The organism is Halotalea alkalilenta DSM 17697, from assembly GCF_000621205.1.
In the GTDB taxonomy this organism is placed as follows: Bacteria; Pseudomonadota; Gammaproteobacteria; order Pseudomonadales; family Halomonadaceae; genus Halotalea; species Halotalea alkalilenta.
In genome coordinates this window covers 1-56,136 of sequence record NZ_JHYY01000035.1, presented here as the reverse complement: position 1 = coordinate 56,136, position 56,136 = coordinate 1, and the positions used below count along the sequence as shown (strand labels likewise).

The following is a 56,136-nucleotide window of genomic DNA, read 5'->3' as shown; positions in this document are numbered from 1 at the left end:
TCCGGTGCGCTGGTCGAGCGCGCCTTGGCAGGTCTCGCCCAGCGGCTGGTGGACGAGGCCGGGGTCCGCCGGATCCTGGTCGCGGGGGGCGAGAGCTCGGGCGCGGTGGTCGAAGCGCTCGGCGTCGAAGGGCTCAAGATCGGCCCGAGCATCGATACAGGGGTGCCCTGGACCCATAGCGTCGGCCGCGAGCCCGCACTGGCGTTGGCGTTGAAGTCGGGGAATTTCGGCCAGGTAGATTTCATGACCCGGGCCTGGGAGGTGCTGCCATGAGCAAGCGCGACGAGTCCCAGCTGCGAGATGAGCTGTGCAGGATCGGGCGCGAGTTTCGAAGCCTCGGCATGGCGCCGGGCACCTCCGGCAACTTGAGCGCCAAGCTCGACGACGGCTGGCTGATGACGCCGACCAATGTAGCGCTCGGCGAGCTCGAGCCTGCGCGAATCAGCAAGCTCGACTGGGAGGGGCGGCTGCTCGCCGGCGATCCGCCGACCAAGGAGTCGTTTCTCCATCGTGCCTTTTACGAACAGCGCCCCGAGGCCGGCGCAGTGATCCACCTGCATGCGACCTATGCCACTGCGCTTTCGTGCCTTTCCGGGCTCGATACCCGTTCGTGCATACCGCCGATCACGCCCTATTTCGTCATGCGCGTCGGCCGGTTGCCGCTATTGCCCTATTTCCGTCCTGGGGATCCGGCGATGGGCGAGGCGGTCGCCGAGATGGCCGCGAGCCACACTGCAGTGCTGCTGGCCAACCACGGCCCGGTGGTCTCCGCCGCGACGCTTGCGTCTGCGCGCAGCGCGATGGAAGAGCTCGAGGAGACCGCGCGGCTCTACCTGCTGTTGCATGGCCGCGAGGTGACCACGCTGGACGAGGAGCAGATCGAAGCGCTGCGCCAGTCCTTCGGTGCGCGCTGGTGAATGAAGGAGCCCGCACCGATCGAGTCCGAATCGATGCGCCTATTGATCGAATTCATGAGGAGAGCGGAATGCCGCGTTTTGCCGCCAATCTGAGCATGCTGTTCAACGAGGTACCGTTCATGTCCCGGTTCGAGCGCGCCGCGCGTGCCGGATTCGAGGCGGTCGAGTTCCTCTTTCCCTATGATTTCTCCGCCGACGAGATCGCCGCTGCCCTGCGCGAGCACCGGCTCGAGCAGGCGCTGTTCAACCTGCCCCCCGGGGATTGGTCGGCCGGAGAGCGGGGCATCACCAGCCTGCCGGGGCGCGAGGCCGAGTTCCGTGCCAGCGTCGAGACCGCGCTCGGCTATGCCCGCGCGCTGGGCTGCCGACGGCTGCATGCGATGGCCGGCGTACTGCCTGCCGGAGTCGAGCGTGAGCGAGCGCTCGACATCTATCGCGGTAACCTGAGCTACGCCGCCGAAAAGTTGGCCGGCGAAGGGATGACGCTTCTGATCGAGCCGATCAACCAGCGTGACATGCCTGGCTACCTGCTCAGCCATCAGGCTGAGGCGCACCGTCTGGTGGCCGAGCTGGGTAATCCCAATCTCAAGGTGCAGATGGACTTCTACCACGCCCAGATCATGGATGGTGACCTGTGGCGCTGCTTCGAGCGTTACCGTGATACCGTCGGCCACCTGCAGATCGCGGGCGTACCCGACCGCCATGAGCCCGACGAGGGCGAGCTCAACTATGGCTGGCTGTTCGCCCAGCTCGATGAGGCTGGATACGAGGGCTGGATCGGCTGCGAGTACCATCCGCGTAGTGATACCGAGGCGGGGCTTGGCTGGTTCGAGCCCTATCGGCCTGCTCGCTGAACCGATTGAAGCGCAATCGCCCCGCTATAGCGGGGCGATTGCGTTGAGGGGAGCCAATCGCTTTCAGTCCGCGGTCTTTTCCACCAGGGCATAGAAGAACCCATCGGCGCCGTCGACTTCGGGCAGCCGCTGGCGTGCGCCACCGTTGGTCTCGATGCCCCAGGAGGCATCGATCGGGACCAGCCGGGCATCGCCTGCGTGGGCGAGGAAGTCTTCGATCCGCGCCTGGTTCTCCGCCGGCATGATCGAACAGGTGGCATAAAGCAGCCGCCCGCCGACGCGCAGGGTCGGCCATAGGCTGTCGAGCAGCCGGCGCTGGAGCTCGGCGAGCTGGGTGATGTCGGTGGCGAGACGCAGCTGCTTGATGTCGGGATGGCGGCGAATCACCCCGGTGCCGGAGCAAGGCGCATCGAGCAGGATGGCGTCGAAGCGCTGCCCGTCCCACCAGTCGAGCTGGGTGGCATCGGCTTCGATGACGTCCACGGCTATCGACTCCGGCGGCGAGATGCGGGCAATGCCCTGCTCGACCCGTTTCAGCCGCTGAGCGTCGCTGTCCAGCGACTTGAGCGATAGCTCCCGTCCGGCGGCGGCCGCTCGTTCGATCAGCTGCATGCTCTTGCCGCCGGGTGCGCTGCAGGCGTCGAGCACCCGCAGCGGTGCCTGGGTGGGCGAGGCCAGCAGTGGGTCGATCAAGAGCGCAGCGGCGAGCTGGGCCGATTCGTCCTGCACGCTGACCAGCCCCTCCTTGAAGCCAGGCAGCGTCAGCGCATCGACCGCGTTGGCGAGCGTCACGCCATCCTCTGCATCGATGCAAGGGCGGGCCTCGAGGCCCTCGGCCTCGAGGCGGGCGAGATATTCGTCGCGCCGGATGCGAGCGCGGTTGACCCTGAGCGTCATCGGCGCCGCGGTGTTGTTGGCGGCGATGATCGAGGCCGCCTGGTCGGGCCAGGCATGCTCGATCGCATCGAGCAGCCAGGCCGGGTGGAGCAGCTGGCTCTGGCGCTCGGCGTCGAGACGCGCCTCGAGGGCTTCACGCTCGCGCTGGCAGCGCCTGAGACAGGCGTTCAGCACCTTGGTCGCCCAAGGCTTGCCGAGCAGGCGTGCAGCGCCGGCAGTCTCGCCGACCGCGGCATGATTCGGCACCCGCATGTAGAGCAGCTGGTGCAGGCCGATCAACAGCAGCGCCTGGACGTCCCGGTCGCGGGGCTTGAAGCCCTGGGAGAGCAGCATGCCGGCCAGTGCCTCGAGACGCGGCAGGGTGCGGCACACACCAAAGCAGAGCGCGCGGAAGAAGCCTTTGTCGCGACCGCTCAGGGTGCCATCGTCGAGGCTCGAGAGCGAGGCTCGGCGCTCGATGATCGGCACCAGCGCGCGGGCGGCGGCAGCGCGAGGGTCGTTGGGTTCACGCGGTGATGCGCTCATGCGCTTGGCTCCAGGGGGGCGAAGCGCTTGCCGGGCAGGAAGCGCTCGGCGCGGCTGTTGAGCAGTTCGCGCAGCGACAGCGGCTTGCCGCCGGGCAGCTGGGCACGGAGTACTCGCAGCTGTCCGCTCGCGCAGGCGATAAGCAGCGATTCACCGTCGCTTTCGAGCAGCGTGCCGGGGGCGGCCTGCGAGGCGCTCTGCGGCTCGGCCTCGGCGGCCCAGATCCGCAGGGGCTCTCCATCGAGCTCCGCCCAGGCCACCGGCCAGGGATTGAAGGCGCGCACCTTGGCGGCGAGCCGTTCGGCGGGCTGGTCGAAATCGAGCCGGGCCTGTGCTTTGGAGAGCTTGGCGGCATAGCTCACCCCTTGCGCCGGCTGCGGGCGGGGAGGGAGCCGTGCGGGATCGTCTGCGAGCGTATCCAGGGCGCTGACGATGGCTTCCGCGCCAAGCACGGCGAGCGCGTCGTGAAGCGCGCCACCGGTGGTTTGCGCATCGATCGCCACCCGGCGTTCGAGCAGCATGTCGCCGGTGTCGAGGCCTTCGTCCATCGCCATGATCGTCACCCCGCTTTCGGTATCACCCGCCTCGATCGCGCGTTGGATCGGCGCCGCGCCGCGCCAGCGCGGCAGCAGCGAGGCATGGACGTTGAGCGCGCCCAGCCGCGCGATCTCGAGCACTTCGCGCGGCAGGATCAAACCGTAGGCGGCGACCACCAGCACATCGAGACGCGCCTCGACCAGCGCGGCCCGGCTCTCCTCGCTGTTGAGCCGCTCGGGCTGGTGAACCGGCAGGCCATGGCGCTCGGCGAGCAGCTTCACCGGGCTCGACTGCGGTTTGCGCCCTCGTCCGGCGGGGCGGTCGGGCTGGGTATAGACGCACACCACCTGGTGGCGGCTAGCGAGCAGCGCCTCGAGGATGGCGGCGGCGAAGTCAGGGGTGCCGGCGAAGCCGACACGCAGGGATACGGGCATGGAGGAACTCGATGGCGATGGTGTGCGACGCAGCGCTCGAGGCTGGCTCAAGCGCTGGCCTTGTGGCGCTTCTGCATCTTCTTCTTGATCCGCTCGCGCTTGAGCGGCGAGAGGTAGTCGACGAACAGCTTGCCGTCGAGGTGATCGCTCTCATGCTGGATGCAGTGGGCGAGCAGGCCATCGGCTTCGAGCTCGAAGGGCTTGCCGTCGCGGTCCAGCGCACGTGCGCGAATGCGCAGTGCCCGGGGTACCTCGGCATAGTACTCGGGTACCGACAGGCAGCCTTCCTGCATCTGTGCGCGCTCGTCGTCGAGCGGCTCGTACTCGGGGTTGATCAGCACCATCGGCTGGTTCTGGGTGTCGCTCACGTCCATCACGAACAGACGGATGTGGCGATCCACCTGGGTGGCGGCAAGGCCGATGCCGGGTGCGTCGTACATGGTCTCGAACATGTCGTCGATCAGCTTGTTCAACTCATCGTCGAACTTCTCGACCGGTTTGGCGACGGTGCGCAGGCGTTCGTCGGGGTATTCGAGGATCTGGAGTATGGCCATGGATAGGGATACCAAAGAGTAAGGACGCCTCCGCCGCGGATAGCACCGAGCCAGCGCTGGCGCGAAGCCAGTGGCGGCGGACCGCGGAGATCGATCTGGATGCACGGGTGATATCCACGGCCGCTTCGCTCGGCGAGCGTCCAGCCTGGGCTAAACCGCAGCGATGGACTGCCGCTATGTCTCATAGGCGGCGAACGGCGGGAATGCCCCTATTGTAGTGCGCCACGGGCGGCAGATAAACCGCTGAGGGAGGGGAGCATCGATGAGCGAAGTATGGCCGGGAGCGCGGGAGTGGTTGGCGCTATCGCTGGTGCCGGGGCTGGGGTGTCGCCGTCTTAGGCGGCTACGGCAGTCGAAGGCGGCCTGGCCGGACGGTTGGCTGGCCGCCTTGAGTGTCGAGCAGCGCAGCTATCTGCGCTATCTGCTGCGTGCCGACGTCGGTCGCGAGCTGCTGGATCCGATGCTCGCCTGGCTCGAGCGCGGCGAAGCGCACCATCTGCTCCATCCGGGCCATCCTCGCTGGCCCTCTCTGCTCGACGAGATCGACGACACGCCCGCGCTGCTTTGGGGGTGGGGGGATCTCGATGCCTTGGAGCAGCCCTGCATCGCAGTGGTCGGCAGTCGTCGACCCAGTCGGGCCGGGCTGCGTCACGCGCTGGATTTTTCCGCTCGGCTCGCCGCCGGTGGATTCACGGTGGTAAGCGGGATGGCCAAGGGCATCGACGGTGCCGCCCATTTGGGAGCGCTCGAGGCAAAGGGGCGCAGCATCGCAGTGCTCGGCTGCGGTGTCGATGTGCTCTATCCGCGCCAGCACGCCCGGCTGCGCGAGCGGCTGCTCGCCGAAGGGGGGCTCCTGCTCTCGGAGCTGCCGTCCGCCACCCCGGCGCATGCCCGGCATTTTCCTCGGCGCAACCGGCTGGTCACCGGGTTGAGCCAGGGGGTGCTGGTGATCGAGGCGGCGATGCGAAGCGGCTCTTTGATCAGTGCCCGGCTGGCGCTGGAGCAGAATCGCGAGGTGTTCGCGCTGCCCGGCGCGCTGGACGATCCCCAGGTGCAGGGTTGCCTATGGCTGATCCAGGAAGGGGCCCGGCTGGTGACGCGGGCCGATGAGCTGTTCGATGAGTTCTCCGGTCGGCTCTCGCTCGCACCGGTCGCGCCCGAAGAGCCGGATGCGATGGGGGAAGGGAGCCCGCTGCTTGCGCTGCTCGGAGAGTCACCGATGCCGCTGGATGCGCTGGTCGAACGCGCAGCCCTCGATGTCTCGCGCTGCGCGGCGATGCTCCAGGCCCTGGAGATCGAGGGGCGGGTACTGCGCCGGCCTGGAGGCTGGATTCGGCGGCGCGAGGGATGAGTCGAGCAATCAAAGAGGCTAGAATCTGCGCCACCGTTTGCCAGGGAAAGATTGCATCATGACTACCGAGGTGATCGCCGACGCCGCTGCAGTGCTGCGCCGGGGTGGGATCGTCGCCTATCCGACCGAGGCGGTCTGGGGGCTCGGCTGTGATCCCGATGATCCGCTCGCGCTCGAACGGCTGCTCGGGTTGAAGCGGCGCGATGCGGCCAAGGGATTGATCCTGATCGCTGCGTCCATCGAGCAGTTCGAGCCCTGGCTTTCAGGGCTCGATGCCGAGTCTCGCCGACGGTTGGCCGAGCAGTGGCCCGGGCCGCTCACCTGGCTGGTTCCCGACAATGGCCGCGCTCACCCGTTGATACGCGGCGCGCACGACAAGGTCGCGCTCAGGGTCACCGCTCATCCGCTGGCCTCGGCGCTGTGCGAGGCGTTTGGCGGCCCGGTGGTGTCGACCTCGGCGAACCTCGCCGGTCGACCGTCGGCGCTTAGCGAGCAGGAGGTGCGCCGGGACTTCGGTGGTACGCTCGATGCGGTAGTGCCGGGCGCCCTCGGCGGTCGCGACCGGCCCAGCGAGATCCGCGATCTCGCCACTGGAGTGCGTCTTCGGCTCTGACCCTGGCCGACCTTTGCCGCGCTTTCATCGCTGATTTCAGGAGTCGTTCATGACCACACCCTCTCCGGCCGCCATGCTGTCCAGCGTCGAGCATTATCTGACCGGCCTGCAGGAGCGGCTTTGCTCGGCGCTCGCCAACGAAGATGGCGAAACCGGCTTCGTCGAGGAGCGCTGGACCCGCCCACAGGGCGGCGGTGGACGCACTCGCGTGATCGCCGACGGTGCCGTGTTCGAAAAGGGGGGGGTGAACTTTTCGCATGTCCACGGCGGCGAGCTGCCTCCCTCGGCGAGCGCATCGCGCCCCTCGCTTGCGGGGCGGGGCTTCTCGGCGATGGGGGTCTCCTGGGTGCTGCACCCACGCAACCCCTTCGTGCCCACCAGCCACGGCAACGTGCGCTTCTTCCTCGCCGAGAAGCAGGGCGAGGCGCCGGTATGGTGGTTCGGCGGAGGCATCGACCTCACCCCCTACTATCCTGAGCGCGAAGACGTGCTGCACTGGCATCGCGTCGCCCGCGATGCCTGCGCGCCCTTCGGCGATGACTGCTACCCGCGCTTCAAGGCCTGGTGCGACGACTACTTCCTGCTCAGGCACCGTAATGAAACCCGCGGGGTCGGTGGGCTTTTCTTCGACGACTTGAACGAGCCTGGCTTCGATGAAAGCTTCGCTTTCATGCGCTCGGTCGGTGACGCCTTCCTGCCCGCCTACCTGCCGATCGTCCAGCGTCGTCGCACGACGCCGTTCGGCGAGCGCGAGCGTGATTTCCAGGCCCATCGCCGAGGTCGATACGTCGAATTCAACCTGGTCTACGATCGCGGCACGCTGTTCGGGCTGCAAAGCGGCGGGCGTACCGAATCGATCCTGATGTCGATGCCGCCGGTGGCGCAATGGAGCTACGGCTACGCCGCCGAGCCCGGCAGTGCCGAGGCGAGGCTCGACGACTTCCTGAGGCCGCGCGACTGGCTGGGAGAGGCGGGCGAATGAGGCCGACGCCTACGGCGAGCTGCTGTAGGTGAGGAAGTCGAGGCCAGGATCGGGGTTGCCCAGCGAGGTCAGCGCATAGATCAGCTGGCCGCGCAGTTGGATCGCGTAGCTTATCACCTGGAATAGAAGCTCGACCCGGCTCAGCTCGAGGATGCCGACGCCCCCCTCGAGTCTCAGCTGTTCGGTGGCGCTGGCGTCGTCGAGCGTGCTCACCGCTTGGCGCCACTGGCGACACTGCTCGCGCAGCGCCGCGGCGAGCGTGTCGCGACCGCTGATCGACTCGCGGTAGACATCGGTCGCAGTGGCGCTATCGGGAGCGGGCCTGCCGAGATAGCGCGAAAGCCACAGCTCCTCCGTCTGCAGCAGATGGTTGAGCGTACCGTGGATACCGTGGCAGTGGAGCCCCAGGTCGCGGCGGTAATCTCCTTCGCTTACTTCCATGCAGGCACCGAGCAGCCGTTGAGTGGCCCACTCGTGATAGTCGATGAGAGTACGCAGATAGTCGGCGATCATGAACGGGGTCGGCGTCCTTGGAATGGGGGAGAATGATCAAGCCGGGTCGAACGCAGTGCCACGTCGCTGTCTCGGCCCGAGCTTGACTCGCAGATCTGCGAGGGCGGCGTGTTGTGTGGTGCGTGTACCGTCCTGGTTTCGTTTTTACAAGCATTGGAGCTGTCGTGTCAGCCATTTATTGCGTTTTCGGTCACCCTGTCGCTCATTCTCGCTCGCCTGAGATCCACTACGCCTTCGCCGCGCAGTTCGACATGCCGCTGCGCTATGAACGACGCCTGGCACCGCTCGACGGATTCGCCGGCAGCGTGGCGGAGTTCATCGCCGCCGGCGGGCGCGGTGCCAACGTTACCGTCCCGTTCAAGCAGGAGGCGCTGGCACTGGCCGAGGTGGTCGCGCCGCGCGCGCGCCGTGCCGGTGCGGTCAATACGCTGAGCGTCGATGACCAGGGACGGCTGCATGGCGATACCACCGACGGCGTCGGGCTGGTGCGCGATCTCGAGCGGCTCGGCGCGCGTCTCGAAGGCGCGCGGATTGCGGTGCTCGGCGCGGGCGGCGCGGTACGCGGGGTGCTCGAGCCGCTGCTCGAGCGCCGTCCCCAGGCGCTGTTCGTCGCCAATCGCACCGCCGAGCGTGCCCGCCAGCTGGCTGAGCGATTCAATGGCCTTGGCCCGATCGCGGGAGGCGCCTTCGACCAGCTCGAGGGCCGCTTCGACCTGGTGATCAACGGCACCAGTGCCAGTCTCGGCGCCGAGCTGCCACCGCTGCCCGAGGGCATGTTCGCAGGCGAAGCGCTCGCCTACGACATGGTCTACGCCGCCCAGCCCACGGTATTCATGCGCTGGGCCGAGCAGCGGGGGGCGTGCAGCCACGATGGGCTCGGCATGCTGGTCGAGCAGGCGGCGGAATCGTTTTTCATCTGGCACGGCCTCCAGCCTGACACCGGTGCCGTGCTCGCCGGCATGCGCGGAGACACGGATGCGCAAGGCTGATCCGCCGACGCGCCCGGTTCAACCGCAGCTGGGCCGTCTACCCTCGCTCTGGGCCGCGCGATAGAGCGGCTCCGCGATGGAGAGGCGGTTCTGCAGTTCGGCGATGCGGCGCTGGCTGTCGGGGTGGGTGGAGGCCCATTCGGGTTGAGTCGCTCCCTGGGTGGCGCGCTCCATGTTGTTCCACAGCGTGATCGCCGCCTGCGGCTCGAAGCCCGCGCGCGCCATCAGATCGAGGCCGAGCACGTCGGCTTCGCTCTCCTGGCGACGGGAGTAGGGCAGCAGCACGCCGTATTGGGCGCCGAGCCCGAGCAGGCTGCCGAGCTGCTCGCCGCCCAGGCTCTGGGCCACGCCCAGCCCGTACTGGGTCAGCGTGGTGTTGGAGACCCGCTCGTTGGCGTGATGAGCGAGTACGTGGGCGACCTCGTGGCCGATGACCGCCGCGAGCTGGTTCTGGTCGGCGGCAACCCCGAGCAGGCCGCGATAGACGCCGATGTAGCCGCCGGGCAGTGCGAAGGCATTGACCTCGTCGCTATCGAATAGCCGTACCTGCCACTGGCTGTAGCCGCTCGAGGCCGGTACCTGGGCGGTGATCGCATCGGCGACGCAGCTCACGTAGTCGGCCTGCGCGCCCTGCAGCGTCGCGGTCTGTGCGCTGATCTCGGCGAAGGCGGCAGCGCCCTGGGCATCGAGCTCCTGGTTGGAGAACAGCGCCAGCTGCGAGCGGCCCTCGGGGCTGGTCACGCAGCCGGCGAGTAGTGCGATGGTGATGGTGAGGGAGGCAAGGCGTGCGCATTTGCGCGTGGGACGATAGCGGGGCATGAAGTCTTCCATCGAACAGGGGGCATCGAGTCGTGGGATGCTGCACTGTGACCCACTCCCCGGTGGGATTGCATTATGTTTGACTTAAAACTTCGAGTCAGCACGAAGCGTCGCTGACTATGGCCAACGATTCGCGACCGACCATTGGAGAGCCGATGAACGAGGAACTGAGCTCGCGCTTGATCGCGCTGCTGGCACGCATCGAGCCGTTGCTGCCCCCTGAGCACGCCGAGATCGACTGGCGACGTGACATCGCAGCACTTTGGGAGCGCCATCCGCTGGCGGGCGGACGCTTGGTGGCGGTATCGCCCCGCGATGACGTGAGCCTCGACGATCTGGTCGGCATCGAGCGGCAAAAGCGCGCGCTGCTCGACAACACCCGCGCCTTCATCGCCGGTCGCCCGGCCAACCATGCGCTGCTGTGGGGCGCGCGCGGTACCGGCAAATCCTCGATCATCCGTGCGCTGCTTAACGACCTGAGTGGTGAAGGGCTGCGTTTGATCCAGGTCGACCGCCATGACCTGGCGGGGCTGCCCGGGCTGGTGGCGAGGCTTCGCGACCAGCGCTACCGGTTCATCGTCTACTGCGACGATCTTTCCTTCGAAGCCAGCGATCACGCCTACAAGGCGCTCAAGAGCGTGCTCGACGGCACGCTCACCGGTCCGCCGGAGAACGTGCTGATCTACGCGACCTCCAATCGTCGCCACCTGCTGCCGGAGGCCGCGGTGGACAACACCGACACCCGGATCGTCGACGGCGAACTCCACCATGGCGATGCCGTCGAGGAGAAAATCTCGCTCTCGGATCGATTCGGCCTATGGCTCGCCTTCCATGCCTTCAATCAGGAGACGTTCCTCGTCGCCTGCGAGTATTGGGTCAAGTATCTCGAGGGAGACTGGAACGCGCAGGCCCGGGAAGAGGCGCTGCGCTACGCCACCCTGCGAGGGGTGCGCAGCGGCCGGGCCGCCTGGCAGTTCGCCTGCCAGTGGGTCGGCGCCGGCGCGTGAAGCGCGGCGCGGTAAAGGTGAATTGGCCCCTGCGCCAGTCAGTGGGCGGGGCTCAGCGCTTGCTGCGCCGCGCCTCGCGGGTGCGTGCGAGCTGGCGTGCCTTGGCTTTCTCCCGGTCGGTGGCGTCGGGGTTGGCGTCGAAGGGGTTGGCCCCCGAGCGGAACTCGAAGCGGATCGGGGTGCCGCGTACCTTGAGCACTTTGCGGAAGGTATTGATCAGGTAGCGCTTGTAGGCTTCGGGCAGCTGATTGATCTGGTTGCCGTGAACCACGATGATCGGCGGGTTGCTACCGCCCTGGTGGGCCATCTTGAGCTTGATCCGGCGGCCGTTGACCATCGGTGGCTGGTGCTCGGTGACCGCGTCCTGGAGCAGGGTGGTGAGGCGGTTGGTGGTCCAGTGCGCGGTGGCGCTCTTGAACGCCCGCTCGATCGAGGGGTAGAGATCGCCTACCGCGGTGCCGTGCAGTGCCGAGATGAAGTGCAGGTCCGCATAGTCGGCGAAGCCCAGGCGTCGCTTGATCTCGGTACGCATCTTCTCCTTCGCCTCGCTCTCGAGCCCGTCCCACTTGTTCACCGCCAGCACCAGCGCGCGGCCGGTATTGAGCACGTAGTCGAGCAGGTGGAGATCCTGCTCGACCAGGCCCGTGCGTGCGTCCAGCACCAGCACCGCGACGTTGCATGACTTGATCGCATCGAGGGTCTTGACGATGGAGAACTTCTCGGCGATCAGGCTTACGTTCTTGCGCCGGCGGATACCCGCGGTGTCGACCAGCACATAGGGCTTGCCGCGCCGCTCGAAGGGAATCTCGATCGCATCGCGCGTGGTGCCGGCCTCATCGAACACGACCACGCGCTCTTCGCCCAGCAGGCGATTGACCAGGGTCGACTTGCCGACGTTGGGACGACCGACCACGCCTATCCTGATGCCTTTGCCATCGAGCTCCGGGTGCGCCTCGGTATCGCTGGGCTCCGGAAATGGCTCGAGCACGAGCTCGATCAGCTGGGTGACGTTGCGTCCATGGGAAGCAGCGATCGGGTAGGGTTCGCCGAGGCCGAGGGCGTGGAACTCGACGGTGGCGGTCTCCTCGGGAAGGCCGTCGGTCTTGTTGACCACCAGCCAGGTCTTCTTCTGGTTGACCCGCAGGTGCTGGGCGATCGCCTCGTCGGTCGGCGTCAGCCCGGCGCGGGCATCGACCAGGAACAGCACGATATCGGCCTCGTCTATCGCCAGCAGCGACTGCTCCGCCATCGCCGCGTCGATGCCTTGCTCGTCGCCGCTGATTCCGCCGGTGTCGATCACCGTGAAGGGTTTTTCGCCGAGGCGGCCATTGCCGTACTGGCGGTCGCGGGTCAGCCCGGGAAAGTCGGCGACGATGGCATCGCGCGAGCGGGTCAGGCGATTGAAGAGGGTGGACTTGCCGACGTTGGGACGGCCGACCAGTGCGATCACGGGGTTCATTTCGATGCTCGAGATTGGCGCGGCCAGATCAACTGCGCTCTAGAATGTGGCTTCCCGGCCGAAATACGAGTCCGATGCGCGTGGCGATCGGTCGGCGGGCGGGGCGATTGGGAGTGAATGGTAGCGAAAAGCGCGGCGGCTATATAGGGGGCAGGGAATAGAGGCCGAAGGTGCCGGCGGGCGGAGCGACGTTCGCCGCTCCGCCTGGAGCTTACTGGGCGATGAGCTGGAACGCGACCAGTTTGCCCGAGTTGGACAGCGCATAGAGACGGTTGCCATCGCTCAGCAGCGGTACGCCGATACCGTCGCCGCCGATCCGCGCGCGGCCGTCCATCTCGCCGCTGCCGGCGTTGAGCAGGTGGACATAGCCTTCGTAGTCACCCAGCGCGATCTGGCCGTCGACGAATACCGGCGCGGTCAGCTGGCGGCCTTCGAGGCCATCCTGCTCCCACAGCGGCTCTCCGCTGTTGGCATCGAGCGCGTGGACGTGACTGCGCTCGTCGACGGTGAACAGCGTATTGCCCACTAGCAGCGGGGAGCGATAGCTCGACTGCTCCCGGCTCCACAGCGTCTGGCCGTTCTGCACGTTGACCGCTACCACCTGGCCATTGTAGCTGGTCACGAACAGCCGACCGTCAGGCGTCAGCACCGGCTGGCCGATCACGTCGGTGAGCTGCTGGACCTCGTTGGCCCCCTGGGGGACCGAGATGCGCATGTCCCACATCATCTCGCCGCTGCGGTTGTCGAACAGCCCGACCCGACCGTTGGCGAAGCCCGCGAAGGTGACCGGATCGATGGTGCGTGGAGTGCCGGTGCCTCGCAGGGTGAGGGTGGGCTGCGAGGCAGCGTAGAGCCAGCGCTGGTCGCCGGTGAGCTTGTCGAGCGCGGTGAGGGTGCCATCGACGCTCTGCACCACGATCAGGCTGTTGTTCGCCTGGGGCGTGGTCAGCACTTCGCTCGCGACCTGAGTACGCCAGACGATGTTGCCATCGCCCAGGCTCACCGCCAGCACTTCGCCCTTGCGCGTGCCGATGAACAGCCGCCCGGCGCTGACCGAGACCCCGGTCGAGACCGGCACGTGGAGTTCGCTTTCCCAGCTGACCTCGCCGCTCTCGGCGTTGATCGCCCGTAGCCGGCCCTCGGCGTTGACGGTATAGAGCACGCCTGCGTCGAGTGCGGGTTCGAGCGGATAGCGGGCGCGGCCCAGGTCGCCGATACCGCGCGACCACTGCTGGTCGAGGCGGACCTGCGGCTGGATGTCACCCAGCTCCTTGGGTGGCGGATCGGGTTTGACACCGCCGCCGCATCCTGCGAGCAGCATGGTGATACCGAGGGCGCACATCAGGCTGCGCATTGGGGTCCGCGAGTTCATGAAGCCTCCTGGGGCGCGAGATCGTCGAGCTTGAGCTGTACGCCATAGATCGGCAGGTCGTGCTGCTTGGCGAGATCGAGCGCCGTACGATAGGCGTCGCGCGCCTCGTCCAAGCGCCCCAGGCCCTGGAACGCGTCGCCGCGCACGTTGGCCTGTTGGGCGAGGAGCCCTTCGGGAAGCTCACCTTCGAGGTTCGCGAGCGCTTCTTCGTACTGCTGGCGGTCGACCTGGACCCGTGCCAGATCGAGACGCGCCACAGCCTTGACGTAGTCGTGCTTGGCACCGTCGATCACCTGCCTCAGGCTCGCCATCGCGGTGTCTGGGTCGTTGGCATCGACCGCCACCCGGGCCTGTATCAGGCGGGCGAGTTCGGCATAGAGCGTGCCGCCGTGGTCGTCGCTGAGCTGTTCGGCGAGCTGATCGACCTGAGCGCGCTGTTCGTCATCGAGCACGTTGAAGTCGCTGGTCAGTGCGATCAGCTGGTCGAAGGCTTGCGAGGCGGCCGCGGTCTGGTTGGCCTGATGGCTCTGCCAAGCGTTCCAACCGAATATCCCAGCGGCGGCCAGCAGCACGCCGGCCACCAGCGAGGTGCCGTGACGTTTCCACCAGCTCTTCAGCGCGTCGAGCTGTTCGTCGTCATCTCTTAAGTCTTGCGCCACGCATCGTTCTCCTGTCTGCGTACCGGCCGCGATCGCGGTCCGAGCCGATTCATCCGTGCCGCGCCAGTGCGGCGTCGTTCAGGCGCCTAGCTCCAGCGCCAGCCGCTCGACCAGCGCGGCCTGGGGAATGTTCTCCTGCTCGCGCTCTTCACGCAGGAACTTGATTCCCACCGTGCCGCGCTCGCACTCCTCTTCGCCGAGCAGCAGGGCGATACGCGCCCCGCTGCGGTCGGCCTTCTTGATCTGGCTCTTGAAGCTGCCTCCGCCGCAGTGCAGCTGCAGGCGCAGGGAGGGTAACGCATCGCGCAGCCGTTCGGCGAGTGGCAGTGCCCGCTGCTGCGCACGTTCACCCAGCGCGGTCAGATAGACGTCGAGGTGTTCGTGCACCGAGGCGGGCACCAGTTCGAGGGTCTCGAGCAGCAGCACCAGCCGCTCGATGCCTAGGCCGAAGCCGATCGCCGGGGTCGGCTTGCCGCCGAGCTCCTCGACCATGCCGTCGTAGCGGCCGCCGCCGCACACCGTGCCCTGGCTGCCCAGCGCGGTAGTGGTCCACTCGAATACGGTGCGCGAATAGTAGTCCAGGCCGCGTACCAGGCGCGGATTGATCACGTAGCGCACGCCGGTCTCGTCGAGGCTCGCCTTGAGCCGCTCGAAGTGGGCCTCGGACTCTGCGTCGAGATGGTCGAGCATGCGCGGCGCGCCGGCCAGCATCGCGGCCATCTCGGGATTCTTCGAGTCGAGCACACGCAGAGGGTTGGTGGTCAGCCTGCGCAGCGAGTCCTCATCGAGCACCTCGCGGTGCGCGTTCAGATACTCGACCAGAGTGGCGCGATAGGCAGCGCGGGCTTCCTTGGTACCGAGCGAGTTGAGCTCGAGGGTGACCTGGTCGGAGAGCCCCAACTCGCGCAGCAGTCGCGCTGAGAGCAGGATCAGTTCGGCATCGATATCGGGCCCTTCGAGATTGAAGATCTCGACGCTGAGCTGATGGAACTGGCGATAGCGCCCCTTTTGCGGACGTTCGTAGCGAAATACCGGGCCGGTGGTCCAGAGCCGCTGGGTCTGGTTGTGGGCGAGTCCATGCTCGATCACCGCGCGCACTATGCCGGCGGTGAACTCGGGGCGCAGGGTGACGCTCTCACCGTTGCGGTCGTCGAAGGTGTACATCTCCTTCTCGACCACGTCGGTCGCCTCGCCGATCGAACGGCGAAACAGCGCGGTCTGCTCGAGCACCGGCGCGCGAACCTCCAGGTACCCGTAGCGCGACAGCAGCCGCTTGAAGGTGTTCTCCACGTACTGCCAGACCGGAGACTGGTCTGGCAGCAGGTCGTTCATACCGCGAATGGCCTGTAGCTTACTCAATGTCGACTCCCGAAACGGCCTCGTCTGCGGCCTTGCTTCTGCTCATCCTGCTGCCACGCCTATCGATACGGTCGTCGTGGCTTGGATATTGGTTCATTCGCCGAGGGTGAATCTGGCGACGTTGCTGCCGCCGGTGCGCGCGGGCAGGTCCACGGGCTGGCCTCGGAAGCTGAGCGAGACGCCGCTGGCATTGCCGATCACCAGCCGCAGCGGTGGTGCGCCTTCCACCGAGCGCTCGCTGCCGGCGGGCTGAAGCCCCGTCAGCACCACCATGTTGTTGGCATCGCGAACCTCGACCCACGACGCCTCGCGGAAGCTCAACGACAGCACGTCTTCTCCGCTCGCGGCCGCCGATGCCTGCTCGTCCTGGCTCGGTGCGCTGCGGCTCTGGTTGCTCAGGGCCGCAGCCTCGCTCGCGGTGAGCTGGGCGCCATTGACGCCTTCGCCGACGTCGATCTGCAGGCCGTTGCCGCCGATTGCCTCGCTGGCCTCGGCGCCTGCGACCGCCAGTGCGGCGTCGAGATCGATGACCTCGCCGCTCAGCGAGGCAGCCGGTGCGACCGGTGCCGAAGGCGGCGTGGATGGCTCTTCTTCGAGCGCTTCGCTTGAAACATCGCTGCCGGGGGTGTTCTCGGCGAAATTGGGCAGTCCGTCGCGGCTTTGCCACCAGAGCGCGGTCAGCCCCAGCAGCACCAGCAGGATGATGACGGTGACCAGGCGGAACACCAGCTTGCCCAGGCGGCTCGGGCGGCGAACCGCCTGGATCGGGGTGGCCCGCAGCGCGTCATGGGTATCGCTCTTGCCGTGAATCGCATCGTGCGCCCTGAGGACTTCGGCCGCGTCTATGCCGACCAGGCGCGCATAGGCGCGCAGATAGCCGCGGCGATAGGCGGGCACCTGCAGCTGGTCGTAGCGTTCGCTTTCGAGATCGGAGATCAGCGAGGGACGCAGGTTGAGCTGAGCGGCGGCCTGTTCTATCCCCAGCCCCTTGCGCTCCCTGGCTTGGCGCAGCATGTCGCCGGCCGGCTGCGTCGGAGTCCTGGGTGCCGCGGAAGATGGCTGTTCGCTCATGCGAGATGTCCTTGTTGGGCGCGGTTACGGTTGATCGATGGCCGACGACGCAGGTTCGAGCGTATTCGGCGAGGCATCCGCAGTGTTTTCCAGGGCGTCGTGGAGCGCTCGCCCTTCGCGAGTAAGTCCCGCGAGGCGTTCATATTGCGTCAGCCGCGCGCGCGATGCACCCATGTCGCGCTCGGCATAGTCGAGATAGGCCAACGCCAGCAGTACCGTGGGCTGGTCGGGCGCGATGCGTTCGGCGAGATTCAGGCTGGCGCGCGCCGCTGCCGTTTCGCCGAGGTGCAGCTGGCACTGGGAAAGGTTGACCAGCACCCGCGCCCGCCCGGCATAGGTGGTGTCTTTAGCGGCGCGCTCGAGCTGCTCGCAGGCTTCGCCATAGCGCTGTCGCTCATAGAGTAGCGCTGCGTAGTTGTTGCGTACCGGGGTCTCACTGAGAATCTCGTCTGCGCCTCGCTGGTCGCGCCTGGGCAGTTCGAGCAGGGTACGCTGGTAGTAGCGTTCGGCGACCTCATCGTTGCCCGCGCGATGCTCGAGCAGGGCGATGCCGTGCAGTGCGGTAGGGTCGTGCGGGTCCTGCTCCAGCGCGCGCTCGAAGGCCTGCCGGGCGCGATCGCCTTCGCCTTGGCCGAGGTAGCCCATGCCCAGTTCGGCATAGGCCGAGGCGGCCCCTGGGTTTCGCCCATCCCCCGTCGACGCGACGGCGCAGCCGCCGAGCAGGGCGGCTAAGGCGAGGGCGGCCAGGCGGCCAGCTGGGAGACGGGGTGGAATCATCCGGTGGTTACCGTCGGCGAGCTAATGGACGTGGGGCGAGCATCATGGAATCGTCGCATCTCGGTGAAGTCAAGCCACGCAGTAGGCCACTTCAGTCTGCGTCGATCGAGAGGGTCTGGATGTAGCGCGCCTGACGGCGAGTTCGATCCTTGACCCGGCCGACCAGTTGGCCGCAGGCGGCGTCGATGTCGTCACCGCGGGTCATGCGTACCGGTGCGCTGTAGCCCTTCTCGAACAGCCACTGCTGGAAGCGCATCACCTGGTTGCGCGACGGCTTGGTATAGCCCGACCCGGGGAAGGGATTGAAGGGGATCAGGTTGATCTTGCAAGGAATGTTTCGAAGCAGTTCAGCGAGCTGCTCGGCGTGCTCGCGCTGATCGTTGATCCCGCTCATCAGGGTGTATTCGATGGTGATCATCCGGGTGTCGCCGCACTTTTCGAGATAGCGATGGCAAGCATCGAGGAGCTTCTCGATGTTGTACTTGCGGTTGAGCGGCACCAGGGTGTTGCGCAGTTCGTCGGTCGGCGCATGCAGCGAGATCGCAAGGCTCACGTCGAGCACATCGCCGAGGCGGTCGATCATCGGCACCACGCCCGAGGTCGAGAGCGTGACCCGGCGCTTGGACAGGCCATAGGCGTTGTCGTCGAGCATCAGTTTCATCGCGGCGACGACGGGATCGAAGTTCATCAGCGGCTCGCCCATGCCCATCATCACCACATTGGTGACCGGCTTGCGGCCGTCGGCGTAGGCGCCGCCGGTATGGGTCGCGATCCACACCTGGCCGATGATCTCGGCGCTGGTGAGGTTGCGGGCGAAGCCCTGTTTCCCGGTCGAGCAGAAGCTGCAGTCCAGCGAGCAGCCTACCTGCGAGGAAACGCAGAGGGTGCGGCGATTGCCATTCTCGGCCGGGATCAGCACGGTCTCGATCAGGCTGCCGCCCTCGGTTTCGACCACCCACTTGCGGGTCCCATCCTTCGATTCACCCTGATAGGCGATCGACGGTACGCGTACCTCGGCGACGCGCGCCAGCTTGTCGCGCAGCGCCTTGGAGATGTTGGTCATCGCGGCGAAGTCGATGACTCCTTCCTGATGGATCCATTTCATCACCTGGGCGGCGCGAAAGGCCTTCTCTCCGAGCTCGTCGAAGAACTGCACCATCTCCCCGTGGGAGAGGCCCAGCAGATTGAGCAGAGGAGTATCGGTGGTGGCGGTCGGTTGGGTCATGGTGGCGGGATGGGTCGCAGGGGAGGAGTGAGCGTCCGCCGGATGTCGGCGGACGCAGCGATGTCGATCAGCGCGGGCAGATCTCATCCGAGGAGAAGAAGTAGCTCACTTCGCGCGCGGCGGATTCGACGGCGTCGGAGCCGTGGACGGCGTTGGCGTCGATGGAGCTTGCGAAGTCGGCGCGAATGGTGCCCGGCTCGGCTTTCTTCGGATCGGTGGCGCCCATCAGGTCACGGTTCTTGAGTACCGCGTTCTCGCCTTCGAGCACCTGGATCATCACCGGGCCCGAGGTCATGAACTCGACCAGATCCTTGAAGAAGGGGCGCTCTTTGTGTTCGGCGTAGAAGCCTTCGGCCTTCTCGCGGGAGAGGTGGACCATCTTGGCGGCGACGATCTTGAGATCGGCGCGTTCAAAACGAGCGTAGATCTCGCCGATCACGTTCTTGGCAACGGCGTCGGGCTTGATGATCGAGAGAGTGCGTTCGGTCGCCATGAGGGCTCCTTGTCAGGTCTTGGGTGATCACCGCCGTTTCAGGGCGGTAAAGAGGTCGTTCGGATGGCCGCCAACCGCCCGTTGGAATGAAACGAGTGGGCTCGTGATCGGGCAAGGCTTGCGGCGGGTATACGAAGGCGCAGCATTATAGCCGTTCGCACCCGCCCTTGCATCCAGACGCGACGGGTCAGACGCTGAAGCTCTCGCCACAGCCGCACTCGTCCTTGACGTTGGGGTTCTTGAACTTGAACAGCTGGTTGAGCCCCTCGCTGACGTAGTCGACCTCGGTGCCATCGAGCATTTCCAACGCCTTCGCATCGATGACCACGCGTGCGCCGTGATCCTCGAAGGAGCGGTCATCGGGCGCGAGCTCGTCGGCGAAGTCGAGTACGTAGCTGTAACCCGAGCAGCCGCTCGGTTTGACCCCTACGCGCAGTCCCAGTCCCTGGCCGCGTTCGGCGAGGACGCGCTGGATCTGGCGCGCGGCGGCCTCGCTGATCGAAATGTGAGCCATGTCGCACTCCTAGGTTGCTTGGATTGATTATCGACGCGGCGACCGATGTCTTGAGCGAATCGCCGCGAAAATTCCGCTCAGGCCGACTGGGCGCGGCTGTCCGTGCGCAGTTTGTCCAGCGCCTCGCGGATGTCCTCGATCGCGGTGTCGATCTCGGTCGCGGTGCTGAACCGGCCGAGGCTGATCCTGAGTGTCGCCAGGGCGCGCTCGGTGGGCACGCCGAGCTCGGTGAGCACGTAGGAGGGAGCGACGCTCGCCGAGTTGCAGGCCGAGCCGGTGGACAGCGCCAGCCGGCGCAGCGCCATCACCAGCGCTTGGCCATCGACACCATCGAATCCGATGCTGAGGATGTTGGCCATGCCGTGGCCTTCAGGCACGCTGAGCCGGGCGCCCTCGAGCTCGCCCAGCCCTTCGAGCAGGCGCGTGCGCAGCTCGGCGATGCGCTGCATGTCGTCTCCGCGCTCGAGCTCAGCGAGGGCGAACGCCTCTCCCATGCCGACGATCTGGTGGGTGGCGAGCGTTCCCGAGCGCATGCCGCGCTCGTGCCCGCCGCCGTGGATCAGCGGCTCGATCCGCGTGTCGCGGCGAACGTACAGCGCGCCTATCCCTTTGGGACCGTAGATCTTGTGCGCCGAGAGCGAGAGCAGGTCGATCGGCAACCGCTCGAGATCGAGGGCCAGCTTGCCGGCGGCCTGGGCCGCGTCGACGTGGAAGACGGCGCCGTGGCGGTGGGCGATGTTCCCCAGCGCCTCGAGATCGTTCACCGTGCCGAGCTCGTTGTTCACTGCCATCAGCGAGACCAGGATGGTGTCCGGTCGCATCGCCGCTTCGAGCGCCTCGGGGCGGATGCGCCCGTCCGCCGACGGCTTGAGCCAGCTGACTTCGAATCCCTCGTTCTCCAGCGCATGCGCGGTATCGATCACCGCCTTGTGCTCGATGGTCGAGGTGATTAGGTGGCGACCGCGCGCGCGGTTGGCGCGCATGTAGCCGATCAGCGCGAGGTTGTCGGCTTCGGTCGCTCCGGAGGTCCAGACGATTTCGCGCGGGTCGGCATTGAGCAGGTCGGCGACCTGGCGACGGGCGCCCTCGACCGCTTGCTCTGCCAGCCAGCCGAGCATATGGCTGCGCGAGGCGGGGTTGGCGAAGGTGCCGTCGAGGCCCAGGTGGCGGGCCATCGCCTGCGCCACCCGTGGATCGACCGGGGTGGTGGCGGCATAGTCGAGATAGATCGGCGCAGATGACATGGGCGTGCTCGTGTTCCTGGTCGGCGGGAGGGCGACAATCCCCGTCGGCATCGGCTGAAATCCAGTCAGTTTACTTGGTCATGTAGATCAGCGCTTCATCGTCGATGTTCAAGCGCTGGCGCTCGGCGACCTGCTGGACGTCGCGGCGCGCAAGCAGATCGGAGAGGGTGATGCCATCGAGGAAGCCGTGGATCGCATCGGACAGGTCGCACCACAGATGATGGGTGAGACAGGTGGTGCCCTGCTGGCAATCGCCGCGCCCCTGGCAGCGAGTCGCGTCGATCGATTCGCTGACCGCGTCGATCACCCGGGCGATCGAGATCGCCGCGGGCTGGTCGCTGAGCCGGTAGCCGCCGCCGGGCCCGCGCACGCTGTTGACCAGGCCGGAGCGGCGCAGTCGAGCGAAAAGCTGCTCGAGGTAGGAGAGCGAGATTTCCTGGCGTTTGGAAATTTCAGCGAGACTGATGGGGCCACTATGGGCGTTGATCGCGAGGTCGAGCATCGCGGTGACTGCGTATCGTCCCTTGGTGGTCAGGCGCATTTTTATGGTTCCGGCGCAGTGGGAGCTCGAGGGAAAGCGTAACCAGCGCGATTTCGGGCTCCGGGAGTGAGTCGGTCTGGCGTCCCACGGCGCCCGCCGACCAGTCATGCGGGCTGATCGGCGGGCGCCGTGAGTGCAGTAAACGCATTCATTATGAACAAACTTGAGTTTTTTGGTCAACTTTTGGCCGGCGGCCCGGCTGCGGCACAATGGCGCACCTCCATGCTCGGGCTCAACGCTTGGCCAGGCGCTCTACGCTGGTGAGGATGCCGCGAAGGATGTTGGTCTCCATCTGGTCGAGCCGCGCACGCAGCAGCAGTCTGCGCAGGCGCGGGATCAGCTGGCGGGGCTGGGCCGGATCGTGGAAGCCGGTGAGTATCAGCGTGCGCTCGAGATGCTCGATCAGCCGTTCGACATCGGCATGGCTGGCCCGCGGGTTGTCCCATTCGACGCTCTCCATCGCAGTTTGCAGCGCCTGGTCTGCATCGAGGCGCTCGCCCAGTGGCGTCGACTCGTCGTCTCCGACGGCCTCGAGCCAGGCCTGGCGAGCCTCGTAGGCCATCAGCTGAACGGCGGCCGCGATGTTCAGCGAGCCGAACTCCGGATTGGTGGGGATGTGCACGTGGGCGTTGCAGTGAGCGAGCTCGTCGTTGGTGAGGCCAGTGTCCTCGCGGCCGAAGAGAATGGCGACTCGTGCCTCTTCGCCCGCGGCGGCGACTTCGTCGGCAAGCCTGGAGGAGAAACGTCGCGGCGTGATCATCGGCCAGGGCATGGTGCGGGTGCGGGCGCTGCAGCCGACCACCCAGCCTGCGTCGGACAGTGCTTCTTCCAGCCGCTGGTGGCGGGTGGCCGCGTGGATCAGCTCATCCGCGCCGGAGGCGCGGGCGACGGCCTCCGAGGTATAGGGATCGCAACGCGGAGCGACCAATGCCAGTTCGCGCAGTCCCATGGTTTTCATCGCCCTGGCGACCGCGCCGATATTGCCGGGATGGCTGGTGCCGACCAGCACGATACGCACGCGCTCGAGCCAGGCTGGAGGAGTGGGATGCGGGGCGCTAGGGTGGGGCACGATCTGTTTTCCTCGGTGTCGCGGTCGTTGCGGATTGGGGCTGCGCTATTCATGTCAGCGAATCATGTCAGCGAAGGCGGGAGTCTATCATGGCCTGGAGGTCTGGCTTTGGCTGCGGTCGGTCATGAGGTGGATGACCGCTGGGAAACAGTTCTGTTAGACTACGCGGCCTGTTCGCGCTCGCGAACGAACCCAGCTGCCAGTTCAATTCTTTCGTTTGTTCCGCTGCATATCCTGCAAGACGCCCGTGTCCACGGTCGTCTCGAGGCTGCCGGCGGTCGCTCTTTAACAGTTTCCCTGGTGAGTTCCGACCGACGCCGAGGCGTACGGAGGCTCGCTTTCTATCGATGGACGACAAACGCTATGCAACCGATGGTCGAATTTTCCCTGCGCGCTCTGCGCGGCGCCCAGGAACACTTCTTCCGCATTCGCGACAAGATCGACGTCGCGCGTGAGGACCGTTTGCTCGACAACATGCTCGAGGAGACCGCCCGCTTCGCCGAGCAGCAGATCGTCAAGCAGTTCGCCCGCGGCTATCCGCAGCACGGTATCTCGGGGCGCTTCACCCCGCATCGCGACGGTGAAGGGGATGGGCGCGACTATCATTGGAAGATCGAGCTCCAGCACGGCTACGCCAACCTCGCCGCCGGCTCCCCGGCCTGGGCGATGTCGATGGTCTGCCTCTACCAGGGACGCCCCGAGCACGCGGTGCTGCTCGTACCCTTCGCCGACGAGGAGTACCTGGTCAGCCGCGGTCGCGGGGTACAGTTCAACCAGCGCCGCATGCGCGTGCCGACGGTCTCCTCGGTCACCGGTGCCCGAGTCGCGCTGGGGCTGCCGGAGAGCTGGATGCGCAGCCGCTATCAGCCAGCCTATCTGAAGCTCGTCGAGGCGCTCGGCACCCAGGTCGATGTGCTGCGCGCCAGCGGCTGTTCGCTGCTCGATCTCGCTGAACTCGCCACCGGGCGGGTCGACGCCGCCTTCGCCCTCGGTCTCGACGACCATGACCTCAGCCTCGCCAGCCTGCTGCTCAAGGAGAGCGGTGCGCTGATCGGACAGCCCGACGGCTCGCCCCAGGTTGCCGCCGAGAAGGTGCTGATGGCCTCCGGCCAGCGTCTGTTCAAGCCGCTGATCCAGCTGCTCGCCCCGCGTCTTCGCGAGCTCTGATCACGCCGCACCGGATCGCGCAACACCCTGAAAAGGCCCCGCAAGGGGCCTTTTTCAGATTAATGACAAACCCCCTTTAGACTCAGCGACGCTTTCGATCCTGGCGAGTGGAGAACCGTTTTCGCTCCAACGAGCCTATCGCTCGTTTAGATGCGAGGGGCGGTCCCCTCGCGCTCCCCCTTGAGGGGGACGCGCCGCCACGAGATCGCGAAACCCTGGCCGATCAATCGCTTGTCCTCGGGTCGGCGCGCATGGACATCCCTGTCCGGGCGCGCCTTTTGCGACATCCATGTCGCAAACCCCGGTGCAATCGATTGCCGTCCAGCGCGCTCTCGGAGGCGGCTGGAAACCATCGTGGCATCTTCAAATACTTTGTCAGCAGTCTGTGAAAAGGCCCCGCGAGGGGCCTTTTTTCGGTTTTGGCTTACCGACTTAGCTCGCTTTTCACCCATGAGGGGGTGCGCGGTCAAACAAAAACCCCCGGCCAAATGGCGCGGGGGTCGATGGCGAAGAGCAGGGCGCCCTCAGGGCAGCTCCTCCTCCACCTCGGCGCGCTTGGTCGGGATCAGGTCCTCGCGCTTGAGGTTCATCAGCACCAGCAGCGCCGCCGAGACGTAGATCGACGAGAAGGTGCCGAGGAAGATGCCGATGATCAGCGCCAGCGAGAAGTTGTGGATCATGTCGCCGCCCATCAGATAGAGAGCGAACAGCACCAGCAGGGTGGTGCCTGAAGTCGCCACCGTCCTCGCCAGGGTCTGGTTGACCGCATCGTTGCACAGGCGCGCGATGTCGTTGCTGCGCGACTTTTGGATGTTCTCGCGGATGCGGTCGTAGATCACGATGGTGTCGTTCAGCGAGTAGCCGAGCACCGCCAGCACCGCGGCCATCACGGTGAGGTCGAACTCGAGGCCGAACAGCGAGAAGATCCCCAGCACGATCAGCACGTCGTGGGCGAGCGACACCACCGCGCCGATCGCGAACTTGTACTGAAAGCGCAACGCCAGGTAGATCATGATCCCACCGAGCGCCAGCAGCAGCCCGAGGCCACCCTGGTCGCGCAGCTGCTCGCCGACCTGGGCGCCGACGAACTCGGCGCGCACCAGCTGGACGTCCTCGCCGTGAGTCGATAAGGCCGATACGATCTGCGCGCCTACGTTCTCGCTGTAGTCCTGCTGGAGGCGCACCAGGATGTCGGTCTCGGCGCCGAAGGTCTGCACCGAGGCGTGGGCGTAACCTGCCTGGCCCAGGGCCTCGCGTACATCGTCGAGCTCGGGCGCCTGGGCGTAGTGAACCTCGACCTGGGTGCCACCGGTGAAGTCGAGACCGAGATTGAGCTGCTTGACGGCAAGCGAGCCGATCGCGATCACCGAGAGCAGGATCGAGACGATGTAGGCGATGTGGCGCTTGCCCATGAAGTCTATGAGTTTCATCGCGTCGTCCTCAGATCCAGAGTTTCTTCAGCGGGCGACCGCCGAAGGCCAGGTTGGTCAACGCGCGGCTGACCATCACCGCGGTGAAGACCGAGGTGATGATCCCGATCGACAGCGTCACTGCGAAGCCCTGTACCGGTCCTGTACCGATCGAGAACAGGATCACCCCGACCAGCAGGGTGGTGAGCTGCGAGTCGATGATCGAGGTGAAGGCGCGGTCGTAGCCGGCATGGATCGCCTGCTGGATCGCCATCCCGGTTCTCAGCTCCTCCCTGATCCGCTCGTAGATCAGTACGTTACCGTCCACCGCCATGGCCAGGGTCAGTACGATCCCGGCGATGCCAGGCAGGGTCAGGGTGGCGCCGAGGATCGACATGATCGCCATCAGCAGGATCAGGTTGACCACCAGGGCGAGGGTGGCGACCACGCCGAAGGCCTTGTAGCGAATGATCATGAAGGCCAGCAGCAGCACCAGGGCGAACAAGATCGAGGTGATTCCGCGGTCGATGTTCTGCTGCCCGAGGCTCGGCCCGATGGTGCGCTCCTCGGCGAAGTAGATCGGCGCGGCGAGCGAGCCCGAGCGCAGCAGCAGCGAGAGCTCCTGGGCCTCGGCTGGCGAATCCAGCCCGGTGATGCGGAACTGGTTGCCGAGTGCGCTCTGGATCGTCGCGAGGCTGATGATGCCGCGTTCGGTCCGGGTCTGGCGAGGAGCGTCCTCCGCCTGCCCTGGCGCGATCGGATCGGCAAGATGCTCGATGAACACCACCGCCATGGCGCGGCCGATGTTGGCGCGGGTGGCACGGTTCATCAGCGCGCCGCCAGGACCATCGAGGTTGATGTTGACCTGCGGACGGCCGTTCTCGTCGAACGAGCGGCTGGCATTGGAGACCCGGTCGCCGGTGATGATGACATCACGCATCACCGCCGCCTGGCGGTTGGGGTCGTTGCGGAACGGGATCGCTTCCTGGTCGCCCGCCGGCGTGTCCGGCAGCGCCTCGAGGCGGAACTCGAGATTGGCGGTGGCGCCGACGATGCGCTTGGCGGCGGCGGTGTCCTGCACGCCAGGCAGCTCGACCACGATGCGGCTGGGCCCTTGTCGCTGGACGATCGGCTCCGATACCCCGAGTTCATTGACCCGGTTGCGCAGGGTGGTGAGGTTCTGGTTGACCGCGTAGTCCTGCAGCTCGTTGATCGCCTGCGAGGTCATGGTCATCACCAGCGTCGAGGCGCGGCCCTGGTTCTGGGACGAGTAGCTGAAGTCCCGATACTGCGGCTGGATCAGCTGGCTTGCCCGGCTCAAGTCCTCGGGGCTGGCGAAGGTGAAGCGAATCTGGTTGCCTTCGACGCGATTGTCGCGATAGCGGATCTGCTCGTCGCGCAGGGTCTGGCGGATGGCGCTGGCGTTGCTGTTGAGGCGCTGCTCCAGCGCGCCTTGCATATCGACTTCGAGCAGGAAGTGCACGCCGCCACGAAGGTCGAGGCCGAGCTTCATCGGTGAAGCGCCGATCGCGCGCAGCCAGGAGGGCGTGGCGTCGGCGAGGTTGAGCGCGGTGACGTAGCCGGTGCCGAGGGTCTCGGCAATCAGGTCGCGGGCGCGCAGCTGCTGGTTGATGTCGTCGAGGCGGATCAGTCCGGTGCCGTCCGGTTCGATTTCGCCGCGCAGCACGCTGATGTTGGCCTGCTCGAGCGCCTCGACCGATCTATCGATGTCGGACTGGGAGATCGCGGCACCTCGGTCGCGGCTGATTTGCACCGCCGGCTCCTCTGGATAGAGGTTGGGCAGCGCATAGACCGCGCCGATGAGGAGCAATAGAAGTATCAGCAGGTACTTCCACAGAGGATAGCGATTCAGCATCGAGGCTTGGTCCTGGTTGCTGATGGAGACAGAGGGGATGCCGATCAGGGCGCGAGGATCGCCGTCGTCTCGTGTGCGGCGTGGCGATCGTCGCCGCGTCCCATCGAGGGACGCAGCGCCCGAACGATCAGAGGGACTTCAGGGTGCCCTTCGGCAGAACCGTGGCGACCGCGCTCTTCTGCACGTTGACTTCGGTGCCTTCGGAGATCTCGACGGTGACGAATTCGTCACCGACCTTGGTCAGGCGACCGACCAGGCCACCACCGACCACTACTTCGTCACCCTTGGACAGCTGGGACATCAGCTGCCGGTGCGCCTTGGCGCGTTTCGACTGCGGACGCCAGAGCAGGAAGTAGAAAATCAGCACGAAACCGACCAGCATGACGATCTGGGCGATCGCCCCGCCGCCGGCCCCGGCTTCCTGGGCGTGCGCCGATGAGATGAAGAAGTCGAGCATGACGTATCCTCTGATGATTGCGTTGAGGTGGAGTGGTTGTAGGTGGTTCGCACGGCCTGCGCGGCGCGGCGGACATCGCCGGGCTTGCCTCGATCACGGCTTCGCGGGCGACGCACGCGACCTGTCGGAGGCGTGCGTCGCCCGCGGCGAACCCGCGCGCCGAAGCCGCTTTCGTCCACCGCCCGGCGAGGCCGAAGTCACTCGGGAGCGGGAGTCGAAAGGCCCCGTCGCGCATAAAAGTCATCGACGAAGGCGGCCAATTTACCCGCTTCGATAGCGCTCCGCAAACCGGCCATCAGGCGCTGATAATGTCTGAGGTTGTGGATCGTGTTGAGCTGCGCACCGAGCATTTCTCCGCAGCGATCGAGATGATGGAGATAGCCGCGGGTGAAGTTCCTGCAGGTGTAGCAGTCGCAGTCCGCTTCGAGCGGCTCGGTCGAGTGGCGATGGGCGGCGTTTCTGATCTTGACCACCCCCTCGGCGGTGAACAGGTGGCCGTTGCGCGCGTTGCGCGTCGGCATCACGCAGTCGAACATGTCGACCCCGCGGCGCACCCCCTCGACCAGGTCCTCCGGCTTGCCGACGCCCATCAGGTAACGCGGCTTGTCTTCGGGCATCAGGGTCGGCAGGTAGTCGAGCACCTTGAGCATTTCATCTTTCGGTTCGCCCACCGAGAGGCCACCGATCGCCAGGCCGTCGAAGCCGATCTCGGCAAGGCCGGCCAGGGAGCGCTCGCGTAGGTCGCGATACATTCCGCCCTGGATGATCCCGAACAGCGCCGAGGGCGAATCCCCATGCGCCTCGCGCGAGCGCTTGGCCCAGCGCAGCGACAGCTCCATCGAGCGCTCGGCTTCATCATGAGTGGCCGGGTAGGGCGTGCACTCATCGAAGATCATCACGATGTCGGAGCCGAGCGAGCGCTGTACCGCCATCGACTCCTCCGGTCCCATGAACACCTTGGCACCATCGACCGGCGAGCGGAAATGCACGCCCTGTTCGGTGATCTTGCGCATCGCGCCGAGGGAAAAGACCTGGAAACCGCCCGAATCGGTGAGGATCGGGCGCTGCCACTGGGCGAAGTCGTGCAGGTCGCCATGGGCCTCGATCACTTCCACTCCCGGGCGCAGCCAGAGATGGAAGGTGTTGCCGAGAATGATCTCGGCTCCGATCGCCTCGACGTCCCGGGGTGTCATTCCCTTCACCGTGCCGTAGGTGCCCACCGGCATGAACGCCGGCGTCTCGACCGTGCCGCGGGGGAAGTGCAGCCGGCCGCGTCGTGCGCGGCCGTCCGAATGGATGCGCTCGAAGCGCATGAAGCATTGGTCTCTCATCGCTTACTCGGATTGACCGCCAGACGGCGAAAGGGCCGGCCAGGGATCTGGAAGGGTGCGGCGGGTCAGGAACATCGCGTCGCCGTAGCTGAAGAAGGCGTAGCCCTGCGCCACCGCCTCGCGATAGGCGCGCATGGTGGTGTCGAAACCGGCGAAGGCGCAGACCAGCATCAAAAGCGTCGATTCGGGCAGGTGGAAATTGGTCACCAGCGCATCGACGCAGCGCCACGCATAGCCGGGGCGGATGAAAATGTCGGTGTCGCCGCGATAGGGGGCGATCTCGCCGCTCGCCGCCGCGGTCTCGAGGCAGCGAACGCTGGTGGTGCCCACCGCGATCACCCGGCGGCCGGCCGCCTTGGCCGCGCGCACCTTGGCACAGGTGGTCTCGTCGACCTCGAGCCATTCGCTGTGCATGTGGTGTTCGGTGATGTCATCGACCCTCACCGGCTGGAAAGTCCCCGCGCCGACATGGAGAGTGACGAAGGCGGTCTCGACCCCGCGGGCCTCGAGCGCCGCCATCATCGCCTGGTCGAAATGCAGCCCCGCCGTAGGTGCCGCCACTGCGCCCTTATGGCGCGCGTAGACGGTCTGGTATCGCTCGCGATCACGCTCGTCGTCGGCACGTTCGATATAGGGCGGCAGCGGCATATGGCCATGTCGCTCGAGCAGCTCGAGCAGCGGCGTTTCGCCATGGAAGCGCAGCTCGAACAGCGCATCGCGTCGTCCCTCGACCACCGCCGTGACCCCGCCTTCGAAGTCCAGCTCGCTTCCCGGCTTCGGCGACTTGCTCGAGCGCAGATGCACCAGTGCCCGGTGGGCGTCGAGCGGCCGCTCGAGCAGGATCTCGACCCGCCCGCCGCTGCGCTTCTGGCCGTGCAGTCGTGCCGGCACTACCCGGGTATCGTTGAACACCATCAGATCGCCCGGCTGGACGCGCTCCAGCAGGTCTTTGAAGCGGCGATGCTCGAGCGATGCGAGATCACCGTCCACGCACAGCAGCCGGCAGTCGCTTCGCGACTCGGAGGGGTAGCGGGCGATCAGTTCGGTGGGGAGATCGAATTGGAAGTCGGAACGCTGCATCTGGAAGAATTGGCCGATCGGTTCGAGGGCCGCCGCGCGCAGCCCTGGAGAAGGGGCGACATGATAGACAATTCGCTCGAGGAAGTCATTGACGCTCCAGCACTTGGCCGTATAATGGCGTCGCTTCGAAGTGCCAGCGTGGCGAAATCGGTAGACGCAGCGGATTCAAAATCCGCCGGGGTAAAACCCGTGTCGGTTCGAGTCCGACCGCTGGTACCACTTCCTAGCCCTAGCTCCACCCCCACCCCTGTTGTTTTTTCTCCCATTCGGCTTTTTTCCCCTTTTCGATAGTCGTCTGCGATCCGGTTGGCGGAAATCCGCGACCGGGCATCGTCGATCCTGCGTCCATCGTCTTTCATCCATCGCCTTTCATCCATCGCCTTTCATCCATCGATAGCCACGCCGCAGCGCGGCAGGCGAACCCGCGCTCTTCTTCTTCGCGGCTCATACCAAAATCGGGCAGCCAGCTCGAGGCCTTGGTCCTAGACTCGATGGGACGATGCCCTGTGGCTGGCCGGCGGGTGATCGTCATCCCAGGGTGTGACGGAGGAGGCGAGGATGGCCGAGACCAGGCTCTACATGATGCAAACCGGCATGCTCGAGTGCCGTGAGTGCAACATCAAGATGAACCACTCACAGGCGCCCTATGAGATTCCAGTACCGTGGTACTTGATCACTCACCCCAAGGGCAACATCGTGATCGACGGCGGCTGCGCGGTGGAGTGCGCGCTCGATCCGGTGGCGCACTGGGGGGCGATCACCGAGGTCTACTGGCCGGTGATGAGCGCGGACGAGGGCTGCGTGGCCGCGCTCGAGGGGATGGGGATCGCGACGGAGTCGGTGCGCTACGTACTGCAGAGCCATCTGCATCTGGACCATACCGGGGCGACCGGGCGGTTCCCCAATGCCAAGCACATCGTCACCCGGCGCGAGTACGAATACGCCCATAGCCCCGATTGGTTCGCGGCCAATGCCTATATCGACGCCGACATCGATCGCCCCGGTATCGACTGGTTCCTGCTCGAGGATGGGGACGATGGCTACGATGTGTTCGGCGATGGTGTGGTGAGGTTCATTTTCACACCGGGCCACTCTCCCGGCCACGCCAGTTTCCTCATCCAGCTTCCCAGGCAGGGTGCCGTGCTGCTGGCCGTGGATGCCGCCTATACCACCGATCATTGGGACGAGAAGGCGCTGCCGGGCTTCGTCGCTTCGGCGACCGATGCGGTGCGTTCGGTGCGAAAGCTCAAGGCGCTGGCCGAGAAACACTCCGCACTGGTAGTGACCGGGCACGATCCCAGCGCCTGGCCCGGTTTCAAGCGCTCGCCCAGATACTATGACTGACCCATTGGGGCGGCGAGTCGCGACTGACAAAGGAGATCATCGATGAAGACCCGTGCGGCGGTACTGCGCCACGAAGGCGCCTCGCGACCCTACACCCTCAGTCAGCCGCTCGTGGTCGAGGAGCTCGAGCTCGACCCGCCTCGGCGTGGTGAAATCCTGGTCAAGGTGCGCGCCGCTGGCCTTTGCCACTCCGACCTGTCGGTGATCGATGGCAACCGCCCCAGGCCTTTGCCAATGGCGCTGGGTCATGAAGCGGCGGGAGAGGTGGTCGAGCTCGGCGAGGGGGTGAGCGGCTTCGAGGTGGGCGATCACGTGGCGCTCTCCTTCGTGCCCAGCTGCGGCGCCTGCCCTTACTGTCTGGCCGGGCGCGCGGCGCTCTGCTCGCCGGGTGCCCAGGCCAATGGCGAGGGCGTGCTGCTTGGCGGCGGCCGACGTCTGCATCGCGCCGGGCACTATCTCAACCATCATCTGGGCGTCTCCGGCTTCTCCGAGTATCTGGTCGCTTCTGAGAAGTCGGCGGTGCGCATCGATCCGAGCCTTGAGTTCCGGATCGCGGCCGTATTCGGCTGTGCGGTGCTCACCGGCGTCGGGGCCTTGCTGCACACGGCGAAGCTGAGAGCGGGGCAGTCGGTGCTGGTCGTTGGGCTTGGCGGCGTCGGCCTGTCCGCGGTGCTCGGCGCCTTGGCGAGCGGTGCACGGCAGGTGATCGCCGCCGACGTCAATCCAGCCAAGCTGGAGCAGGCGAAGGCCTTCGGTGCCACGGCAGTGATCGACAGCAGCGATCCCCAGGCCCTGGCGCGGGTGCGGGAACTGAGCGCTGGCGGTGTCGACGTCGCTGCCGATTTCGCCGGCGCCGCGAAGGCGCTGGAGTTCGCCTTCGCCGCCACCGGCAAGGGTGGGGTCACCGTCACCGCCGGGCTGCCGCATCCGAGCACCCGTTTCGCCTTGAGTCCGGTCCAGTTGGTGGCCGAGGAGCGCCGCCTGCTCGGCTCCTATCTCGGCGGGCACGTGCCGTCGCTCGACATTCCCGAGTACATCGGCATGTACCAGGCGGGTGTGCTTCCGGTCGACAAGCTGATTACCCATACGCTGAAACTCGACGAGATCAATCTTGGTTTCGAGCGCCTGGCCGGGGGAGAGGCAATTCGCCAGATCGTACTGTTCGACTGATCCGGACCGGATCGCCGCGCGCTACAGCGTGCTGACCCAGCCGACGTGGGTGGGCTCGTGCTGGGCATGCGTTCTTTGGGCGAACTGGGTGCGCAGCTCGCGGCGAATCTCCCTCGGTGGTTCGCCATAGTGCTGGATGAAGTGATGGCGCAGCACGCTCGGTTCCAGGCCACTGCGCCGTGAGATCGAGGAAAGGCTCAAGTGGCGCATGCTGGGATCACGCATCATACGCTGCGCCATCGCCAGGCGGCGGTTGCGGATGAAGCAGGCGACCCCGCCGAGCGGTTCGAACAGGCGATAGAGGCTCGCACGCGATAGCGCGAAGCGCTTGCAGAGGATTTCCACCGTCAGCTGGGTGGCAAGATGGGACTCGATGAACAGGCACACCTGCTCGAGTTTGGTACTGTGCTCGAAGGGGGAGTCGAGTGCCTTGCCGCTGAGCAGCGCCAGCGTTTCGATGATCAGGTTGGAGGCCCCCTTGCCGACACCCTTCACCTCCATCTCCGTCATTTGATCGAACAGCGCGAGCATCGTTGCGAGATGCCCACGCAGCATGCGGTTGAGGGGGCTGGCGGCGTGCAGGCAGTGGCCATGAAGCGGTGCGATATCGACCGAAAACGCCATCGAGCTCTTCGGCAGTATGAAGTACTGGTAGGTGCAAGGGCCGCAACTCCCTGCGCGGATGCCGATCGAAATCGGCTGCGACATGTCCTGGATCAGGATATCGCCTTGCCCCACTTCGAAGCGACGTCCGCGACACTGGCAGTCGAGCCCACCGACCAGGACGATGAACAGCAGCACATGGTCGGGCACGGCGAACAAGTTGCCCTGTCGCCTTTGAATGTCGTGTTCGCTTGAAGTGAGAATCCCACCGATCAATTGGTCGAAATGATAGCCGGTGACACACCAATCGAAAGTTGAAAAGTTGCTCTTGGGGAGTATCAGGGATAAGCCTGCCGAGGATAGACCGTCTTCCCATTCGTAATATCGCTCGTCGATGTCGCTGTAACGGCTGGCGGCGTCGACGATTTTCCGCTGCGTGGCTGGATCGCTCATGGCGGCTGATCCCCAAGAGGAGAGGCAGGTGGGATGAGCATGACGACTTGGTCGCTCGATTATTTTTTTACGTTGGTAATGCTTTTATTAAGTTCTGGGTCGGGATTTGGACTTTTCTACCGCTTCTGTTTGCATGTTGTTTTTATATTTGAAGACTTTATGGCAGTCGTGGCAGTGATGATAGTGGCGTAAGCGCATCAAGCGGCCAAAGATGCTGCGAGGCAGCGCTTCCACTCCATAGCTGCCACAGAAAGGGCATCTTTTCATCGCTTCGTTTCACTTTGAGATGAGCTGCTTGAGAGAGACGTACACCTTAGGGCGATCTAGGATGTGTCCAGCGCCGCATTGTTGTAAACGGACTGTAAGTAGGTTGATACAATTCAACTGAAAGTGGGCACGTTTACTCGTTTAGGGCATCTGCGCATGGATCGCTCGACGTGAGGTGTGCAAGCGCGCCATACTGTACTGTATGAATGTACATGTGGAGCTCTGCCATGGTCGCTGAGAACGCAACGCCGAGAGGGCGGGGTACCGGCCATAATCCGGCCAATCGCTTTCACTCCGAGCGTATCGAGCTGGTCGACGACGGTTGGTATCAGGAAACGCCGTTGCCGAGACTCACCGAGGTGCGCCTCGAGCGAGCCAAGTCGGTGATCAGCCGCAATGATTCTCCCGACATCCCCTTCGACCGTTCGCTCAATCCCTATCGCGGCTGCGAGCACGGCTGCATCTACTGTTTTGCGCGACCGAGCCACGCCTATTGGGATCTTTCCCCCGGGCTCGACTTCGAGACACGGCTGATCGCCAAGACCAACCTCGCCGAAGTGCTCGAGCGGCAGCTGTCGGCCCCGGGCTACCGCTGCCAGCCGATCGCACTGGGCAGCAACACTGATCCTTACCAGCCGATCGAACGCGAGATGAAGTTGACCCGCGCGGCGCTCGAGGTACTGCTGCGCTATCGCCATCCGCTCACCTTGGTGACCAAGGGTGCGATGGTGCTGCGCGATCTCGACCTGCTCGCGGAACTCGCCGAGCATCGCCTGGTGCGGGTGATGGTCAGCCTCACTACCCTCGACGATGAACTCAAGCGTCGGATGGAGCCGCGCGCCGCCGCGCCGGCTGCCCGACTCAGGGTGATTGGCAGGCTCAAGGAGGCGGGTGTGCCGGTCGGGGTGCTGTGCGCGCCGATCATTCCGATGCTCAACGATCACGAGCTCGAGCGCCTGTTGGAGGCCGCCGCGCAGGCGGGTGCCGACAGCGCCGGCTACGTGCTGCTTCGCCTGCCGCGCGAGGTGGCGGCGCTGTTCGAGGAGTGGCTCAGAGAACATTATCCGCTGCGTGCCGACCATGTCCTCGGGCTGATGCGGCAAAGCCGGGGCGGGCAGCTATACGACGCCGACTTTTCGACCCGGATGAAGGGGGAGGGGGTTTTCGCTGAATTGATCGCGCAGCGTTTCCGCCTTGCACGGCGGCGCTATGGGCTCGAGCGCCAGCGTGTGGAAGGGCTCGATTGCACTGGCTTCTCGGTACCGGGGGCCCAGCTGTCGCTGCTTTGATCCAGGCCCTGACGGGCAGGAGTGTGGTCTTTGGAGCCAAAGGTCGGAGGATGGAACATGAGCGAAGAACGTTCGCCATGCCCAGGTCAGGGCATGGCGAGGAGCATTCAGCGCCGGCCGAGCATGTAGCCGATCGCAAGCCCCAGGGCGGTGCCTGCGGCGATGTAGGGCCAGGGGTTGTCGTGGACGCGATCGTCGATTTCGCGCGCGCTTTCCTCGGTCAGCTCCCAGGCACGGCGGCTGCCGTCCTCGATCCGATGGCCGACTCGATGGGCGCCATCCGAGGCGCTGACCCCCAGTTCGTGCAGTCGGCCACGTCCGTGGCGGGCAGATTCCCGAAGACCGCGACGCAGCTCCTTGGCATATTCCTGGGCATCACGATGAGATCTGGATGAAAAGAGTCCTAGCATAACGTTCTCCTGAACTGGGACTTCACACGGCCCGGCGAATGACGCGGCGTCCACTGCACGCGTGCCTGGCCGCTGAGAATGGATGAGCGTGGGTCTCTAGCTCACTCAGTTAGCAAGATAGACCAGCGCGGTGATTTGTTCACTTTCGAACGAGTGCCGGGGGCTCGCAACCCGCAGCCGCGCGTGTACACTTTCGGGCTGGAGTTCAGACCCGTCCTGGCGTCGTCGCTGCGCTGGCCGAGCGGGCGCTCGTTTCCATGAGGAGAATGGAGCATGTCCCCAATGCTCGAATGGGTTCAACTGGTCGATGATCGCAACCGCCCTTGTGGCTCGGCCACCAGGGCATTCGTCAGGCGCCTGCGCCTGTGGCACCGAGCGACCTATGTGTTCGTCACCGACGGAGAGGGGCGCATCTGCGTGCAGCGTCGTACGCTGACCAAGGATATCTTTCCCGGTGCCTTCGACCTTGCCGCGGGCGGTGTGGTCGAAGCCGGGGAGGCGATGCACGTCGGCGCTGGCCGGGAGCTTGCCGAGGAGCTCGGTATCACCGGGGTGAAGCTGCGTCATTGCTTCGATTTTCGCTATATCGACCAGCGGTTGAAAGCATTCGGCGGGGTCTTCCTGGTCGAATACCGTGGGCCGATGGTACTGCAGGAAAGTGAAGTCGCCGCGGTGGAATGGATGTCCCCCAAGGATGCACTGGCTCTTTCACCGGTGACCCCGGACAGCCGCGTCGCGCTGGAGCGGCTGATTGGCGGGGGCTGGCTGGCGGCGTAGCGCGTTTCAAGCACCGCCCGGTGCATCCCGCGGTGAGCCTTTCGAACCGCCCTCGGCATGCTTAATCCATGTATTCGACCACGCCGAGCTCGATCGCACTGCAGGCGCGTTCGCCCTCGATCCTCCAGGCCCGGTACATTCCCCTGCTGTTGAAATCGAGCGAGAGCCTGCCATCGCGATCCACCGCTATCAGGCCACCCGCGCCGCCCGATATCTTCAGCGGGCCTTCGAGCAGCTCGCGGCTTGCGCTCGCAAGGGACTGCCCGGCAAGGCGCATGCGCGCGGAGATCTCGTGACCGACGCTCTCGCGAATGAAAAGCTCGCCCTTGCCGGTACAGGAGATCGCACAGCTGCGATCGTCGGCATAGGTGCCCGCGCCGATGATCGGGCTGTCGCCGATCCGCCCCCAGCGCTTGTTGGTCACCCCGCCGGTCGAGGTAGCGGCGGCGAGGTGGCCATTGCGATCGCGAGCCACCGCGCCGACGGTACCGAAGCGAAACGGATCGCTCAGCCGGGCGTCGGACTCCGCGCGCTCGGTGCGCAGTGCCTCCCAGTGTTCGCGCCTGAGCGCGGTGGTGAAGAAACCGTTGTCGACCATCTCGAGCCCGCAGGATCGAGCGAAGCGGTCGGCGCCCGCGCCGCCGAGCAGCACGTGTTCGCTTCGCTCCATCACCGCGCGGGCCGCGCGGATCGGATTGCGCACCTCCCGCACGCCGGCCACCGCGCCGCTGCCGAGATCACGGCCGTCCATGATCGCAGCGTCCAGCTCGTGGTCTCCTTCCCAGCTCAGGCAGGCGCCGACCCCGGCATTGAAAAACGGGCACTCCTCGAGCGCGACGACCGTCGCTTCCACTGCATCCAGCGCGTCCCCGCCGTTCTCGAGCAGCCGTTCGCCGACGGCGAGCGCTGAGCGCAGCGCGGCATGGATCGCACGCTGCTGCTCGTCGCTGAGCGTCGACTCATCGAGCGTGCCGGCCCCGCCGTGCAGCGCGATCGAGTATCCGGAGACGGGGGCTTGGCTATGAAAAGCGGCGAAGTTCATCGAAGGAGTTCCTGGCGGCGAACGTTCAAATCAAACTGCCGGCGAGCAGCGACGCCGCGCCGAGCAGGGCAATGGTCTCACCGACGGTGTTCGAGGTGAAGCCGATCGACTGGGCGTCGAGACGTTCGACCCCGGGCAGCATCGAGAAGGCATCCGCTAGCACGGGCTGGGTCGCGACCAGTTTCAGCCGGTAGGGCGCGAAGAAGCGCGGCTGCGGTTCGCCGCGCCCTCCGGCGAGCGCATCGCGCATCGCCTGGCGAATACGCTCGCGTGAGGCCTGAGGAGAGAGCGAGCGGGCGCTCCAGGTGGCCTGCATCTGCTTGACCACGACGCGCAGCGCTTGCGGGTGACGCTCCTCGCCCCAGGCCGCCAAGCGATCATCGCCGCTCACCAGCACCAGAGGCACGCCGCATTCGCAGGCGTAGGCCGCATAAAGGTCGGTTTCGCCGACCAGCTCGCCATTCAGCTCGACGCGATGAAAGGCGCGGCCGTTGATGGTGTGGGCGAGCACGCCGGCAACCCCGGCCGGTGCGTGCAGACCGATGAAGGCGATAGCATCGAACTCGTCGTCGGCCAGCCCTTCGGCCATCGAGAAGCGCCGTGGCTTGCCGTGTACCAGTTCGGCGAATGGATGAATGTGGTCGGCGCGCAGATTGCTCATCGAGGCATGGCTGTCGGCGACCACGATTCGCGTCGCGCCCGAATCGATGGCGCCCTCTATCGCTGCATTGACCTCTCCCTCCATCAGTGCGCGGGCGAGTTCGTACTCGGGGTTGCCAGGCCGGCACTGCTCTGGACGAGCGACGCCGGCGACACCTTCGATATCGGCAACGATGAACAGCTTCACGGCGTTTCTCCGGTAGATAGGGTGAGCTCGGCGGCGAGCTCCTCGAGTAGATCACTGAGCGACTCGCGGCGATGCTGTCGAAACCCCACCACCGCCTGGGCCTGGGTCAAGGCATCGACGATCGCTGCTTCGGTCGCGTCCGCCGCGGCCTGGAACAGCTCATCGAGCGTCTCGTCGGCAAGCGGCGGAGCCTGGTCGGCGACGCTCACCGCCAGGGCGATGTCGCCCGAACCGTGGCCCCAGCAGGCGCCACAGCGGCCGATGCCGATGCCGGCGCGGCGCGCCAGTCGGGAGAGCCTGCGCGGATCGAGTGGCGCATCGGTGCCGAGCACGACGATGATCGAGCCCTTTTCCGGCGGTTCGCGGTTGGGCGAGCCGAGCCGGGCCGCCAACCATGGACCGAGACGCACGCCATCCAGCGTGAAGTCCCGCGCTCGGCCGAAGTTGGCCAGCACCAGCGCGCCAACGCACCAGCGGTGGCCGGCGGCGCTGGCCAGCCGCGAGGCGCTGCCGATCCCGCCCTTGACCCCGAAGCTGCTCATCCCTCTTCCCGCGCCCACTGCGCCGCGGGTGAACCCGGCCGTCGCCTGGTCGATCGCCGCCAACGCATGGCGCTGATCGATCGCCTGGGCTTGGAGGTCGTTGAGATAGCCATCGTTGCATTCGAGCGCGACTGGATTGAACGTCGCCGCCTCGCGTCCGAGGCTCGGCTGGCGCAGGGTCGCCCAGCGTATCGCCGCATCGAACAAAGCACCTATCGAGTAGGTGTTGCCGAGCAGGATCGGCCCCGACAGCTCGCCGAGCTCGGTCAGCTGGGTCAGGCCGACCGGTTTGGCGAAGCCGTTGAACACCGCGGTGCCACAGGGCAATGGCCGTATCAGCGGTTCGGCGCCGAAGTCGATCGCGGTGCAGCCGGTTTGTACGCCACCTTGATCGAGCGTGGTGTGGCCGACCCGCACGCCCGGCACGTCGGCGAGCGAATCGTGCGGCCCCGGCGCCAGTCTGGGCGCGATCCAATGCCCGTCCCGGCGGGCCCGTCGAATCAGGGCGAGGGCGCCTGCGCGGGTGAAGTCGTCAAGGTACTCGGTGGCTGCTGGCATCTTGATCACCCCTTGAGCTTGGGATCGAGCGTATCGCGCAGCGCATCACCGAGCAGGTTGAATGCCAGTACGGTGACGAAGATGGCGGCGCCTGGAAAGACACTGACATGCCAGGCACCGGCCATCATCAGGCTGCGGCTCGATGCCAGCATGTTGCCCCATTCGGGGACGTCGGGCTCGGGGCCTAGGCCGATGAAACTCAGGCCCGCGGCGGTGAGGATGCTGACCCCGATGCGCATGGTGAAGAACACGATCACGCTGGCCAGCGTCGCCGGCAGCAGGTGGCGCAGCATCAGTGTCGAGGTCGATGCGCCGAGGCTGCGCGCCGCTTCCACGTAGGTGGTGGTCTTCAGCGACAGCGCCTGGGCGCGGACCAGCCGGGCGAAGACCGGCACGCTGAACACCGCCACTGCGATGATCAGGTTGTTCAACCCCGGGCCCAGCACCGCGACGATCGCGATCGCCAGCAGCATGCCAGGAAAAGCGAAGAGCACGTCGGCGCCGCGCATGATCAGGGTATCGACGCGCCCGCCGTGGAACCCTGCGATCAGGCCCAGCAGCACGCCGCCGATCGCGCCCAGGCCCACGGAAGTCAGGCCGACCCAGAGTGAGAGTCGCGCACCGTAGAGAATCCGGCTGAAGATGTCGCGGCCGAGGTCGTCGGTGCCGAACCAGTGGCTGGCGTCGGGCGGGCTGGCCAGCGCCATCCAGTCGGAGGCCTGCGGGTCGTACGGAGCGAGCCAGGGCGCCAGGATCGCCGCCATGCAGAGGATCAGCAAGAACAGCGTCGCTCCCAGCGCCATGCGGTGGCGCAGAAAGCGGCGGGTGAACTGGCGCCAGGGCGAAGAGAGCGGGGCCGCCGCGGCGACCAGCGGAGAAGAGGATGACGTCATGCCGGCTCCTTCAAGTGTGGCGCACGGTGGGGTTGATCACACCGTACAGCAGGTCTACCGCCAGGTTGATCACCAGGAACATGGTGACGAACAGCAGCACCAGCGACTGCACCACCGGCTGATCCTGGCTCTTGATCGATTCGATCAACAGCCAGCCGAGGCCGGGCCAGCTGAATACCGTCTCGATCACGATCGAGCCGCTGAGTAGAAAGCCGAACTGCAGGCCGAGCATGGTGACGATCGGGATCAGCGCGTTGCGCATGGTGTGCTTCCATACCACCATGCGCTGGGTGAGGCCCTTGGCCCGGGCCGTGCGCACGTAGTCTTCGTTCGCTGCCTCGAGATAGGCCGAACGGGTGAAGCGTGCCATTACCGCCGCCACCGCCGAGCCGAGCGTGATGGCCGGTAGCACCAGGTCGAGCGGGCGCTCGAAGCCGCTGGTCGCGAATACACCGAAGGGGACCGCGACGAACTGGATCAGCAGCAGGCCGAGCCAGAACGGCGGCAGCGAGATGCCGCTCACCGCCAGGCCCATGGCGCCATAGTCCTGCCAGCGTCCCCGCCGCCGCGCGGCGAACACACCGAGCGCGATACCCGCCAGCGCCGACCAGCAGAAGCTCGCCAGCGCAAGCCACAGCGATGGCATGAAGCTCGCACCGATCACCTCGCTGACCGGCTGGCGCGTGCGGTAGGTGACACCGAGATCGCCCTGGGCGAGGCTTGCGAGCCAATCGAAGTACTGCATGGGCAGCGGACGATCGAGACCAAGGGTGTGCCGGGCGGCCTCCACCGCCTCGAGCGACGCATCGGCGCCAGCGTAGATCCTCGCCGGATCGCCTGGCATCAACTTGATGAAGGCGAACACCAGGATCGACACCGTGAACAGCACCGGAATCATCCCCAACAGCCGCTTCAGGCCATGGATCAACATCTCAATCACTCCCTCCCGCCGTGGGTGCTGAGAGGTTCATTCGAAGTTCGCCTGGTCGAAGACCAACGAGCGATCGGCGAGCATGTAGACCTCGTTGAGCCCTTTGGTGAGTCCGACCACGTTATCGGGATTGCCGAGGAATACCCGGGGTGCGTCCTGCCAGATCTGCGCCTGGGCCTTGGCATAATGCGCCGCGCGCACCTCATCGTCGGCCGTCTCGAGCGCGGCCTGGATGTCCTGATCGACTTCGGGATTGGAGTAGTAAGCGACGTTGTAGGAGGTCGGCGTCCAGGATTCGGTGGCATAGACCGGCCGCAGCGCCCAGTCGGCCTCACCGGTGGAGGGCGACCAGCCGCCATAGTAGAGATCGTACTGGGCCGACTCGGGATCTTTGTTGCCCCAAAGTCTTTCGTTACGCGCGCCGGCGTCCATCGGTACGACGCTTACCCGCACACCGACCTGGCCCAACTGCTGTTTGAAGATCTGCGCGGCCCGGACGTCCGAGGTTTCGTTGCTGGTCCACAGCTGGAGATCCAAGCCGTCCGCATGGCCCGCCTGTCTGAGCAGTTCACGCGCCAGATCGGGATCGTAGGCGTACTCCGGCTGCGCGGCGTAGAAGCCGACGCCATCGGCGATCGGTGCGGTGGCGACGGTACCCATGTCGCCGAACACCGCGCGCAGCCACACCCTGGAATCGATCGCGTGGTTGAACGCCTGGCGGACCCGTACATCGTCGAGTGCCGGTTTGAGGTTATTGATCGCGAGGAAGTACTGCATGATGCCCGGATCGCGTGCGATCCCGAGTTTCGGGTTGCGTTCCACCACCTGGGTCAGCTCGGCGGGCAAGGGATAGACGGCATCGACCTCGCCCGCCTGCAGCCGGGCGACCCGGGTCGAGGCTTCGGGCGTGGGATAGAACACTACGCTATCGACCTTCGGCCAGCCCTCTTTCCAGTATTGGGGATTCTTCACCAGCTTGATCTGGCGGCCGGGCTCCCAGCCGGCGAATTCGAATGGCCCTGTGCCGACGGGATTACGGCGCAGTTCGTCTTCGCTCGGATGATCGGCGAGCGCTTTGGGGCTGATCATCACCGCCGACGGGTGGGCGAGCGTATTGATCATCGCGCCGAAGGGACGCTTGAGGACCACCTTGATGCGATAGTCATCGAGGATTTCGACGCGATCGACCATCGAGAACAGGCTATTGCGCTTCAGGCCCAGACTCTGGTCGGCGAGCCGGTCGAGGTTGGCCTTGGCCGCCGCTGCGTTGAACGGTGTCGCATCGGAGAACTCGACTCCCTGGCGCAGCGTGATGGTGAACTCGGTGGCATCGTCGTTCGCCTCGTAGCCGGTGGCGAGCACGGGTATCACCTTCATCTCGCGGTCGAACTGGAACAGCCGCTCGAAGATGCCGCTTTGCACCGAATAGCTCAGCGTATCGGAGGTGTCGTGGGGGTCGAAACCGGTGGCATCGGCGTAGAGCGCGATGCGCAGATCCTGGGCCCAGCTGGGTACGGCATTGAGCGCGCAGGCGCAGACCGCTGCGGCGAGCAGAGAACGTTGCATCCAGCGAGAGACGTGAGTGGGCATAGGCCATTCCTCTGGTGAGGTTGTCGTTGTGTGAAGCGAGAAAAGCGTGGTTCAACCGTCTTCCAGTACCCAGTGGCGCTCGCCTACTTCGCGATAGCTCGGCGCCGGGCGCTGGTAGCCCTTGGGAAAGAGCGCGGAGCGGGGCTCCTCGTCGTCGAGCCGGCGTCCCCGGCGCTGACTGGGATCGGCGATCGGCACCGCGTCGAGCAGCCGGCGGGTATAGGGGTGCTGGGGAGTGCGGAACAGCGCTTCGCGCGGGCCGATCTCGACGATCCGCCCGAGCTGCATCACCGCGACCCGGTGCGCGACTCGCTCCACCACCGCCATGTCGTGGGAGATGAACAGCCAAGCAAGCCGTAGACGGCGCTGCAGGGCCATCATCAGGTTGATCACCTGTGCCTTGACCGAGACGTCCAGCGCCGAGACCGCTTCGTCGGCAACGATCAGCTTCGGCGACAGCGCCAGCGCGCGAGCGATGGCGATGCGCTGGCGCTGGCCGCCGGAGAATTCGTGCGGATAGCGCCGGGCGTGGGCCGGGCTCAAACCCACCTGTTCGAGCAGTCGCTCGACCTGGGGCAGCGCCTCGCGCAGCGACGCGACGCGACGTTGGATCAGCAGCGGCTCGGCGATCGAGAAACCGACCGTGAGCCGTGGGTTGAGTGAGGCATAGGGGTCCTGGAACACCATCTGCAGCTCACGGCGCATGGCACGAAAGCCCGCTTCGTCGAGCTCGTCGAGGCGTTTGCCATCGAGGCTGACCCGCCCGTCGAGGCTGGGCGCCAGGCGCAGTAGCGAGCGGCCGAGGGTCGATTTGCCCGAGCCGCTCTCGCCGACCAAGGCGAGGGTTTCGCCCGGCCACAGCGATAGCCCGACACGGTCGACGGCCTGGATTTCCCGGGTGACTCGACCCAGCCAGCCGGCCCGGATCGGGAAGCGTACCTGCAGCGCCTCGACCTCCAGCAGCGGCGGCTGGGTATAGTCGACCGCCGGCTGGGGCTCGCTGGGCGGTTCGCCGGGCATCGGGAAAGGGACCGGCGAGAAGGTACCGCGCATCTCACCGAGCCGTGGCACCGCCGCCAGCAGCTTGCGTGTATAGGGGTGACGCGGCGCTGCGAACAGCGCACCGACTTCGTTTTGCTCGACGACCCGACCGGCCTGCATCACTACGACCCGGTCGGCGATCTCGGCGACCACTCCCATGTCGTGGGTAATGAACAGCACACCAATGGAGAATTGCCGCTGCAGATCGCGAAGGATCTCGAGGATGTGGGCCTGGACGGTGACGTCGAGCGCGGTGGTCGGCTCATCGGCGATCAACAGCCGAGGGCGGCACATCAGCGCCATCGCGATCATCACCCGCTGACGCATGCCGCCGGAGAGTTCGTGGGGGTAGGTGGCGAAGACCCGCTCGGCGGCGGGAATCCTCACCCGGCCGAGGGTCTCCAAGGCGCGTGCACGGGCCGCGCGCGGATCGAGGCCGAGGTGCAGGCGGGCGGCCTCGGTGAGCTGGTCACCGACCCGCAGCACCGGATTCAGCGAGGTCATCGGCTCCTGGAAGATCATCCCCAGTTCGCTGCCGCGCAGCCGCCGATGGGCCTGGTCGGTGAGCGCGCCTAGATCGACGCACTCTCCGCTCGCGCTACGATAGCGAATCGTGCCCGATGTGCGCCGGGCGTTGTCTGGGAGCAGTCCCATCGTCGCCAGAGAGGTGACTGATTTGCCCGAGCCGCTCTCGCCGACCAGCGCGACGATTTCACCTGGGCGGACGGCGAAACCGACTCCCTCGAGCGCCTGGACGTCGCCGTGATCGCCGCCAAAGGAGACGCTGAGTCCCTCGATTTCGAGCAGCGCATCGGCAGTGGCCGGGTTCGATTCGGTGGTTGGGGAGTGTAGCTGGGACATGGTGCTCTGCATTGTCGTTGTGAAGACCTTCGTGGTGAAGGATCGCCGAGGGGGAGGGGCCCCCTCGGTGAGAAGGATCGGTTCAGCTGGACGCGATCGTCCCGGCGATGAAGCGCAGCGGCCTTGGGTCGGGGTCGTTGGCGAGCCAGGTCGGGCCATCGAGGTCCACGAGCGTCGCGCGGGCGGCCAGGGGGAGCGCTGCGCGCATTGCAGTGGAGCTGCCGAGCATGCAGCCGACCATCACGTTCAGGCCCAGCGTGCGGGCCTGCGCCAGCATCGCGATGCCCTCGCTCAGTCCACCGCATTTGTCCAGCTTGATGTTGACCATCTCGTAGCGTCGGGCCAGCGCTGGCAGGTCTTCGCGGGTGTGGCAGCTCTCGTCGGCACAGACCGGCAGCGGATGGCGGAACTCGTCGAGCGCGGCGTCCTCCCCAGCGGGCAGGGGCTGCTCGACCATCTCGACACCGAGCTCGGCGAGAAGACGGAGGCACTGCTCGAGCCCTCGCCGGGGGAATGCCTCATTGGCGTCGACCACCAGCCGTGCCTCCGGCACCGCCTGGCGGATGGCGCGCATCCGCTCTTCGATCAGCTCGCCGTCGAGCTTGACCTTCAAAAGCCGGGCGCCTTTCTCCCACTCCGCTCGCGCAGCCTCGGCCATCGCTTGCGCAGTGGCGATCCCAATCGTCTGCACGGTGTCTACCGGACGCTGCGGCAGCGGCGCTTCGCCCAGCGCCTCGGCGACCAGCGTCTCGAGACCGACGCTCCGCTTTTGCGCTTCGAGCGACCACAGTGCGCAGTCGATCGCATTGCGGGCGACGCCCGCCGGCAGCAGCCGGGCGAGCTCATCGCGATCGAAGCTTTTGCGCTCGAGCCCTTCGCGTAGCGCCGGCAGCACCCGCTCGAGATCGGCGATCACTACCTCGGTGGTCTGTCCGTAGCGGGGCGTCGGTGTCGCTTCCCCGATCCCTTGATGGGCGCCGTCGGTGATCGTGACCCTGACCACTTCGACCTCGGTGCGGGTGCCGCGAGAGATGGCGAAGGGGCGGGCCAGCGGCAGGCGCTCGACAGCGTAGTCGACCTGGATGCTCACGGTGCCTCCTTTAGCGGGTCCGCTCGATCAGGTGGTCGACCAGCGGGCCCATGCCGAAGCGCACGGGGTCGGTGGCGGGCACGCCGAACTCGGCCTCGATCTCGGCGAGGTGGGCGCGCGCCTGCGCTTCGTCGACGTTCGAGGTGTTGATCGAGAAGCCGGCGAGGACGACATCGGGATTGGTGGCGCGGGCGTTGGCAAGGTTGCGCTCGACGCAGGCGGCATAGCTCGGCAGCGGGATGTGCGGCAGATGGCGCATGTGCGGCCGACCGAGCTCGTGGCACATGACCAGGAAGTCGGGCTGGGCGCCATGCAGCAGACCGAGGCTGACACCGGCGTAGCTCGGGTGGAACAGCGAGCCCTGACCCTCGACCAGGTCCCAGTGATCGGCATCGTTGGCCGGCGCGATGTATTCGGCTGCGCCTGAGATGAAGTCGGCGACCACTGCGTCGACCGCGATGCCTTCGCCCTGGATCAGGATGCCGCTCTGGCCTGTGGCGCGAAAATCCGCCTTCTCACCGCGTGACTGGAGCTCGGCCTCGAGTGCCAGCGCAGTGAACATCTTGCCCACCGCGCAGTCGAGCCCGACGCTGAGTACCCGGCGGCCGCTGCGGCGTTTGCCGTTGCCGACCTCGAGCGCGGGCGCGTCGTGGCGGATGTCGAAGAGCTGGACGCCCTGGCGCTTGGCGGCGTCGGCCAGCCGGGGAATGGCGGCGAGGCGCTGGTGCATGCCGCTGGCGACGTTGTAGCCGAGCTCAATCGCCTGCTCGAGGGTATCGACCCAATGCTCGGGCAGCTTGCCGCCGGGATTGGCGGTACCGACCACCAGGGTTCGCGCACCGCGCTCGCGCCCGGCCTCGAGGGGCAGGTCGTCGATGCCCAGCGATGGGGTCTGGTCATCGAGGCGCAGCTGGCCGACGCAGGCCTCGGGGCGCCAGGTGAGGATGCCGCGGGCCATCTTGACCGCCAGTGCGTCGCGGACGTCGCCGAGGAACAGCAGGTAGGGCTTGGGAATCTGCATCTCGATACTCCAGAAGAGCGTGTGCGGACAGCCAGGCGGCTGCAATGACGCCAGTATTCCGGCTCGCCGCAGGGAGGTCGAATGCTGATTCGCGCCACCTCCATAGCCTTGGGTTATGGGTGGGGTAGGCAGGCCGCGGGCCTCATCGGTGTACGCGCGGCGCCGTGCGGCTCAGTCGGCCAGCTGGGTGCGCAGCAGCTCGCAGAGGCGCTGAGCCGGCAGCGACAGGCTGCGCCGGCTCGGTGTGATCAGCACCACTTCGGCTTCGATCTCCGGGCTCAGCACCGCAGCGCCCAGGCGGCCTCGATAGTGCTCGGCGGTGAAGGCGTCGACCACCCCGATTCCTGCGCCTGCGGCGACCATTTCGGCGATCACCGCGTAGGTCTTGATCAGCCAGGGGGAGCGCAGCTCGAGGCCGGCTGCATCGATTGCCGCATGCAGCCGCTCGCCCAGCGGGTCCTGGCGCTGCATCAATAGCGGTGCTTCGCCCAGCTGGTCGAGGCCGAGTCGCTCAGGCGGGGTGACGCCGGGCGGAAACAGCGCCATCAGCGGGCGCTTGCCCAGCACTTCCAAGTCGATGCCTTCCGGTGGACGTTGACCGAATGCCAGGGCCAGATCCATGCGCTGGCGCAGCAGGTCTTCGCAGAGGGTGTCCCAGTGTCCGGTGACCAGTTCGATCGAGAGCTGGGGCAGCCTGCGATGCGCCTCGATCAGCGTCTGCGGTAGCACGGCCTGGCCGAGCGCATGGGCGGCCCCGATACGCAGGTGCTGCGCTTCACCGCGCTTGAGCCGGCCGATCAGCGTATCGATACCGGTGCGCTGGCGCATCAGCTGCTCGATCTCCGGCATCAGCCGGAGCGCCTCGGGCGTTGGTGACAGCCCCTGGGCATGGCGTTCGAACAGCAGGAATCCGAGCTGCTGTTCGGCATGGGCGAGCACTCGGGTGACGTTGGGCTGGGAGACGTTGAGCGCCCGCGCCGCGGCGCTGATACTGCCGCTTTGCAGGATGGCGTGGAAGATTTCGATCTGGCGCAGGTTCATCGCAGGGTTCCAGCGAGCGCGTGAGAGCGGGAGCTTACCGCGAACCGTGCACTGCGCTCATCTCATACGTCGGGTTCGAGCACTGCGCGCAGAAACTCCCGAGTGCGCGCCTCTCGAGGGTCGGTGAAGATCTGCTCCGGCGTGCCTTGCTCATGAATCCGCCCCTTGTCGAAGAAGCACACCCGGTCGGAGAAGCGCCGGGCGAAGCTCATCTCGTGGGTCACCATCAGCACGGTGAGATCGTGCTCGTCGGCGAGCGTGCGGATTACATGGAGCACTTCGCCGACAAGCTCCGGGTCCAGCGCCGAGGTCGGTTCGTCGAACAGCATGACCCGCGGGCGCATCATCAAGGCTCGCGCGATGCCGACGCGCTGCTGCTGGCCGCCGGAGAGCTGGCCGGGATACTTGTTGGCGTGGTCGGCAAGCCCCACTCGCTCGAGTAGTTCGGTGGCGCGGCTCTGCGCTTCCTTGCGGGATAGACCGAGCACCTGCCGGGGGGCTTCGGTGAGATTGCGCTGCACGCTCATGTGCGGAAAAAGATTGAACTGCTGGAACACCATGCCGAGCTGACCGCGCATCTTGCGCAGGTGCGCTTCGCTCGCGGGCTTGAGCTGATCACCGCGGCGCTCGTGCCAGAGCGGTTCGCCGTCGATTTCGATCAACCCATCGGTCAATGTCTCGAGCGTCATCAAGATCCTCAGCACCGTCGACTTGCCGGAGCCTGAGGGGCCGATGATGGTGACCTTTTCTCCAGCGGCGACGTCTAGATCGAGATCGTCGAGCACGGTGTGCTCGCCGTAGCGCTTGGTCACCTTGGAGAAGCGGACCAGCGGGCGAGCGGGCGTTTGGTCGGGTGATGCGGGAGTCTGGGAGCTCATCCTCTATATCTCGTCCGAGTGATCGAATCAGCGCAGCGCGATGCCGTGCTTCGGTAGCCGCTGGTCGAGGGTACGCACCGCCCAAGCGGCGAGTATGGTCAGGATCAGGTAGAGCGCGCCCACCATGGAGAGCGGCACCAGGTAGTTGAAGGTGCGATCGCCGATGATCCGGGCGACGCCGAACAGCTCGAGCACGGTGACCACCGAGAGTACCGGTACGTCCTTCATGATCGAGACCAGGTAGTTGCCGGAGGCGGGAATGATCCGCGGCACTGCCTGGGGCAGCACGATATGGGTGAAAGTGCGCACAGGCGTCAGGTTGAGCGCCCGGGCGGCCTCACGCTGCCCGCTGCCGACCGCTTCCAGCCCGCCGCGATAGACCTCCGACATGTAGGCGCTGTACTGAAGCCCCAGCGCCAGCGCGCCGGTCATGAAGGCGGGCAGCAGCAGCCCGTAGTCGGGTAGCACGTAGTAGAGGAAGAACAGCTGCACCAGCAGCGGCGTGTCGCGCAGGAACTCGCTGACCAGCTTGGCCGGCCAGCGCACGATCTTGAGCGGCACGCTCTTCAGCCCCGCGAGCACCAGTCCGAACGCCATCGCGAGCAAAAAGCCCACCACCGTGGCTTGCAGCGTCACCCAGAGACCCTTGAGCAGGATCGGTAGGATCGAGACCGCCAGCGACCAGGAGCTGCTGGCGTCCCATGCGATTGCGAACAGCATTCAGCGATCCTCCTGGAGGCGCGGGGCGTAGTGGAAAGCGTCGTGGTTCATCGGCTCACCGTCCGCCAGCGGCCGACGCTCATCTCGAGCAGCTTGATCATCCCGGCGAGCACCAGTGCCATGCCGAAGTACATCAGCAGCACCAGGGTGTAGACGGTGGCGCTGTCCTGGGTGAAGTTGCGCACCTGCTCGGCGCGGAAGGCGAGATCGCCGAGGCTGATCAGCGAGACCAGCGCGGTATCCTTGAGATTCTGCACCGCGAGGTTGCCGAACGCCGGCAGCATCTCGGGAATCGCCTGGGGCAGCGAGATGCGCCAGAGCGTCTGGCGGGGCGTGAAGTTGAGCGCCTGCGCGGCCTCCAGCTGCTGCTGCGAGACCGACTTGAGCCCGCCGCGCACCACTTCGGCACCGTAGGCGCCGATGTTGAGACCGAGCGCCAGGACCCCGGCGACGACCGGGTCGAGGCGCAGGTCGATGCCGATCGCATTGCCGGCCAGCGGTAGGGCGAAGTAGAGCCAGAACAGCTGGACCAGCAGCGAGGTTCCGCGGAACACCTCGACATAGACCGCACTCAGTATGCGCAGCGGCCAGATCGAGGAGCGCTTGCCGATCCCCGCTGCGAACGATAGCAGCGCGCCTAGTACGGTCGAGTAGAGAGTCAGCTGGATGGTCACCCAGGCGCCTTGCCATAGCGGCCCGAGATAGCTAATCCATTCCATGTGGAGAATCTCCGGCGGGAGGCGAGGTCGTACCAACGAAGAAAGCGCGCGTCACGCTCCAAGGCGTGACGCGCGTGGGCCGCTCGATCAGTTCGAGCAGAGCGCTTCGGTGGTGCGCTCGAACGATGCGTCTATGTCCTCCGGCGTGAAGCCATAGCCGGCGATCATGTCGCGCCATTCGTCGCTCTGCTTGTACTCGGCAAGCTGCTGATTGAAGGCGTCGCGCAGGCTCTCGGAGTCATTGGCGAAGGTGAACGCGCCCCAGCTGCGCACTTCCTCCCCGTCGATCACCGGATCGACGAAATCAGGCGCGGACTCCACCGCATCGCTGCGTCCTGCCAGCTCGCCGATGGTGGTGCCGGTGGCCGCATAGGCGTCGGCGCGGCCGGTGCTGATCGTCGAGATCGCATCGGCGTTGTTGTTGATCGTCACCATCTGCGACTCCGGAACACCGAGCTGCTGCAGCATTTCGAGCTGGTTGGCCCCGGCCATGATCGCGACCTTGATATCGTCGCGGTCAGCGAAATCCTGATAGCCATGGATGCCCTTGGGATTGCCGGCCTGGACCAAGAGGCCCTCGCCATAGGAGGTGTTGGGTTCGGAGTAGATCGCCTGGGCGCAGCGGTCGGGCATCACCGCCATTTCCGCGGCGACGACGTCGAAGCGGCCGGCCTGCAGGCCGGGAATCAGCGAGCTGAAGCTGGTGGTGACCCATTCGATGTCGTCGATGCCGAGCGCCTCGGCGATGTGCTCGACGGTCTTCGGTCCAGCGCCCTCCGCGTCTCCACTCATGTTGGTGAAGCCGTAGGGAATCTCGTTGGCGATCGCCACGCGCAGAGTGCCGCGGTCTCGTACCTCTTCGAGGCTCACCGCCCAGGCGGGAAGACTCGCGGTGATACCGGCCACCATGCCGAGGGCGGCGATGGCGAGGCGGCGTTGGACGGGCGTGCGCTGTAGAGCGGTGCTCTTGTCGTTCACGAGCGGTCTCCTAGGACAGGTGATCGTCTATGCAATGAATAACGTTACGTTATTATCATCGAAGGTTTCAATAATCATTTGTCTCGCTTCGACTGTCTGGACGCTCCTTGGGCGTATTCATCCTGTACTATGGTGAGGTTCAGGCCCGTGCGCGGAGCGCAGTAGCGGTGCACGATGTGATCGATCGGGAGCGATGCAATGGCCATCTACGACCATCCTTGCCGTACCCTCGGCGGTGAACCCTTCAATCTGCATGCGCTGCGTGGTCAGGTGCTGCTGGTGGTCAACGTCGCCAGTCGCTGCGGTTTCACCCCCCAGCTGCGCAGCCTCGAACGGCTCTACTCTGGCTATCGTGACCAGGGCTTCGTCGTGCTCGGCTTTCCGTGCGACCAGTTCGGCCACCAAGCGCCAGAAGAGGGAGAAGCGTTCGCCGAGGCCTGCGCTCGCTTCAATCTGAGCTTTCCGCTGCTGGAAAAGGTCAACGTCAACGGCCGCCACGCTCATCCCCTGTTCGTCGAGTTGCGAAACGCCGCGCCGGGGCTGCTCGGCACTCGCGCGCTCAAATGGAACTTCACCAAGTTCCTGGTCGGGCGCGATGGCCGGGTGATCAAGCGCTACGCGCCCAGCAGCAAACCGAACCTGCTCATCCGTGATATCGAGCGCGCTCTCGAAGTCCCTCCTGAATCGCTTTGAGCACGTTTTTTTTGAACCATAGCCGGTTTTTCTCTACTTTGAGCGCCCAGCCGCTTCCCGTGCCTGAGTCGGGGAGCCCGTCTGGCGTCCCTTTGGTTTACCGGATGGGTTTACCGGATGGATGTCGCGGGTCCGATAGTCCGGGGCGGTCGATGAAACCAGCAAGGAGCACGCGGTGAGCGGAGCAAGAACGAGCCACGCAAGCGAGGCGGGGTGGTCAGCCAGCAGGCTGATCGGTGTGGCCCATGTACTGATTTGGATGCTGTTCATGCTGGCCTCGGGGCCGGTCCAAGCCCAGCAGCAGGGACCCGAGCAGTCCCAGGCGTCCTATTCGGCGCTCGCCGACCTGCTCGAAAACCAGCAGACCCGCGACCAGTTGATTCAACAGCTGCGCTCGCTGGCCGCGCCGGAAGGGGGGCAGCAAGGGGGGCGGGAAGAGGCCGCCGACGACCAGACGCCGCTCGACGGTCTCGATGAGTCGCAGTCGGTCGGTGGTCAGATCGCGGATGCCACCCAGCGCTTCGCCCAGGGCCTTGCGGCCGACTTCGGCGAGGCGATGCGCACTTTGCGCGAGTTGGGCAGCGGCCAGGGAGTCTCCGGCGTCAGCGCTGAACGGTGGATCGAACTGCTGACCGGGCTGGTGGTGGTGGTCGTTGCGATCTTCGCCGCCTTCTTCGTGCTGCGCGGGCTGGCCGCACTGCTCTACCGGCGTATCGATCGGTGGATCGCCAACCGTCCCCACGTCACCGTGATCGATGAGAGCCGCGAGGCTGAGAAGGGGCGAAAGCGCCGGGTGATGAGTGCATCGACCCTGCTCGGCCGGCTGGCTGCGGTATTCGGTTCGCTGGGGATAGATATCCTGGTGGTAGTGCTCGCCGGTGCGGTGGGCTATTCGGTCGGACTCTTCGGGGTCGGCCCGAATGGCGACATCGGGCGGATGGAGTCGCTGTTCATCAATGCCTTCGTGGTGGTCGAGATCAGCAAGGCGTTGGTACGGATGATCTTCGCCACCCGTTACCCGAACCTGCGCCTGTTCCCGATGGACGACCAGGTGGCGCGCTACTGGAACCGCTGGATGGCCCGGCTGATCGGGGTCTCCGGCTACGGCCTGCTGGTGGTGGTGCCGCTGGCGAGAGCGATCTTCTCCCCGGCGGTGGGGCAGATGCTCAACCTGCTGATCATGGTCGGCGTGTTCATCTATGCGGTGGCCGTGATCCTCAAGAATCGCTCGCTGATCGGCGATCGGCTCAAGCAGCACGCCGCTACCGTAAGGCTTGCGCCGGTCGCTACCCTGGAGCGGATGCTGGCGCGCACTTGGCACCTGTTCGCGATCCTCTATTTCGTCGTGCTGCTGGTGATCAGCCAGCTGTCGCCGGCCGAAGCGCTGCCGTTCATGGCGCGCGCCACGCTGCAGACGCTGCTCGCGGTCGGGTTGGGACTGCTGGTCTCGGCGCTGCTGACCTCTGCGTCGTCCAAGCGGATCCTGCTCTCCGACGAACTGCGCGCCCGCCTGCCCAAGCTCGAGATGCGGCTCAATTCCTACGTGCCGGCCGCGCTCAGGGCGATCCGCCTGCTGCTCACGCTGTTCGTGGTGCTGGCGGTGCTCGACGCTTGGCACGTCTTCGATCTCTCCGCATGGCTCGCTTCTCCGGTGGGGGGCGAGGCGATCGCAGTGGTCCTGCACGTCGCCCTGATCCTGTTCTTCGCCGCTCTGGTGTGGACGGTGCTCGCGAGCGTTATCGAGCATCGCCTGAGCGGCGTCGGTGGCAAGGCGCCGAGCGCGCGCGAACAGACCCTGCTGGCGCTGTTTCGCAACGCCATGCTGATCGTCATCGTGACCATGACGCTGCTGGTCGTGCTGTCGCAGATAGGAATCAACATTGCGCCGCTGATCGCGGGTGCCGGTGTGGTCGGTCTCGCCATCGGCTTCGGTGCGCAGAAGCTGGTCCAGGACATCATCACCGGTGTGTTCATCCAGCTCGAAAACGGCATGAACCAAAACGATGTGGTCGAGGCCGGCGGCGTGTTCGGCACGGTGGAGCGACTGACCATCCGTTCGGTGGGGATTCGCACCATGGACGGCGGCTACCACCTGATCCCGTTCTCCTCGGTGGATACCGTGACCAACCATATGCGCGACTTCTCCTACCATTTGGGGGAGTACACCATCTCCCACCGGGAGAGCGTCGACGATGCGATCCGTCATCTAGAGCACGCCTTCGAGGAGCTCCAGCAGGATCCGGTGCTGGCACCTTCGATCCTCGAGGAGATGACCATTCCCGGGGTGGTGGCGATCGATGAGCGCGGGGTGAGAATCAGGGTACTGATCAAGACCTCCCCCGGCATGCAGTGGGCGGTCCAGCGCGGTTTCAACCGGCTGGTCAAGAAGCACTTCAACGCCGCCAACATCGAGATTCCCTATCCCCAGACCGTGGTCCACTTCGGCCAGGACAAGAATGGCAACGCGCCACCGGTGCGGGTCACCGAGGCCGAGGCCGAGCGCCTCGCCGAAGGCGCCGCGCCGGCGCCCGGGCAAACGCCTCGTGCTCTCACTCGCGCCAAGGCGGGACAAAGCGAGGACGTGCTCGGCAACGAGCTCGAAGGTACCGAGGAGGGCGACGACGAGGCGCCGTCGCGCTGATCGTCGACCCTCGATTCTTCACCGGTTGCCGGTCCGACCAAAGCGCCAACCGCTTTTGGTCGGATCGATTTTTCATCGTATCCGTCAGCCGCTAGAATGCCGCGGATACCATTCATCGATGAGGTACTTGAGTTGATCATCCACCCCAAGGTTCGCGGCTTCATCTGCACCACCACGCATCCGGTCGGTTGTGAGCGAAACGTGCTCGAGCAGATCGAGGCGACCACCAAGCGTGGCGTGCAAAGCGATGGGCCGAAGAAAGTGCTGGTGATCGGTGCCTCCAGCGGTTATGGCCTGGCCGCGCGGATCACCGCGGCGTTCGGTTACGGCGCGGACACCCTTGGTGTGTTCTTCGAGAAACCAGGCAGTGAGAAGAAGCCTGGAACCGCGGGCTGGTACAACGCCGCGGCATTCGACAAGTTCGCCAAGCAAAAGGGGCTCTACAGCAAGTCGATCAATGGCGATGCGTTCTCGAACGAGGCGCGCGACAAGTCCATCGAGCTGATCAAAAACGAGATGGGCGGCCAGATCGACCTGGTGATCTACTCGCTCGCCTCGCCGGTGCGCAAGCTTCCGGACAGCGGTGAGCTCAAACGCTCCGCTTTGAAGCCGATCGGCGAGACCTACACCGCGACCGCGATCGACACCAACAAGGATATCATCATCGAGGCATCGGTCGAGCCTGCCACCGAGCAGGAGATCGAGGACACCATCACGGTGATGGGCGGGCAGGACTGGGAGCTTTGGATCGATGCGCTGGAGCGTGCCGGCGCGCTCGCGCCCGGCGCTCGCACCGTCGCGTTCAGCTATATCGGCACCGAGATCACCTGGCCGATCTACTGGCATGGGGCGCTTGGCAAGGCCAAGGCCGATCTGGACGCTACCGCCCGGCGCCTCGATACCCGCCTGGCGAAGATCGATGGCGGAGCCAACGTCGCGGTGCTCAAGTCGGTGGTCACCCAGGCCAGCGCGGCGATCCCGGTGATGCCGCTCTACATCTCGATGGTCTACAAGATCATGAAGGAGAAGGGGCTGCACGAGGGTACCATCGACCAGCTCAATCGCCTGTTCCGCGAGCGGCTCTACCTCGAGGACGGGGCCAGGCCCGAGACCGACGATGAGCAGCGCCTGCGCCTCGACGACTGGGAGCTGCGCGACGACGTCCAGGACGCCTGCAAGGCGCTGTGGCCGCAGGTGACCAGCGAGAACCTGTTCCAGATCACCGATTACGCCGGCTACAAGCACGAATTCCTCAAGCTGTTCGGCTTCGGGCGCAGCGACGTCGATTACGATGCCGACGTCGACCCCGATGTCAGGTTCGACTGCGTCGAACTCTGATCCCAGGTGATGGAAAGTAGAGCCCGCCGCCCCGAGAGGGGCGGCGGCCCCAGATTAATGACAAACCCCTTTAGACCCAGCGACGCTTTCGATCCTGGCGAGTCGAGAACCGTTTGGGTCCTAACGCGCCTCTTGCTCGCTTAGATGCGAGGGGCGGTCCCCTCGCGCTCCCCCTGAAAGGGGACGCGCCGCCACGAGATCGCGAAACCCTGGCCGATCAATCGCTTGCCCTCGGGTCGGCGCGCATGGACGTCCCTGTCCGGGCGCGCCTTTTGCGACATCCATGTCGCAAACCCCGGTGCAA

Annotated in this window: 54 protein-coding genes and 1 tRNA gene (1 of these 55 only partly in view); 17 read left to right on the top strand and 38 right to left on the bottom strand. The window is 65.8% G+C overall.

Features of this window, described 5'->3' with window-relative positions:
• The 3 genes from otnK to otnI form a co-directional block, all read left to right on the top strand.
• A protein-coding gene (otnK, locus tag Q376_RS0107055) for a 3-oxo-tetronate kinase (protein ID WP_027349731.1) crosses the window boundary here: on the top strand, window positions 1-273 show its 3' end. The gene continues 999 nt to the left of window position 1, outside the view; the window shows 273 of its 1,272 coding nt (coding positions 1,000-1,272); its start codon lies beyond the left edge, outside the window; its stop codon occupies window positions 271-273.
• Entirely contained in the window at window positions 270-917 is a 648-nt protein-coding gene (gene otnC, locus Q376_RS0107050; protein WP_027349730.1) for a 3-oxo-tetronate 4-phosphate decarboxylase, read from the top strand. Before otnK ends, otnC begins: the two co-directional genes overlap by 4 nt.
• Before the next feature lie 68 nt (window positions 918-985).
• Window positions 986-1,771 carry a 2-oxo-tetronate isomerase gene (gene otnI, locus Q376_RS0107045; protein WP_027349729.1) on the top strand — a complete coding sequence of 262 codons (786 nt, stop codon included), beginning with the start codon at window positions 986-988 and terminating at the stop codon, window positions 1,769-1,771.
• A gap of 63 nt (window positions 1,772-1,834) precedes the next feature.
• On the opposite strand, the gene rsmB is transcribed toward otnI, so the two are convergent.
• Genes rsmB through def form a run of 3 tightly spaced genes read right to left on the bottom strand, consistent with a single transcriptional unit; the run spans window position 1,835 to window position 4,718 of the window.
• The gene (rsmB, locus tag Q376_RS0107040; protein WP_027349728.1) at window positions 1,835-3,193 is read right to left on the bottom strand and encodes a 16S rRNA (cytosine(967)-C(5))-methyltransferase RsmB; all 1,359 of its coding nucleotides are present in this window, start codon (window positions 3,191-3,193) and stop codon (window positions 1,835-1,837) included.
• Window positions 3,190-4,164 (bottom strand): methionyl-tRNA formyltransferase, encoded by a 975-nt coding sequence (gene fmt, locus Q376_RS0107035; RefSeq protein ID WP_027349727.1) that lies wholly within the window; start codon window positions 4,162-4,164, stop codon window positions 3,190-3,192. The genes rsmB and fmt overlap by 4 nt, the downstream gene beginning before the upstream one ends.
• Before the next feature lie 47 nt (window positions 4,165-4,211).
• Entirely contained in the window at window positions 4,212-4,718 is a 507-nt protein-coding gene (gene def / locus Q376_RS0107030) for a peptide deformylase (RefSeq protein WP_027349726.1), read from the bottom strand.
• A 262-nt stretch (window positions 4,719-4,980) separates the two neighbouring features.
• Here def and dprA point away from each other — a divergent pair, with 262 nt between their 5' ends.
• From dprA to hemF, 3 genes are read left to right on the top strand one after another with little or no spacing between them, the layout of a single operon-like run.
• Window positions 4,981-6,069, top strand: coding sequence for a DNA-processing protein DprA (dprA, locus tag Q376_RS0107025; RefSeq protein WP_027349725.1), 1,089 nt, complete (start codon window positions 4,981-4,983; stop codon window positions 6,067-6,069).
• Window positions 6,070-6,127: 58 nt separating this feature from the next.
• Window positions 6,128-6,682: an L-threonylcarbamoyladenylate synthase type 1 TsaC gene (gene tsaC / locus Q376_RS0107020; RefSeq protein WP_027349724.1), complete on the top strand. Its 555-nt coding sequence runs from the start codon at window positions 6,128-6,130 to the stop codon at window positions 6,680-6,682.
• Between the two features lie 49 nt (window positions 6,683-6,731).
• Window positions 6,732-7,664, top strand: coding sequence for an oxygen-dependent coproporphyrinogen oxidase (gene hemF, locus Q376_RS0107015; RefSeq protein WP_081803436.1), 933 nt, complete (start codon window positions 6,732-6,734; stop codon window positions 7,662-7,664).
• Window positions 7,665-7,673: 9 nt separating this feature from the next.
• On the opposite strand, the gene Q376_RS0107010 is transcribed toward hemF, so the two are convergent.
• Window positions 7,674-8,177 carry a DinB family protein gene (locus tag Q376_RS0107010; protein ID WP_027349722.1) on the bottom strand — a complete coding sequence of 168 codons (504 nt, stop codon included), beginning with the start codon at window positions 8,175-8,177 and terminating at the stop codon, window positions 7,674-7,676.
• A gap of 164 nt (window positions 8,178-8,341) precedes the next feature.
• On the opposite strand from Q376_RS0107010, the gene aroE reads away from it, so the two are divergent.
• Window positions 8,342-9,166, top strand: a complete 825-nt coding sequence (gene aroE / locus Q376_RS0107005) for a shikimate dehydrogenase (RefSeq protein ID WP_027349721.1) — start codon at window positions 8,342-8,344, stop codon at window positions 9,164-9,166.
• A gap of 18 nt (window positions 9,167-9,184) precedes the next feature.
• Here aroE and Q376_RS0107000 read toward each other — a convergent pair whose 3' ends face one another.
• Window positions 9,185-9,985 (bottom strand): M48 family metallopeptidase, encoded by an 801-nt coding sequence (locus Q376_RS0107000; protein ID WP_052365038.1) that lies wholly within the window; start codon window positions 9,983-9,985, stop codon window positions 9,185-9,187.
• A 155-nt stretch (window positions 9,986-10,140) separates the two neighbouring features.
• Between Q376_RS0107000 and Q376_RS0106995 the strand changes: the two genes are divergently transcribed.
• Window positions 10,141-10,992 (top strand): ATP-binding protein, encoded by an 852-nt coding sequence (locus Q376_RS0106995; protein WP_027349719.1) that lies wholly within the window; start codon window positions 10,141-10,143, stop codon window positions 10,990-10,992.
• Window positions 10,993-11,044: 52 nt separating this feature from the next.
• Here the strand turns inward: Q376_RS0106995 and der are convergent, their stop codons facing one another.
• From der to Q376_RS0106935, 12 genes are all read right to left on the bottom strand, one after another.
• Window positions 11,045-12,451 carry a ribosome biogenesis GTPase Der gene (gene der, locus Q376_RS0106990; RefSeq protein ID WP_027349718.1) on the bottom strand — a complete coding sequence of 469 codons (1,407 nt, stop codon included), beginning with the start codon at window positions 12,449-12,451 and terminating at the stop codon, window positions 11,045-11,047.
• A 211-nt stretch (window positions 12,452-12,662) separates the two neighbouring features.
• Window positions 12,663-13,823, bottom strand: a complete 1,161-nt coding sequence (gene bamB / locus Q376_RS0106985) for an outer membrane protein assembly factor BamB (RefSeq protein WP_027349717.1) — start codon at window positions 13,821-13,823, stop codon at window positions 12,663-12,665.
• Entirely contained in the window at window positions 13,820-14,482 is a 663-nt protein-coding gene (locus Q376_RS0106980; protein WP_027349716.1) for a YfgM family protein, read from the bottom strand. Before Q376_RS0106980 ends, bamB begins: the two co-directional genes overlap by 4 nt.
• 78 nt (window positions 14,483-14,560) lie before the next feature.
• The gene (gene hisS / locus Q376_RS0106975) at window positions 14,561-15,841 is read right to left on the bottom strand and encodes a histidine--tRNA ligase (protein ID WP_027349715.1); all 1,281 of its coding nucleotides are present in this window, start codon (window positions 15,839-15,841) and stop codon (window positions 14,561-14,563) included.
• Window positions 15,842-15,934: 93 nt separating this feature from the next.
• Entirely contained in the window at window positions 15,935-16,912 is a 978-nt protein-coding gene (locus tag Q376_RS0106970; RefSeq protein WP_027349714.1) for a RodZ domain-containing protein, read from the bottom strand.
• 24 nt (window positions 16,913-16,936) lie between these two features.
• Entirely contained in the window at window positions 16,937-17,689 is a 753-nt protein-coding gene (locus Q376_RS21690) for a tetratricopeptide repeat protein (protein WP_081803435.1), read from the bottom strand.
• A gap of 91 nt (window positions 17,690-17,780) precedes the next feature.
• Entirely contained in the window at window positions 17,781-18,914 is a 1,134-nt protein-coding gene (rlmN, locus tag Q376_RS0106960) for a dual-specificity RNA methyltransferase RlmN (RefSeq protein ID WP_043446617.1), read from the bottom strand.
• Between the two features lie 67 nt (window positions 18,915-18,981).
• Window positions 18,982-19,407 (bottom strand): nucleoside-diphosphate kinase, encoded by a 426-nt coding sequence (gene ndk / locus Q376_RS0106955; protein ID WP_027349712.1) that lies wholly within the window; start codon window positions 19,405-19,407, stop codon window positions 18,982-18,984.
• Window positions 19,408-19,594: 187 nt separating this feature from the next.
• The gene (iscA, locus tag Q376_RS0106950) at window positions 19,595-19,921 is read right to left on the bottom strand and encodes an iron-sulfur cluster assembly protein IscA (RefSeq protein WP_027349711.1); all 327 of its coding nucleotides are present in this window, start codon (window positions 19,919-19,921) and stop codon (window positions 19,595-19,597) included.
• 77 nt (window positions 19,922-19,998) lie between these two features.
• On the bottom strand, window positions 19,999-21,165 hold the full coding sequence (locus Q376_RS0106945) for an aminotransferase class V-fold PLP-dependent enzyme (protein ID WP_027349710.1): 1,167 nt from the start codon (window positions 21,163-21,165) through the stop codon (window positions 19,999-20,001).
• Window positions 21,166-21,235: 70 nt separating this feature from the next.
• Entirely contained in the window at window positions 21,236-21,706 is a 471-nt protein-coding gene (iscR, locus tag Q376_RS21685) for a Fe-S cluster assembly transcriptional regulator IscR (protein WP_043446614.1), read from the bottom strand.
• 232 nt (window positions 21,707-21,938) lie between these two features.
• The gene (locus Q376_RS0106935) at window positions 21,939-22,778 is read right to left on the bottom strand and encodes an RNA methyltransferase (protein WP_425402425.1); all 840 of its coding nucleotides are present in this window, start codon (window positions 22,776-22,778) and stop codon (window positions 21,939-21,941) included.
• A 360-nt stretch (window positions 22,779-23,138) separates the two neighbouring features.
• Between Q376_RS0106935 and Q376_RS0106930 the strand changes: the two genes are divergently transcribed.
• Complete coding sequence (locus Q376_RS0106930; protein WP_027349708.1) at window positions 23,139-23,942, top strand: inositol monophosphatase family protein; 804 nt, start codon at window positions 23,139-23,141, stop codon at window positions 23,940-23,942.
• A gap of 524 nt (window positions 23,943-24,466) precedes the next feature.
• Here the strand turns inward: Q376_RS0106930 and secF are convergent.
• From secF to queA, 5 genes are all read right to left on the bottom strand, one after another.
• Window positions 24,467-25,372 carry a protein translocase subunit SecF gene (secF, locus tag Q376_RS0106920; RefSeq protein ID WP_027349707.1) on the bottom strand — a complete coding sequence of 302 codons (906 nt, stop codon included), beginning with the start codon at window positions 25,370-25,372 and terminating at the stop codon, window positions 24,467-24,469.
• Between the two features lie 10 nt (window positions 25,373-25,382).
• On the bottom strand, window positions 25,383-27,227 hold the full coding sequence (gene secD, locus Q376_RS0106915; protein WP_027349706.1) for a protein translocase subunit SecD: 1,845 nt from the start codon (window positions 27,225-27,227) through the stop codon (window positions 25,383-25,385).
• A gap of 127 nt (window positions 27,228-27,354) precedes the next feature.
• Window positions 27,355-27,684, bottom strand: a complete 330-nt coding sequence (gene yajC, locus Q376_RS0106910) for a preprotein translocase subunit YajC (protein WP_027349705.1) — start codon at window positions 27,682-27,684, stop codon at window positions 27,355-27,357.
• A gap of 197 nt (window positions 27,685-27,881) precedes the next feature.
• Entirely contained in the window at window positions 27,882-28,997 is a 1,116-nt protein-coding gene (gene tgt / locus Q376_RS0106905; RefSeq protein ID WP_027349704.1) for a tRNA guanosine(34) transglycosylase Tgt, read from the bottom strand.
• A 21-nt stretch (window positions 28,998-29,018) separates the two neighbouring features.
• A complete protein-coding gene (gene queA, locus Q376_RS21680; protein WP_052365037.1) occupies window positions 29,019-30,095 on the bottom strand; it encodes a tRNA preQ1(34) S-adenosylmethionine ribosyltransferase-isomerase QueA in 1,077 nt (358 codons plus the stop codon).
• A gap of 132 nt (window positions 30,096-30,227) precedes the next feature.
• Here queA and Q376_RS0106895 point away from each other — a divergent pair.
• From Q376_RS0106895 to Q376_RS0106885, 3 genes are all read left to right on the top strand, one after another.
• Window positions 30,228-30,314 (top strand) — tRNA-Leu (locus Q376_RS0106895).
• A gap of 339 nt (window positions 30,315-30,653) precedes the next feature.
• A complete protein-coding gene (gene attM / locus Q376_RS0106890) occupies window positions 30,654-31,439 on the top strand; it encodes an AttM family quorum-quenching N-acyl homoserine lactonase (RefSeq protein WP_027349703.1) in 786 nt (261 codons plus the stop codon).
• Between the two features lie 42 nt (window positions 31,440-31,481).
• A complete protein-coding gene (locus tag Q376_RS0106885) occupies window positions 31,482-32,609 on the top strand; it encodes a zinc-dependent alcohol dehydrogenase family protein (protein WP_027349702.1) in 1,128 nt (375 codons plus the stop codon).
• 21 nt (window positions 32,610-32,630) lie between these two features.
• Here the strand turns inward: Q376_RS0106885 and Q376_RS0106880 are convergent, their stop codons facing one another.
• The gene (locus Q376_RS0106880; protein WP_027349701.1) at window positions 32,631-33,665 is read right to left on the bottom strand and encodes an AraC family transcriptional regulator; all 1,035 of its coding nucleotides are present in this window, start codon (window positions 33,663-33,665) and stop codon (window positions 32,631-32,633) included.
• Between the two features lie 494 nt (window positions 33,666-34,159).
• Between Q376_RS0106880 and Q376_RS0106870 the strand changes: the two genes are divergently transcribed.
• The gene (locus Q376_RS0106870) at window positions 34,160-35,221 is read left to right on the top strand and encodes a PA0069 family radical SAM protein (protein ID WP_027349700.1); all 1,062 of its coding nucleotides are present in this window, start codon (window positions 34,160-34,162) and stop codon (window positions 35,219-35,221) included.
• Window positions 35,222-35,328: 107 nt separating this feature from the next.
• On the opposite strand, the gene Q376_RS23980 is transcribed toward Q376_RS0106870, so the two are convergent.
• Window positions 35,329-35,631: an ElaB/YgaM/YqjD family protein gene (locus Q376_RS23980; RefSeq protein WP_052365025.1), complete on the bottom strand. Its 303-nt coding sequence runs from the start codon at window positions 35,629-35,631 to the stop codon at window positions 35,329-35,331.
• Window positions 35,632-35,904: 273 nt separating this feature from the next.
• Between Q376_RS23980 and Q376_RS0106860 the strand changes: the two genes are divergently transcribed.
• Window positions 35,905-36,408, top strand: coding sequence for an NUDIX hydrolase (locus tag Q376_RS0106860; protein ID WP_027349699.1), 504 nt, complete (start codon window positions 35,905-35,907; stop codon window positions 36,406-36,408).
• A 61-nt stretch (window positions 36,409-36,469) separates the two neighbouring features.
• Here Q376_RS0106860 and Q376_RS21670 read toward each other — a convergent pair whose 3' ends face one another.
• The 14 genes from Q376_RS21670 to ehuB form a co-directional block, all read right to left on the bottom strand.
• Complete coding sequence (locus tag Q376_RS21670; RefSeq protein ID WP_052365024.1) at window positions 36,470-37,450, bottom strand: isoaspartyl peptidase/L-asparaginase family protein; 981 nt, start codon at window positions 37,448-37,450, stop codon at window positions 36,470-36,472.
• Window positions 37,451-37,475: 25 nt separating this feature from the next.
• Window positions 37,476-38,297 (bottom strand): M55 family metallopeptidase, encoded by an 822-nt coding sequence (locus Q376_RS0106850; protein ID WP_027349698.1) that lies wholly within the window; start codon window positions 38,295-38,297, stop codon window positions 37,476-37,478.
• The gene (locus Q376_RS21665; protein ID WP_052365036.1) at window positions 38,294-39,397 is read right to left on the bottom strand and encodes a P1 family peptidase; all 1,104 of its coding nucleotides are present in this window, start codon (window positions 39,395-39,397) and stop codon (window positions 38,294-38,296) included. The genes Q376_RS0106850 and Q376_RS21665 overlap by 4 nt, the downstream gene beginning before the upstream one ends.
• A gap of 5 nt (window positions 39,398-39,402) precedes the next feature.
• Window positions 39,403-40,290: an ABC transporter permease subunit gene (locus Q376_RS0106840; protein WP_027349697.1), complete on the bottom strand. Its 888-nt coding sequence runs from the start codon at window positions 40,288-40,290 to the stop codon at window positions 39,403-39,405.
• Between the two features lie 10 nt (window positions 40,291-40,300).
• On the bottom strand, window positions 40,301-41,221 hold the full coding sequence (locus tag Q376_RS0106835) for an ABC transporter permease (protein WP_027349696.1): 921 nt from the start codon (window positions 41,219-41,221) through the stop codon (window positions 40,301-40,303).
• A 36-nt stretch (window positions 41,222-41,257) separates the two neighbouring features.
• Complete coding sequence (locus tag Q376_RS0106830) at window positions 41,258-42,811, bottom strand: glutathione ABC transporter substrate-binding protein (protein WP_027349695.1); 1,554 nt, start codon at window positions 42,809-42,811, stop codon at window positions 41,258-41,260.
• Between the two features lie 51 nt (window positions 42,812-42,862).
• Entirely contained in the window at window positions 42,863-44,713 is a 1,851-nt protein-coding gene (locus Q376_RS0106825; protein ID WP_027349694.1) for an ABC transporter ATP-binding protein, read from the bottom strand.
• 82 nt (window positions 44,714-44,795) lie between these two features.
• A complete protein-coding gene (ycjG, locus tag Q376_RS0106820; RefSeq protein WP_211266614.1) occupies window positions 44,796-45,803 on the bottom strand; it encodes an L-Ala-D/L-Glu epimerase in 1,008 nt (335 codons plus the stop codon).
• Window positions 45,804-45,813: 10 nt separating this feature from the next.
• Complete coding sequence (gene dgcN, locus Q376_RS0106815; RefSeq protein WP_027349692.1) at window positions 45,814-46,824, bottom strand: N-acetyltransferase DgcN; 1,011 nt, start codon at window positions 46,822-46,824, stop codon at window positions 45,814-45,816.
• Between the two features lie 171 nt (window positions 46,825-46,995).
• Window positions 46,996-47,865, bottom strand: a complete 870-nt coding sequence (locus Q376_RS0106810) for a LysR family transcriptional regulator (RefSeq protein ID WP_027349691.1) — start codon at window positions 47,863-47,865, stop codon at window positions 46,996-46,998.
• 62 nt (window positions 47,866-47,927) lie between these two features.
• Entirely contained in the window at window positions 47,928-48,743 is an 816-nt protein-coding gene (ehuA, locus tag Q376_RS0106805; protein ID WP_027349690.1) for an ectoine/hydroxyectoine ABC transporter ATP-binding protein EhuA, read from the bottom strand.
• A gap of 27 nt (window positions 48,744-48,770) precedes the next feature.
• Window positions 48,771-49,463 (bottom strand): ectoine/hydroxyectoine ABC transporter permease subunit EhuD, encoded by a 693-nt coding sequence (gene ehuD, locus Q376_RS0106800; protein WP_027349689.1) that lies wholly within the window; start codon window positions 49,461-49,463, stop codon window positions 48,771-48,773.
• A 47-nt stretch (window positions 49,464-49,510) separates the two neighbouring features.
• On the bottom strand, window positions 49,511-50,182 hold the full coding sequence (gene ehuC, locus Q376_RS0106795) for an ectoine/hydroxyectoine ABC transporter permease subunit EhuC (RefSeq protein ID WP_027349688.1): 672 nt from the start codon (window positions 50,180-50,182) through the stop codon (window positions 49,511-49,513).
• Window positions 50,183-50,269: 87 nt separating this feature from the next.
• The gene (gene ehuB / locus Q376_RS0106790; protein ID WP_027349687.1) at window positions 50,270-51,160 is read right to left on the bottom strand and encodes an ectoine/hydroxyectoine ABC transporter substrate-binding protein EhuB; all 891 of its coding nucleotides are present in this window, start codon (window positions 51,158-51,160) and stop codon (window positions 50,270-50,272) included.
• Between the two features lie 198 nt (window positions 51,161-51,358).
• Between ehuB and Q376_RS0106785 the strand changes: the two genes are divergently transcribed.
• The 3 genes from Q376_RS0106785 (at window position 51,359) to fabV (ending at window position 55,832) form a co-directional block, all read left to right on the top strand.
• Window positions 51,359-51,853, top strand: coding sequence for a glutathione peroxidase (locus tag Q376_RS0106785; RefSeq protein WP_027349686.1), 495 nt, complete (start codon window positions 51,359-51,361; stop codon window positions 51,851-51,853).
• 175 nt (window positions 51,854-52,028) lie between these two features.
• Window positions 52,029-54,494 carry a mechanosensitive ion channel domain-containing protein gene (locus tag Q376_RS0106780; RefSeq protein WP_211266613.1) on the top strand — a complete coding sequence of 822 codons (2,466 nt, stop codon included), beginning with the start codon at window positions 52,029-52,031 and terminating at the stop codon, window positions 54,492-54,494.
• Between the two features lie 132 nt (window positions 54,495-54,626).
• Window positions 54,627-55,832: an enoyl-ACP reductase FabV gene (gene fabV / locus Q376_RS0106775; protein ID WP_027349684.1), complete on the top strand. Its 1,206-nt coding sequence runs from the start codon at window positions 54,627-54,629 to the stop codon at window positions 55,830-55,832.
• Window positions 55,833-56,136: the final 304 nt, after the last annotated feature.

Coding starts and splice junctions, on each gene's coding strand:
- bamB (WP_027349717.1), bottom strand. CDS start 13,823: ATGAACTCGCGGACCCCAATGCGCAGCCTGATGTGCGCCCTCGGTATC.
- ndk (WP_027349712.1), bottom strand. CDS start 19,407: ATGGCGACCGAACGCACTCTCTCGATCATCAAGCCCGACGCCGTTGCC.
- Q376_RS0106840 (WP_027349697.1), bottom strand. CDS start 40,290: ATGACGTCATCCTCTTCTCCGCTGGTCGCCGCGGCGGCCCCGCTCTCT.
- iscR (WP_043446614.1), bottom strand. CDS start 21,706: ATGCGCCTGACCACCAAGGGACGATACGCAGTCACCGCGATGCTCGAC.
- Q376_RS0106995 (WP_027349719.1), top strand. CDS start 10,141: ATGAACGAGGAACTGAGCTCGCGCTTGATCGCGCTGCTGGCACGCATC.
- attM (WP_027349703.1), top strand. CDS start 30,654: ATGGCCGAGACCAGGCTCTACATGATGCAAACCGGCATGCTCGAGTGC.
- def (WP_027349726.1), bottom strand. CDS start 4,718: ATGGCCATACTCCAGATCCTCGAATACCCCGACGAACGCCTGCGCACC.
- rlmN (WP_043446617.1), bottom strand. CDS start 18,914: ATGACCCAACCGACCGCCACCACCGATACTCCTCTGCTCAATCTGCTG.
- Q376_RS0106835 (WP_027349696.1), bottom strand. CDS start 41,221: ATGTTGATCCATGGCCTGAAGCGGCTGTTGGGGATGATTCCGGTGCTG.
- Q376_RS0107010 (WP_027349722.1), bottom strand. CDS start 8,177: ATGATCGCCGACTATCTGCGTACTCTCATCGACTATCACGAGTGGGCC.
- Q376_RS0106885 (WP_027349702.1), top strand. CDS start 31,482: ATGAAGACCCGTGCGGCGGTACTGCGCCACGAAGGCGCCTCGCGACCC.
- secF (WP_027349707.1), bottom strand. CDS start 25,372: ATGAAACTCATAGACTTCATGGGCAAGCGCCACATCGCCTACATCGTC.
- secD (WP_027349706.1), bottom strand. CDS start 27,227: ATGCTGAATCGCTATCCTCTGTGGAAGTACCTGCTGATACTTCTATTG.
- Q376_RS0107000 (WP_052365038.1), bottom strand. CDS start 9,985: ATGCCCCGCTATCGTCCCACGCGCAAATGCGCACGCCTTGCCTCCCTC.
- Q376_RS0106830 (WP_027349695.1), bottom strand. CDS start 42,811: ATGCCCACTCACGTCTCTCGCTGGATGCAACGTTCTCTGCTCGCCGCA.
- Q376_RS21690 (WP_081803435.1), bottom strand. CDS start 17,689: ATGATTCCACCCCGTCTCCCAGCTGGCCGCCTGGCCGCCCTCGCCTTA.
- ehuC (WP_027349688.1), bottom strand. CDS start 50,182: ATGGAATGGATTAGCTATCTCGGGCCGCTATGGCAAGGCGCCTGGGTG.
- tsaC (WP_027349724.1), top strand. CDS start 6,128: ATGACTACCGAGGTGATCGCCGACGCCGCTGCAGTGCTGCGCCGGGGT.
- Q376_RS0106860 (WP_027349699.1), top strand. CDS start 35,905: ATGTCCCCAATGCTCGAATGGGTTCAACTGGTCGATGATCGCAACCGC.
- fmt (WP_027349727.1), bottom strand. CDS start 4,164: ATGCCCGTATCCCTGCGTGTCGGCTTCGCCGGCACCCCTGACTTCGCC.
- hemF (WP_081803436.1), top strand. CDS start 6,732: ATGACCACACCCTCTCCGGCCGCCATGCTGTCCAGCGTCGAGCATTAT.
- Q376_RS0106825 (WP_027349694.1), bottom strand. CDS start 44,713: ATGTCCCAGCTACACTCCCCAACCACCGAATCGAACCCGGCCACTGCC.
- Q376_RS0106870 (WP_027349700.1), top strand. CDS start 34,160: ATGGTCGCTGAGAACGCAACGCCGAGAGGGCGGGGTACCGGCCATAAT.
- rsmB (WP_027349728.1), bottom strand. CDS start 3,193: ATGAGCGCATCACCGCGTGAACCCAACGACCCTCGCGCTGCCGCCGCC.
- dgcN (WP_027349692.1), bottom strand. CDS start 46,824: ATGCAGATTCCCAAGCCCTACCTGCTGTTCCTCGGCGACGTCCGCGAC.
- ehuA (WP_027349690.1), bottom strand. CDS start 48,743: ATGAGCTCCCAGACTCCCGCATCACCCGACCAAACGCCCGCTCGCCCG.
- Q376_RS21665 (WP_052365036.1), bottom strand. CDS start 39,397: ATGCCAGCAGCCACCGAGTACCTTGACGACTTCACCCGCGCAGGCGCC.
- Q376_RS23980 (WP_052365025.1), bottom strand. CDS start 35,631: ATGCTAGGACTCTTTTCATCCAGATCTCATCGTGATGCCCAGGAATAT.
- iscA (WP_027349711.1), bottom strand. CDS start 19,921: ATGGCTCACATTTCGATCAGCGAGGCCGCCGCGCGCCAGATCCAGCGC.
- Q376_RS0106880 (WP_027349701.1), bottom strand. CDS start 33,665: ATGAGCGATCCAGCCACGCAGCGGAAAATCGTCGACGCCGCCAGCCGT.
- ehuD (WP_027349689.1), bottom strand. CDS start 49,463: ATGCTGTTCGCAATCGCATGGGACGCCAGCAGCTCCTGGTCGCTGGCG.
- Q376_RS0106785 (WP_027349686.1), top strand. CDS start 51,359: ATGGCCATCTACGACCATCCTTGCCGTACCCTCGGCGGTGAACCCTTC.
- Q376_RS21670 (WP_052365024.1), bottom strand. CDS start 37,450: ATGAACTTCGCCGCTTTTCATAGCCAAGCCCCCGTCTCCGGATACTCG.
- Q376_RS0106945 (WP_027349710.1), bottom strand. CDS start 21,165: ATGTCATCTGCGCCGATCTATCTCGACTATGCCGCCACCACCCCGGTC.
- otnI (WP_027349729.1), top strand. CDS start 986: ATGCCGCGTTTTGCCGCCAATCTGAGCATGCTGTTCAACGAGGTACCG.
- tgt (WP_027349704.1), bottom strand. CDS start 28,997: ATGCGCTTCGAGCGCATCCATTCGGACGGCCGCGCACGACGCGGCCGG.
- Q376_RS0106810 (WP_027349691.1), bottom strand. CDS start 47,865: ATGAACCTGCGCCAGATCGAAATCTTCCACGCCATCCTGCAAAGCGGC.
- dprA (WP_027349725.1), top strand. CDS start 4,981: ATGAGCGAAGTATGGCCGGGAGCGCGGGAGTGGTTGGCGCTATCGCTG.
- der (WP_027349718.1), bottom strand. CDS start 12,451: ATGAACCCCGTGATCGCACTGGTCGGCCGTCCCAACGTCGGCAAGTCC.
- queA (WP_052365037.1), bottom strand. CDS start 30,095: ATGCAGCGTTCCGACTTCCAATTCGATCTCCCCACCGAACTGATCGCC.
- otnC (WP_027349730.1), top strand. CDS start 270: ATGAGCAAGCGCGACGAGTCCCAGCTGCGAGATGAGCTGTGCAGGATC.
- Q376_RS0106970 (WP_027349714.1), bottom strand. CDS start 16,912: ATGAGCGAACAGCCATCTTCCGCGGCACCCAGGACTCCGACGCAGCCG.
- yajC (WP_027349705.1), bottom strand. CDS start 27,684: ATGCTCGACTTCTTCATCTCATCGGCGCACGCCCAGGAAGCCGGGGCC.
- Q376_RS0106930 (WP_027349708.1), top strand. CDS start 23,139: ATGCAACCGATGGTCGAATTTTCCCTGCGCGCTCTGCGCGGCGCCCAG.